Raw genomic sequence first — 56,298 nt, 5'->3', positions numbered from 1 at the left:
TCAGCATGGTAACCGTGGGAAGCCGCTGTAACCGGTCAGCATTGCGGCATCAAAAAGCCCGTCATTCGACGGGCTTTTTCATTGGTGCGCAGAGGGACGTTTGCCTGAGGCTTTTTGGCTAGCTGGCATTGCCTAGTGGACTGTTTTTTCCCTGTCATCTTAATCGTGCATGCTCCGTCAATCAGAGATGCCAATGCCCCCTGTAGGAGCGAGCTTGCTCGCGAAGGTCGCGAGGACACCGGAGTTATTCTGACAGCCCTTGTTATCGTTAACGTCCATCGCGAGCAAAGCTCGCTCCTACAGGGGGATCGGCGCCGATGCGCTTTCAGTTGGAATCCAGAACTTTCTTCTCGGGCCAGCGGTCATTTAAGGTAGACATGCCCCAGGCACTTTGTTTTCGGACTATTGAGTGGTGATCGAGATGGAAAGTATCAGTCTATTGCTCGGTGAGGCTCTGAGCCCGTATCAGGTGACATTGACCCCGTCGGGAACCCATGGCGAATGCCTGGTAACACTAAAGAATGCGACCGGCGCCATCGTCGTCGAGCATGGGTTCAATCAAGCCCAGTTGGCGGATAAACGCCTGCTGACGGATGTGGTCGACGGTTTGCACCGTGACGTGCTGATCGCCGAAGGACGTCTGGAGCCCTGCGTTATCGCGGCGTTGCGCAATGCGGCTCAGGACAAAATCCTGGCCAGCCGAAATTGAATTGTTTTCTGTGGGAACCTTCCTGCGCCAAGGTCAGTCAGATTATGTAACAGCAGGATCAGGCATTGTGCTCCGATGCTTGTAGCTTGTTGCTACTGGTCTTTATGTAGGCCACGTTTGACCCCGAGTCGTCTCCCCACTTCTCGGGGTTTCTTTTGTCCGCGATTTGTCACTGCTCGGCCTGATGCTCAAAAAAAGCCTTGGCGGCTTCCAGGTAGTCGCTGCGCCTTGGTGGATCGAGCCAGTCGGCATACAGCCGATCCAGTCGCTCATGGGGCATGGTGCGCAACAGCTGGTTGATTTCGCTGATCGCCTGTCGACCCTGGGCGGTATCGGAACAACCGATATGCCCGGACAGGTAGGGGCCCGTGCCCTTGACCGGATAGAACACCAGTTGCTCATCGCTGATGTTTTTCTGTTGGGCCTGATAGCGGATCTCTGGCCAGTAACCCAACACCACCTGCAAACGACCCAAGTGTTGCATCTGCAACAGGCTGCCGAGGGCGTCGTTGCCATGGTGGTGTGTCAAGGCGCCGGGCGGTGCCTGTCGCAACAGGGCGTCAAGAAGCTGCCCGTAACTGCGCTCGGCGACCACCCCGACTTTCTTCCCGCCGCTGGCCAGCAGCGCCGCCAGATCGACTTCACCGTCGATCAGGAAGGGTTCCAGAACCGCTCGATCTTCCTGCCGGATCACCAGGCCATTACTCACGGCACGAAAGGCTGGAATCGAGAACGCAATCCATTGTTCCCGCTCCTTGGTCCAGACCAGCGAGGGGTCGCACGTGAACGACTCTTCGTGGAGCATTTGCATGCCACGGGCGCGGTTCACCCGTATCAAGGTGTGATTGTATTGCGGCATGCCGGCGATCAGCAGCGGCAACATTTGATCGATGACACCCTGACCTTTTTTCGGCCCTTCGAAAATCATCGTGGGCGGCAGGTCGCGCAGTAACCAGATCAAAGTGTCTTTGGGTTGCGCCGAAACGGCTGTGGTCAATCCGGCCAAAAGCGCGAACGCCGCCACTGCACGCCAGTTACGGGTGTGATGGAGCGCTGATGACAGCAGCCGTTCAAGCTTAGATGGCGCCGTCTTCACGCAGCTTTGCGATCTGTCCCTTGTCATAGCCAAGATCGTGAAGTACCTGCGCATTATGTTCGCCCAATTGCGGCCCGACCCATTCCGATGTGCCCGGTGTCTCTGATAGTTTCGGCACGATTCCCGGCATCTTGAAGTCTTTGCCGTCCGGCAGTTTGGCTTTCAGGAACATTTCCCGAGCCAGATACTGCGGATCGTTGAACATGTCTTGCGCGCTGAAGATCCGGCTGGCCGGTACGTCGGCCTGATTCAACTGCTCAATGATCGTGTCCAGCGGCAGCGAATTGGCCCAGCGATCGATGACGCCGTAAATTTCGTCGCGACGGGTATCGCGGCCATCGTTGCTGGCCAGTACGGGATCGTTGGCCAGGTCTTCGCGCCCGATGATCAGCATGAAGCGCTTGAAGATCGCATCGCCATTGGCGCCGATCTGCACATGTTTGCCGTCGGCGCTGGTGTGGATCGAAGAGGGCGTGATGCCTGGCATGATGTTGCCAGTCCGTTCGCGGATGAAACCGAAGACGTCGAACTCCGGAACCATGCTTTCCATCATGGCGAAGATCGCTTCATACAGCGCCACGTCGACCACTTGCCCCTGGCCACCGTTGACCTCGCGATGACGCAGGGCCATCAACGCACCGATCACGCCCCAGAGCGCGGCAATCGAGTCGCCGATGGAAATCCCGGTGCGCACTGGCGGTCGGTCTTCGAACCCGGTGATGTAACGCAAGCCGCCCATGGACTCCCCGACCGCGCCAAACCCTGGTTGGTCTTTCATCGGCCCGGTCTGGCCGAAGCCCGAGAGTCGCACCATCACCAGTTTCGGGTTCAGCGCGTGCAAGACGTCCCAACCAAGTCCGAGTTTTTCCAACACGCCGGGGCGAAAATTCTCGATCAGGATGTCCGCTTCGCTGAGCAGTTTTTTCAGGATTGCCAGGCCGTCCGGGTGTTTGAGGTTCAGGGTCAGCGACTTCTTGTTGCGCGCCTGGACGAACCACCACAGCGAGGTGCCTTCATACAGCTTGCGCCATTTGCGCAATGGATCGCCGCCATCCGGGGATTCGATCTTGATCACTTCGGCGCCGAATTCGCCGCAAATGCGTGAGGCAAACGGGCCGGCAATCAACGTACCCAATTCAATGACTTTCAGACCTGAGAGCGGTTTTCCGGTGAGCGGCATACTGGATCCTGTAGGACGAAGGCTGAGCTGATAGAGCGTTTTAACATAGCCGAACGTCAGTCGACCAAGGTTGATCGCCTTCAATTCGTTGATTGCCTATCGCATCGGTTAGACTTGCCGCCTTTCCTCGTATCAAGAAGCCCGTTCATGGCCCAGCCGTCCACGACCTACAAGTTTGAACTGAACCTCACCGACCTCGACCGCAGCGTTTACGAGACTGTGAAGCAGACCATCGCCCGTCACCCTTCGGAAACCGAAGAGCGCATGACCGTGCGGCTGCTGGCCTACGCGTTCTGGTACAACGAACAGCTGTCGTTTGGTCGCGGTCTGTCAGACGTGGATGAGCCGGCTCTGTGGGAAAAGAGCCTGGATGACCGCGTTCTGCACTGGATTGAAGTCGGTCAGCCAGACGCTGATCGCCTGACCTGGTGCTCACGCCGTACCGAGCGCACCAGTTTGCTCGCCTACGGCAGCCTGCGCGTCTGGGAAACCAAGGTGATTCCGGCCATCAAAAACCTGAAAAACGTGCACATCGCTGCCGTGCCGCAAGAAGTCCTGGAAACCCTGGCCAAGGACATGCCCCGCGTTATCAAGTGGGACGTGATGATCAGCGAAGGGACCATCTTCGTCACCGACGACCGTGGTCAACACGAAGTCCAGTTGCAGTGGCTGAGCGGCGAACGCGGCTGATTTTTCGCCGATCGTTCGCGTTTTCCGGTTTTATCCTACGTATTCAAGAGAAGCACCTGTCACCCCATGCGCATCGAACCTCGCCTGTTGCCCGACACCCTGCCATTCCTCGGTGATCTGCCGCCACTGCTGACCCGTCTGTATGCGGCGCGGGGCGTGCAGTCCGAGGCTGAACTGGACAAGAGCCTGAAGCGACTGATCCCGTTCGAACAGCTCAAAGGCATCGATGCCGCCGTGGATCTGCTGGTGACGGCGCTGGAACAACGGCAGCGGATTCTGATCGTCGGCGACTTCGATGCCGATGGCGCGACCGCCAGTACCGTGGGTGTGTTGGGCTTGCGTCTGCTGGGGGCGGCGCACGTCGACTACCTGGTGCCGAACCGATTCGAGTATGGCTACGGCCTGACCCCGGAGATTGTTGCGGTGGCGCTGGAACGTCAGCCCCACCTGCTGATAACCGTGGACAACGGTATTTCCAGTGTCGAGGGCGTGGCAGCGGCGAAAAAGGCCGGGCTCCAGGTGTTGGTCACCGACCACCATTTGCCTGGCGATGAACTGCCGTTGGCCGATGCCATCGTCAATCCGAACCAGCCGGGGTGCAACTTCCCGAGCAAGGCGCTGGCCGGCGTCGGGGTGATTTTCTATGTGCTGATGGCCCTGCGTGCGCGCTTGCGCACTCTGGGCTGGTACGAAAGCACGCCACAGCCGAACATCGGCGAGTTACTGGACCTTGTGGCTCTGGGTAGCGTCGCCGACGTGGTGCCGCTGGATGCCAACAACCGGATTCTGGTGCATCAGGGACTTGAGCGGATTCGCGCCGGTCGTGCGCGGCCGGGAATCAAGGCGATCCTCGAAGTGGCCAAACGTGAGTCTGCGCGCATCACTTCCACCGACCTGGGTTTCATCGTCGGCCCACGCCTTAACGCGGCAGGAAGGCTGGATGACATGAGCCTGGGCATCGAATGCCTGCTCACCGACGACGCCGGTATGGCGCGGGAAATGGCCGTCCAGCTCGACGGCATGAACCAGGACCGCAAATCCATCGAGCAGGGCATGCAGCGTGAGGCGCTGGCTCAGCTCAAGGACTTGCCGGTCGAGTCGATGCCGTTTGGCTTGTGCCTGTTTGATCCGGAGTGGCACCAGGGTGTCATCGGCATCCTCGCCTCGCGTATGAAAGAGCGCTATTTCCGTCCGACGATCGCCTTTGCCGATGCGGGCGATGGCATGCTCAAGGGCTCGGGGCGTTCGGTTCAGGGCTTCCACATTCGCGACGCCTTGAGCGTCGTGGCGGCACAGCATCCCAACCTGATCAGCAAGTACGGCGGCCATGCCATGGCGGCCGGTTTGACGTTGCCCGAAGCGAATTTTCCGTTGTTCGCCGAAGCCTTTGACGCTGAGGTGCGCAGGCAAATGCGCGAAGAGGACCTGACCGGGCGCTTGCTGTCGGACGGCACCCTGGCGGTCGAGGAATTTCATCTGGAACTGGCTCGCGCGTTGCGCCATGCCGGACCTTGGGGGCAGCACTTCCCGGAGCCGTTGTTCCATGGCGTGTTTCAGTTGGTCGAGCAGCGCGTCGTCGGTGAGCGGCACCTTAAAGTGGTGCTCAGAAGTGAATGTGGCTCGGTCAAACTCGACGGCATTGCCTTTGGCATTGACCGTGATATCTGGCCGAATCCGACCATCAAGTGGGTGGAGTTGGCCTACAAACTCGACCTCAACGAATTTCGAGGGAACGAGACCGTTCAGTTGATGATTGCCCACATCGAACCGCGTTAGGCCCTTCGCGAGCAGGCTCGCTCCCACAGGACTTGTGTGAACCCTGTGGGAGCGAGCCTGCTCGCGAAAGCGATTTCCCTCATCCCTCGTTGTCGACTAGGCTCTAAGCACTGCTTGATAATCCTTGTGACGTCTTGTCTTGTTTTTTGCCCGCGGGGGCGGGTGCTGCACCTTTTTCCTGTCACTCGTCGACTTTTCAAACAGAACCCTGGAGCCTGCCCACTGATTCGAGAGGTGCCCCATGAGTCTGCTGCTTGAACCCTATACCCTTCGCCAATTGACCCTGCTCAACCGCATCGCCGTGTCACCGATGTGCCAGTACTCCAGCGTCGATGGGCTGGCCAATGACTGGCACCTTGTGCACCTCGGCAGCCGCGCTGTCGGCGGCGCAGGTCTGGTGTTTACCGAAGCCACGGCGGTCACAGCCGAGGGACGTATCACCGCCCAGGACCTCGGTTTGTGGAACGATGAGCAGATCGAACCCCTGCAACGCATCACCCGTTTCATCGCCGCTCAAGGCGCCGTCGCCGGCATTCAGTTGGCTCATGCCGGTCGTAAGGCCAGTACCCATCGGCCGTGGCTCGGCAAGCATGGCAGCCTCAAGCCGGAGGACGGCGGCTGGACCCCGGTCGGTCCTTCGCCGATTGCGTTCGACCCCCAGCACACCGCACCGAAGCAGCTTGATGAAAGCCAGATCGCCGAAATCGTTCAGGCCTTTGTCGACTCGGCAAAACGAGCTTTGGTGGCTGGTTTCAAAGTGGTTGAAATCCACGCTGCCCACGGTTATTTGCTGCACCAGTTCCTGTCGCCTCTGAGTAATCAGCGGCGTGATCAATATGGTGGGTCGTTCGAAAATCGAATTCGGCTGGTACTGCAAGTCACCGAAGCCGTGCGCGCGGTATGGCCTGAAGAGCTGCCGCTGTTCGTGCGGGTGTCGGCCACCGACTGGGTCGAAGATGGCTGGAACCCCGATGAAACCGTCGAGCTGGCACGACGCCTCAAAGATTCGGGCGTGGACCTGATAGACGTCTCGTCGGGCGGTACGGCGGCCAACGCCGAGATTCCTACGGGTCCGGGTTATCAGACCCGCTTCGCCGAACGTGTGCGCAAGGAGTCAGGCATTGCCACCGGTACGGTAGGAATGATCACCGAACCGGCCCAGGCCGAGCACATTCTGCGCACCTGTCAGGCGGACATCATCTTCCTCGCCCGAGAGCTGCTGCGCGATCCCTATTGGCCGCTGCATGCCGATGATGACCTGGGTGGGCACAAAGCGATCTGGCCCGCGCAGTATCAGCGGGCGACGCATCGTGATCAGCCGATTCATGAGTCGGATTTGCGTGATTGAGTGAGGCGGAAAAAACAAAAAGCCCCGGCCAGTTTGGTCCGGGCTTTTTTTGTCTGGGGGATCTTCAGTGCTTGTGCTGCCGTCTTCGCGAGCAGGCTCGCTCCCACAGTTGATTTCCAGTGTTCACAAAACCAATGTGCGAGCCTGCTCGCGAAGGGGCCATTTCACGCCCCGGCTAACCCTCAGGTGTACTTGCGCTTCTCCGGCGCCGGCGGGAAGTACTGGTACAACCAGGTCTCACTCAACGTCCGGTCATGGGTGCGAATGAACAACCGCAGCTCCACCGGCGCCACGCTGTCGTTGGTCGGGTACCAGTCAAACGTGATCCGGTAACCCTTGATGTCATCGAGCACCAGCACGTTGAAATCTTTCACCTGCCCGTTCGAGCAAGTGACCACCGGCTCAATCCCCGCACCTTCCGGCAAGCGGTCCAGACCGCCACCCGTGAAGTCCACGGCGAAGCGACGAGCCCAGACTTGCGGGTAATGCTCGCCCGGCGCCCAACCTTCGACGAAACCGCCCATGCCCGAACGGGTCGCGTTGACTCGCGCCAACGGTGTTCCGACCGGAGGCAGGGCGCTCCAGTAGAGCTTGTAGCCGTAGTTCAGGGAATCACCGGGCGCGACCGGTTTTTTCGGCGTCCAGAACGCGACAATGTTGTCGAGGGTTTCGCCGGTTGTAGGAATTTCCAACAAATCGACAGAGCCTTCGCCCCACGCGGTCGTCGGTTCTACCCACAGGCTGGGGCGCTTGCTGTACCAGTCGACGGTGTCCTGATAGCTGACGAATTCGTGATCGGTCTGCACCAGGCCGAAACCTTTCGGGTCGGTGTCGGCGAAGGCGTTGAATTGCAAGGTGGCCGGGTTGTTCAACGGGCGGCAGATCCATTCGCCGTTGCCGCGCCACATGGCCAGACGATCCGAGTCGTGGATTTGCGGGTGAATGGTGTCGCACATGCGCCGCTCATGGGTGCCGCAACTGAACATGCTGGTCATCGGCGCGATGCCCAGTTGTTCGATGGCCGTGCGCGCATTGATGTGGGCATCAACGCCCATGACGACCTGATTGGCCTGGCAGTCGATATCGAAACGGTAAGCGCCGGTGGCGCTCTGCGAATCCAGCAGGGCGTAGACCACGAAGCGGGTGCTGTCCTTGTCCGGCGTCTCGAACCAGAACTTGGTGAAGTCGGGAAATTCCTCACGCTTCTTGCCGTAGGTGTCGATCGCCAGGCCTCGCGCCGACAGTCCGTACTGGCCTGTGGCGTCTACCGCACGGAAATAGCTGGCGCCGAGAAAGGACAATACGTCGTGTTTGTCCAGCTCCGGTGCCTTGAACAGCTTGAACCCGGAAAACCCCAGGTCGCCCGTGAGCTGCTTGGTGTCGACCGTGGTTTTTTCATAGTTGAACAGGGACGGGCGGAAATGCACCTCGCGAGCCTGGCGCGTCTTCGGGTCGACGCTGTACATGCGCACCGGCTGCTTGAAACCCATACCGACGTGGAAGAACTGTACATCCAGCTGACCGTTCAGCTCATTCCACAGCGAGTGATTGCCGTCGTACTGGATCGCGTTGAAATTCTGCGGCGTCATGGTCGCCAGCGTCGGCGGCAGCACCTGCTTGGTGTCCTGATAGCGATTGGCAGCGAGCTGCTTGGCCTGGATCTTCAGTGCTTCGAAGTCGAACGTCTGAGCCTCGCCATTCGCCGCGCCATTCCCCGCCCAAGCGCGAGCGGCCAGCAGGCCAGTGGCCGACAAACCGGTATAAGCCGCAATGGCCATCGATGCTTTGAGCAAATTCCTGCGATGCATAAGTACAACCTGTCGTGAACAATCCCGCGCCGTTCCTGGCACGTGCTGGATCTGAAATAACGGTTCGGACATGCCTTCGGCCAAACGCAACGGACATTAAACAGATGCCAAATAGCTTAAACCGTTCGGTGGCAGAGAAAAAATGATTGATGGCACAGCGACAGCGCGGCAATGAAACAAGAAGTGTCGGTAAAGTTTTCCGACAGGGCTTTCTGATTTATAGGGCATTTCTGCTTTTTTTGACTAATTACTCTAAAAATAGCTTTTCAGCGCCCGGATAGTTTCTATTCTGTGGTCATGACCGGTTTTTGCCCTTCGGGCCGGCAGCGAACAACAAGGGTAGGGCGATGCGATTGTTGACGTTTTTCTCTGGCTTATAAAAGGACATCATCCATGACGAAAGTACGAAGCATCACCGAAATGTTGGGCATCTTTCCGTGCCTGGCGACCGGGCGGCGAAGGCGTCGACTCAGCTCAGAGGAATTGACGCTGGTGGAGCGTTATCGGGACTTGTCGGAGAACGACCGAATTGCGATGCGGTATCTGGTGGATGCGATGCGGAGTGTTTCGCGGTTTTGAGGAGGTACGACGTTCAGTCGTGGCGATAGTGTCACGGCTGAGTGTCGCCAATTACCAATTCTGCGATCGTTCTGCGCGCTGATGCAGAACACGCAGCACTTGTATCTGGCCATGCATCATTCGATAAGGGGCAATGAAGGGATAATGGCCAAGCACCAACTCGCGTACATCCGGTACTACTGAAGGTCTCCCAGAACCGGGAAATCGTTCCAGCTGATGGAAGGATTGAAGAAAAATCGAAATAACCTCGAAAGCCGCATCAACCCCCAGGACGCCTTGGTAGTACTCGTGAATGGCGTCAAGGTCACTTTCAGCTTTTTCAGTCAGAACTACGCTCGGCACGGGTTGCCCACTTAGCCTTCACGGCGTCCAGATCGGTGAGTTTTTCTGCGTCGGCGTCTGCTATGCCGTCGCTTATGGCTTGCAGATGCCATGACTCGGCTTCTACATATCGAACCAATGCACGCTTGAGATGGTACTGACGGTCGCGATCGGTAGCTGCTGCCAGATTATCCAGCTGTTGGGCCAGCGTTTCTTCAACTCGAAAAGACAAAACGGGCGAAGCCATGGTGGCTCTCCTGAGAAGGTGTATACGTTGTAAACGACGTAAACACCCTAGGTCTTGCCGACTTGTTCGTCAACCTGCTGCCGTGCATTGGTTTGAAGAAACCTTGGCGTGCGAACGCAAAATGGAAGGAAGGGATGTATTTCGACATGCAACAAGTGCCCCGGCACTGCTGATGACACCGGGGCGATGCCGTTACCGGCTGACTTTCCAGGCATCTCCCGCAGGCGCCGTGCCGTGGTCATACGGTTTGCCGAGCCACATGTAAAGCAAGCCAAGACCAATCACAATCGCCGTGCTCAGCACCATGGCGTAGTTGATGTACCACGCCGCGTCCGGGGTGCGCGGCCAGGCCATGTTGATAATCGCGCTCACGCCATAAACCAGTGCACCGATGTTCACGGCCCAGCCCCATGCGCCGAGGGTGAACTTGCCACTGGGTTTCCAGCCTTTCATACGCGCAAAGAGTGCTCCGAGCACGATCATCTGGAACGCCAGGTAGATACCGATGGCCGCGAAGCTGACGATGGTTGCCACTGCGTCTTGCAAGAAGAATCCCAGCACAATGATCAGCGCTGGCAGGACGCCGGACACGAACAGCGCCGCCACCGGAACCTGTGTCGCAGGGGAAATCTTCTTCAGCAGTGAGCTGCCAATGATCATTTCATCACGTGCGTAGGAGTACAGCAGGCGACTCGCCGCTGCTTGCAGGCTGATGACGCAGGAGATGAAGGAAATCATCACCACACCCATCACCACTTTTGAACCGACCGGGCCGAAGGCGTTGTTGAGGATGGTGGTGACCGGGTCCTTGTCGGTGCCGTTGATCACAGCTTGCATGTCCGGCACGGAGAGGATCAGCGCCAGGCAGGCGAACATTGCTGCGATGCCGCCGATGTAGATGGTCATGCGCATTGCCACCGGGATCTGCTTGCTCGGGTTCGGGGTTTCTTCGGCCACATCGCCGCAGGCCTCGAAGCCGTAGTACAGGAACATCCCCGCCAGCGATGCGGTCAGGAATGCCGGCAGATAAGAGCCGTCAACACGGATATCGAAGGTGTTGAACAACACGCTTATCGATTGATGACGCTCGAAGACCAGCAGGTAGACGCCGACGACCACCGCGCCAACCAGTTCGCACAGGAAGCCGAACATGGCAATACGCGCCAGCACTTTGGTGCCGCTGAGGTTGACCAGGGTAGCGAACAGCGTCAGGAACAAGGCGATGACGATGTTGGTGTTGTTGCTCGGTTCGAAGCCCATCATGGCTGCCAGGTACGGACCGGCACCCACTGCAACCGCGGCGATGGTCACACACAGGGCAATGGAGTAGATCCAGCCGACCATCCACGCCCAGCGTTTGCCCACCAAGCGACGAGCCCATGGGTAAACACCGCCGGAAATGGGGAACTGCGAGACCACTTCACCGAAGATCAGGCACACCAGCAACTGGCCGCAACCGACCAGCAAATAAGCCCAGAACATGGGTGGCCCGCCCGCGGCCAGGCACAAGCCGAACAGGGTATAAACCCCTACGACCGGGGAGAGGTAAGTGAAGCCCAGGGCGAAGTTTTCCCACAGGCTCATGCTGCGATTGAAGTTCGAGGTGTAACCCAGTTTCAGTAGTTGCTCGGCATCGCTGTCGGCAGCGGATACAGAGAGTTCGGGTAGTGCACTCATGGTGTGTTAGCTCCGGAAAATCGGCAGATTTCGGATGTCCGAAACCGTGGCGGGGCCATGACGGCGCTGCCCGGATCGGTGGTTATTGTTTTATTTGTCTGCGTTGAAACCTGGTGGTGCGTAATGCCGGTTTCGACCTTGAAACCGAGGTGACGCCTTCGCGAGCAGGCTCGCTCACATTTGAAATGCATTCCCCTGTGGGAGCGAGCCTGCTCGCGAAGCTTTTAATGCTTGAACATCACATGCCTGACGACGGTGTAGTCCTCCAAGCCATACATCGACATGTCTTTCCCATACCCGGACAGTTTCTGACCGCCATGGGGCATTTCGCTGACCAGCATGAAGTGTGTATTCACCCAGGTGCAGCCGTACTGCAAGCGCGCCGACAAGCGATGCGCGCGGCCGACGTCCGAGGTCCAGACCGACGACGCCAGGCCGTAGTCCGAATCGTTGGCCCAGCCCAGCACCTGCGCTTCATCGGTGAATTTGGTCACCGACACCACCGGCCCGAACACTTCGCGACGCACGATCTCGTCGTCTTGTTGCGCGTCGGCCAATACTGTCGGTTCGAAGAAGAAGCCATTGCCTTCCACCACCTTGCCACCGGTGATCAACCGGATGTGCGGCTGCGCCAAGGCCCGCTCGACAAACCCGGCCACGCGGTCGCGATGTTGCGCGGTGATCAGCGGACCGAGTTCGGTCGACGGATCATCCTGCAAGCCGTACTTGATGCTGCTGACGGCCGCGCCGAGCTTCTCGACGAACCGGTCGTAGATGCCTTCTTGTGCATAGATGCGGCAGGCGGCGGTGCAATCCTGGCCAGCGTTGTAGAAGCCGAAGGTGCGGATGCCTTCGACGGCAGCGTCGATGTCGGCGTCGTCGAAGATGATCACCGGGGCCTTGCCGCCCAATTCCATGTGCATGCGCTTGACGCTGTCGGCGGTGCTGGAAATGATGTTCGAGCCGGTGGCAATCGAACCGGTCAGCGACACCATGCGCACTTTCGGGTGCGTGACCAGCGGGCTGCCCACCGTAGGGCCCCGGCCAAATACCAGATTGAGCACGCCGGCCGGGAAAATCTCCGACGCCAGCTCGGCCAGGCGCAGGGCGGTCAACGGGGTTTGTTCCGACGGCTTGAGCACCACGGTATTACCGGCGGCGAGGGCCGGGGCGATTTTCCAGGCGACCATCATCAGCGGGTAGTTCCACGGCGCGATGGAGGCGATCACGCCCACCGGATCGCGGCGGATCATCGAGGTATGGCCCGGCAGGTATTCACCGCCCGCCGAACCGCTCATGCAACGGCTGGCACCGGCGAAGAAGCGGAACACGTCGGCAATCGCCGGGATTTCGTCGTTCAGCGCGGCGTTGTAGGGCTTGCCGCAGTTGTCCGACTCCAGTTTGGCCAGCTCTTCGCCATGGGCCTCGATGGCATCGGCGAGTTTGAGCAGCAGCAGCGAACGTTCTTTCGGCGGGGTGTGCGACCAGCTGTCGAAGGCGGCGTCGGCGGCGCGCACGGCGGCATCGACCTGGGCTTCGCTGGCTTCGTTGATTTCCACCAGCACACGACCGAGGGCCGGGTTGAATACGGGTTGGGCGGGGCCTTCGCCGTCGAGCAGTTGGCCGTTGATCAAGAGTTTGGTTTGCATGACGTTGTCCTCTTCGAAACTGTTCTTGTTTTTTGTGGGAGCGAGCTTGCTCGCGATAGCGGTGTTCCTGTCGACATCTCTGTTGAATGTCAGGCAGTCATCGCGAGCAAGCTCGCTCCCACAGGGGTAGTCGTGGTCTGTGAGTTATTTATTTCCCGCCACTGCCTGCGACGCTTTCGCCGCCACGGGTCAGGTAATAGGCGCCGAGAATCGGCAGCATCGTCACCATCATCACGAGCATCGCAACGACGTTGGTCACCGGCACGTCCCGTGGGCGGCTGAGCTGGTTGAGCAGCCACAGCGGCAAGGTGCGTTCATGGCCGGCGGTAAAGGTGGTGACGATGATTTCGTCGAACGACAGGGCAAACGCGAGCATGCCGCCGGCCAGCAACGCCGAGCCGAGGTTCGGCAGGACGATGTAGCGGAAGGTCTGCCAACCGTCGGCGCCGAGGTCCATCGAGGCTTCGATCAAACTGTGCGAGGTGCGGCGCAAACGGGCGATGACGTTGTTGTAGACGATCACGACGCAGAAGGTCGCGTGGCCGACGATGATGGTGAACATCCCCGGTTCGATGCCCAAGGTCTTGAAGGTCGCCAGCAACGCGATACCCGTGATGATCCCCGGCAAGGCAATCGGCAGAATCAACATCAGCGAAATGCCTTGTTTGCCGAAGAAATCCCGCCGGTACAACGCCGCCGACGCAAGAGTGCCGAGCACCATGGCAATCAATGTCGCAATGGCGGCGATCTGCGCCGACAGTTTGATCGCTTCCAGCACGTCGGGGCGCGAAAACGCCACGCTGAACCAGTGCAGGGTGAAGCCTTTGGGTGGAAAGCTGAATGCCGCGTCTTCGGTGTTGAAGGCGTACATGAAGATGATCAGGATCGGGAAGTGCAGAAACACCAACCCGCCCCAGGCTGCAATGCGCAAGCCGATAGAGGCCTGCCCTTGAGATGAAGAGTCAGAGTGCATCGAAGGCCCCCAGACGTTTGACGATAGACAGGTAAATGGCGATCAGCACGATGGGCACCAACGTGAAGGCCGCCGCCATTGGCATGTTGCCGATCGCGCCTTGCTGTGCATAAACCATGCTGCCGACGAAGTAGCCCGGCGGGCCCACCAGTTGCGGCACGATGAAGTCGCCCAGGGTCAGCGAAAAGGTGAAGATCGAACCGGCGGCGATGCCCGGAATGGACAGTGGCAGAATCACCTGCGTGAAGGTCTGGCGCGGCTTGGCGCCAAGGTCGGCCGAGGCTTGCAGCAAGGAGGGTGGCAAGCGTTCCAGCGACGCCTGGATCGGCAGGATCATGAAGGGCAGCCAGATGTAGACGAACACCATGAACCGCCCCAGGTGCGAGGTCGATAACGTGCTGCCGCCCACACCCGAAATGCCCAGCACGAACTGCAACACCGGCTCTAGCCCCAGGTGTTGAACGAACCACTGTGCGACGCCTCCCTTGGCCAGCAGCAACGTCCAGGCGTAAGCCTTGACGATGTAGCTGGCCCACATCGGCATCATCACCGCGATGTAGAAAAACGCTTTGGTTTTGCCGGTGGTGTAACGCGCCATGTAGTAGGCAATCGGGAACGCGACGATGGCGCTGGCGATCGACACGACAATCGCCATGCTCAGCGTGCGCAGGATGATGTCGAAGTTCGATGGCTGAAACAGCGCCGCGAAGTTCGCCAGGGTCAGGTCGGGTGTGACCGCCATGGTGAAGTCATCGAAGGTGTAGAAACCTTGCCACAGTAAAACCACCAGCGAACCGAGATAGATCGCGCCGAACCATAGCAGCGGCGGCACCAGCAGCAGCGACAGGTAAAAATTCGGTCGGCGATACAGCAGGTCGGAGAACCTGCGCAACGGCGAGCCGCCAGATGGGTGTTGAGAAATTGCCAAGGTGTTCATCTCACACCCCGCCCACAACGGTGTCGTGCAGCGGGATCATGGCTTCGCGCGCCCAGCGTGCGCTGATGCGTTGCCCGGTCTGGTGCTGGGCACTGACGTCCAGCCACTGCACGTTGGCCTGGCTGATGTTCAGGGTCTGGCCGTTTTCCAGTTTCATTTCATAGCGGGTGGCGCTGCCCTGGTATTGAATGTCATGCAGCAAGCCGCTGACTTCGATCTCGTGGCTGGCCAACGGACCTTCGGCGAAACGCACGTGCTCCGGGCGAATCGAAAACGGCTGTGGATTGCCGCTCAACTGCTTCGCCAGATCACCGCGAATCACGTTCGAGGTGCCGACGAATTCGGCGACGAAAGTGGTAGCTGGCTTCATGTAGAGGTTGCGCGGCGTGTCGACCTGCTCGATGCGCCCCTTGTTGAAGACGGCCACGCGGTCGGACATCGACAAGGCTTCAGTCTGGTCGTGGGTGACGAAGATGAAGGTGATGCCGAGTTGGCGTTGCAGCTTTTTCAGCTCGCTCTGCATTTGCTCGCGCAGCTTCAAGTCCAGCGCCCCAAGGGGTTCGTCGAGCAGCAACACGCGAGGGCGATTGACCAAGGCTCGAGCCAGGGCCACACGCTGGCGCTGGCCGCCAGACAATTGCACGGGCTTGCGCTCGCCGTAGCCACCGAGGGCGACCATGTCGAGGGCTTCTTCGGCACGCTTATGGCGTTCGGTCTTGCCGACGCCTTTGACTTTCAAACCGTAGGCGACGTTGTCGAGTACGTTCATGTGCGGGAACAGTGCGTAATCCTGAAAGACAGTATTTACATCACGCTGATACGGCGGCAGCCCGGCGGCCTCTTGGCCGTGAATCCGGATGGAACCTGCGCTCGGTTGTTCAAAGCCGGCGATCAGGCGCAAACAAGTGGTTTTGCCCGAGCCGGAAGGGCCCAGCATGGAGAAAAACTCGCCGTCCTGGATATCGATGGAAACCCGGTCTACGGCTTTCACTTCACCGAACAGACGGGAAACGTTGGTGAACTGGACTGCAAGCGTCATGGTGCGGTGCTCCGAAAAACAGAATCTTTAATAGCTTCGCGAGCAGGCTCGCTCCCACAGGTTTTGCGGTGAACCTGTGGGAGCAAGCGTGTAGCAGCTGCCGAGGTACGAGGCTGCGTTGCGTGTCCGCAGGACCGCCCCGGGGCCGCTTCGCAGCCCAACGCAGCCTCGTGCCTCGGCAGCTGCTACGCAGGCGTCAGCGGCCGCCCATAATCGCGATGTAATCCTGGGTCCAACGGCTGTACGGCACGAACTTGCCACCTTCAGCCTGCGGGGTTTTCCAGAAGGCGATTTTCTCGAACTGGTCGAAACCGTTGGTTTTGCAACCCTCGGCGCCGAGCAACTCGCTCTCCTTGCACGCCGCGGGAACCGCTGGCAGTGAACCGAACCACGCCGCGACGTCGCCCTGGACCTTCGGTTTCAGCGACCAGTCCATCCACTTGTAAGCGCAGTTCGGGTGTTTGGCTTCGGCGTGCAACATGGTGGTGTCGGCCCAACCGGTGGCGCCTTCTTTGGGGATGGTCGAAGCGATCGGCTGCTTTTCGTTCATCAGGCCGTTGACCTGATACGGCCAGGAGCTGGACGCGACCACGCCTTCGTTCTTGAAATCACTCATCTGCACGGTGGTGTCGTGCCAGTAGCGGTGGATCAACGGCTGCTGGGCGCGCAACAGATCAAGCACGGCTTTGTACTGGGCTTCCGTCAGTTCATACGGGCTCTGGATACCCAGTTCCGGCTTGGTGGTTTTCAAGTACAGCGCCGCGTCGGCAATGTAGATCGGACCATCGTAGGCCTGGACGCGGCCTTTGTTCGGCTTGCCGTCCGGCAGGTTTTGCGCATCGAAGACCACGCCCCAGCTGGTGGGTGCGGTTTTAAACACGTTGGTGTTGTACATCAGCACGTTCGGTCCCCACTGATACGGGGTGCCGTAAGTTTGCTTGTTGACCACGTACCACGGCGCATCTTTCAGACGCGGGTCGAGGCCTTTCCAGTTCGGAATCAACGCCGTGTTGATCGGCTGCACACGCTTGCCGCCGATCAACCGCAAGGACGCATCGCCCGACGCGGTGACCAGGTCATAACCGCCCTTGGCCATCAGGCTGACCATTTCGTCGGAGGTCGCGGCGGTTTTCACATTGACCTTGCAGCCGGTTTCCTTCTCGAAACCGGTCACCCAGTCGTAGGCCTTGTCGCTTTCGCCACGTTCGATGTAGCCGGGCCAGGCGACGATATCCAGCTGACCTTCGCCGGCGCCGACAGCTTTCAGCGGCTCGGCGGCCTGGATACTGGCGCTGGCCAGCAGCGCCGTGGTGATTGCACTGAGCAGTGCGGTCTTGTGTGCGAACATGGGATTTCCCTCTACTTTAATTATGGTCGGGGCAGTTATGAACGTGGTGAAGCATGCTGTAGGAGCGAGCTTGCTCGCGATGGTCGTGAACGATAACGAGCGTTTCCTGAATAAACGCGCCGCTCCTGCGTTCATCGTCGGAACGCCACCCGGAGCAAGCTCGCTCCCACATTGGCCGTTAGCGGCTTGTTGTTAGCGTAGTCAGAGATGCTCTCCGTGGCGCGCCATGATGTGCCGCACCACGCTGTAGTCCTGAAGCGAGTCGCTGGACAGGTCTTTGCCGTAGCCCGAACGTTTCAGGCCACCGTGGGGCATTTCGCTGACCAGCATGAAGTGGCTGTTGATCCAGGTGCAGCCGTACTGCAAACGCGCCGCGACTTGCATCGCCTTGTCCAGGTTCTGGGTCCAGACCGAGGAGGCGAGGCCGTATTCCGAGTCGTTGGCCCAGTCCACCGCCTGTTCGAGCGCATCGAAACGGGTCACGGTGACCACCGGTCCAAACACTTCGCGCTGGACGATTTCATCGCTCTGTTTGCACCCGGCCAGCAAGGTCGGCTGGTAATAGAAGCCGGCGCCGGAATGCACCGCTGCGCCGGTCACGCGCTCGATGTGTGGCTGGCCGAGGGCGCGTTCGACAAAACTGGCCACGCGGTCGCGCTGGCGGGTGCTGATCAGGGGGCCGATTTCGTTGTCGGCATCGCGTTTACCAGCGAAGCGCAGGCTGCTGACGGCCGCGCCGAGTTCGGCCACCAAGCGGTCATGAATCCCGGCTTGTGCATAAATGCGGCACGCGGCGGTGCAGTCCTGGCCGGCGTTGTAATAGCCGTAAGTGCGCACGCCTTCGACCACGGCTTGAATGTCGGCGTCATTGCAGACAATCACCGGGGCCTTGCCGCCGAGTTCGAGGTGCGTGCGCTTGAGGGTTTTTGCAGCGGCCTGGAGGATTTTTTGTCCGGTGACGATATCGCCGGTCAACGACACCATGCGCACTTTAGGGTGACTGACCAAATGGCTGCCAACGCCTTCGCCGCCGCCGCAAATGATGTTGATCACACCGCGCGGCAGTATTTCCGCCAGCGCTGGCGCCAGGGCCAGAATCGACAAGGGCGTGTGTTCGGACGGTTTGAACACCAGCGTGTTGCCCGCGGCCAGGGCGGGGGCGATTTTCCACGCGGCCATCATGATCGGGTAGTTCCACGGTGCAATCGACGCCACCACGCCAATCGGATCGCGGCGGACCATGCTGGTGTAGCCTGGCAGGTATTCGCCGCTGAGCTGGCCGGTCTGGCAGCGCACGGCGCCGGCGAAAAAGCGAAACACATCGACGGTAGCGATCAAGTCATCCTGACGGGCCAGGTGCAACGGCTTGCCGCAGTTCAGCGATTCGAGGCGGGCGAGGAGGTCGGCGCTTTTTTCGATGGCGTTAGCGATGTCCAGCAACAGGTTCGAGCGCTGCTGCGGCGTGGTGCGTGACCAACTGGCGAACGCATTGTGGGCCGCGAGGATCGCCGCTTCGACTTGCTCGGTGCTGGCCTCGGCAATCTGCGCCAGCACTTCACCGGTGGCCGGGTTGAGAATTGGCTCGACAACGCCCTGGCCGGCGACTAATTCACCATCGATCAATAGAGCGGTGAACAACGGGGTCTGCGCGCCAGCCATTTTTCGGGTTCTCTTTTCTTGTGTGGCCATGCTGCTCCCTGTGACTGGGGCCCGGCCGTCTTATATAGATGCATCAAGACTAGTGCGCAGGCCCGAGGTCGACAAATACTAAATACTGAAGGTGGCGTTCGATTAAATAGATGGCTTGCGTCCGCCGTGGGGTTGCTCGCGAGCGACGGTCAGGAACGGGTCCACCAGAGCGGGCCGCGCGGTGCCGCGACGCCAGGCCAGGCCGACGTCGAGCGTCTGGCTGAGGTCGGCGATGGGGCGTGCTTCGATGATGTCGCCTTCCAGTGACCAGGGGCGGTAGGTCATGTCTGGCTGGATCGACACACCCAAACCCGCCGCGACGAGGCTTCGCACGGCCTCGGTCGAGGCGGTTTTCAGGGTGATGCGCGGTTGCAGCCCGGCACCGCTCCATAGGCGGTGAGCGTTGCGGTCCATTTCGTCTACGTTCAGTTGAATCAGTGGCTCGCGGGCTACGTCGGCGAGGTTGATGCTGTCGTGTTCCAGCAAGGGATGCTGGGCCGGCAGCCACAGGCGATGGGGCGAGTGCGTCAAGACTTCAGTCTGCAGGGCGTGACGGTCCTCAAGGTTGGACAGGATCAACACGCCGACATCGATCTCGCCGCTGACCAGCAGATGTTCGATGTATGGCCGTTCGTCCTCCATCACACGGATTTCGACGTTGGGGTAAGCGCGCTGAAAACGGGTGAGTAAATCCGCCAGGTAATAACCGGCCACCAGGCTGGTCACGCCGATAATCAATTGGCCGGCCACTTGGTCAGTGCTTTGCTGGAGGCTGCGTTTGGCGTTGTCTACGGTGGCCAGAATCAGGTGGGCCTGGCGCAGGAATTGATGGCCCTGGTGGGTCAGCGTCATCCCCTTGGCGTGGCGGTTGAACAGGCCCACCCCGATTTCCTGCTCCAGTTGCTGGATCGCCAGGGTCAGGGTGGACTGGGAAATGAACGCGGTTTGCGCGGCGGCGGAGATCGAGCCGGTCTCGGCCACGGCGATGAAGTGGCGAATCTGACGCAAGGTCATCATGGGGAGTACCCGGTGGGCGGTTTTTATCGATTTGCCTGAGTGTATATCTTTTTAATCGATGGTCCGGCCAGAAGCCTTCGCCGGGCGCAATAGGCAGGAAACATCTGGAAGCACACTCACTCGAAGCCGCTCGCGAAAAAACCTGGGGCGTCGGGTGTCGGGCTGCCAGCGTTTTCGCTAACCGCCTTCGCGAGCAGGCTCGCCCACAGGGGGAATGCGGTCAACTGTGGGAGCGAGCCTGCTCGCGAAGGCATCTTCAGGGCTATACTGCGCAGCATTTGAAATGGCCCCGAGGACTGACTGTGAAGAACTGGACGTTGCGCCAACGCATCTTGGCGAGCTTTGCGGTAATTATCGCCATCATGTTGCTGATGGTCGTCGTCTCGTATTCCCGCCTGTTGAAGATCGAAACCAGCGAAGCAAGCGTCCGGGATGACGCGCTTCCAGGGGTGTATTACAGCTCGATGATTCGCGGCGCCTGGTCCGAAAGTTTTCTTCAGACCCAAGAGCTGCTGGGCTTGAAGCAAGGGCAGGGCATCAGCGCTGAGGATGCCGACGATTACAAAACCTTCGAGGCGAAGCTGCAAGAGGAGATGAACAACTATCGCGGAACCATCACCACGGATGAAGACAAGGTCGAGTTCATTGCTTTTGAAAAAATCCATGCCGACTACAACAAAGCGCTGACGGCCGTGCTCGATTTGCACAAGAGCAATCAGACAGCGGAGGCCATCAAGCAATTCAACGATCAGCTGATTCCAGTCTGGACAGCCGGTCGCGTGAAGCTCAATGACATCATTCACGAAAACAAAGTGGTAGCGGACCAGGACATAGTGGCCATCGATAACGCCGTGATCACTGCGAAAATCAGCATGGGCATATCGCTGCTGGTCGCGGTATTGGCCGCCGGCCTCTGCGGTTTGCTGTTGATGCGCGCAATCATGGCACCGATGAATCGCATCGTGCAGATCCTCGAAATCATGCGTACCGGCGACCTAAGCGGTCGCCTGAACCTGGAGCGCAAGGACGAGTTCGGCGCGGTCGAAACCGGCTTCAACGACATGATGACCGAGCTGACGTCCCTGGTGTCCCAGGCCCAGCGCTCCTCGGTGCAAGTCACCACGTCGGTCACCGAGATCGCCGCCACTTCCAAGCAACAACAAGCCACTGCCACGGAAACGGCGGCCACCACCACCGAAATCGGTGCGACGTCCCGTGAAATCGCTGCCACTTCGCGAGACCTGGTGCGCACCATGACCGAAGTCTCTACCGCCGCCGATCAGGCTTCGGTGCTGGCCGGTTCCGGGCAGCAAGGCCTGGCGCGCATGGAGGAGACCATGCACTCGGTGATGGGCGCGGCCGATCTGGTCAATGCCAAACTGGCGATCCTCAACGAGAAGGCCGGCAACATCAACCAGGTGGTGGTGACCATCGTCAAGGTCGCCGACCAGACCAACCTGCTGTCCCTCAACGCCGCCATTGAAGCCGAAAAGGCCGGTGAATACGGTCGCGGGTTTGCGGTGGTGGCCACCGAAGTACGGCGTCTGGCGGATCAGACTGCCGTCGCCACGTATGACATCGAGCAGATGGTGCGTGAGATCCAGTCGGCGGTGTCGGCCGGGGTGATGGGTATGGACAAGTTCTCCGAAGAGGTGCGCCGCGGCATGTCCGAAGTGCAGCAGGTCGGCGAGCAGCTGTCGCAGATCATCCATCAGGTACAGGCGCTGGCGCCGCGGGTGTTGATGGTCAACGAAGGCATGCAGGCCCAGGCCACTGGTGCAGAACAGATCAACCACGCGCTGGTGCAACTGGGCGATGCCAGCAGCCAGACCGTCGAGTCCCTGCGCCAGGCCAGTTTCGCCATCGACGAATTGAGTCAGGTCGCCGTGGGGCTGCGTAGCGGCGTCTCGCGATTCAAAGTCTGATGAGCGAACTCACGGCCAAACGCACCGCCGTGAAGCCGGCGTTGCACGCGTTGTTTCTGGTGTTTCGCATCGGCAGCGAGCGCTATGCCTTGCAGGCTATCGAGGTAGCGGAAGTGTTGCCGTACCTGCCTTTGAAGCCGATCGCCCGTGCGCCGGACTGGGTCGCGGGGGTGTTCGCCTATCGGGGCGCGGTCGTGCCGGTGATCGACCTCAGTGCATTGACGTTTGGCGAGCCGGCCCAGGCTCGCACCAGTACGCGTTTGGTGTTGGTCAATTACCGTCCGGATGTGAGTACCGAGGCGCGATTGCTCGGGCTGATCCTGGAGCAGGCCACCGACACCTTGCGCTGTAACCCGGCGGACTTTCAGCCCTATGGCCTGGACAATCGCCAGGCGCCGTACCTCGGGCCGGTGCGCGAAGACGCTCAGGGATTGTTGCAATGGGTGCGAATCGCCGATTTGCTCGATGATCGGGTTCGCGGCTTGCTGTTTCCGTCGCCCCCTCTGGACGTGGCGCAGCTTGAGGAGCGGCCATGAACACCGATCAGCGGTTTTTCGATTTCCTCAAGGCCCGCATCGGCCTCGACGTGACGTCTGTCGGGCCGGCCATCATCGAACGCGCCGTACGCCAGCGCAGCACGGCGTCACAGGCGCTGACGGCCGATGATTACTGGTGCACCTTGCAAAACTCGCAGGACGAACAGCAGGCGCTGATTGAAGCAGTGATCGTTCCCGAAACCTGGTTTTTCCGTTACCCGGAATCCTTTGCTGCCCTGGCGAAACTGGCAGCCAGGCGGCTGGCCGAGATCAACAACATGCGCGCGCTGAGGATTCTCAGCCTGCCGTGCTCCACCGGTGAAGAACCGTACTCCATCGCCATGGCTTTGCTCGATGCGGGTTTCAAGCCGCATCAGTTCAAGGTCGAAGGCATGGACGTCAGCCCGTTGTCGGTGGAAAAAGCCAAGCGCGCGCTATTCGGCAAAAATTCGTTTCGCGGTCAGGACATCGCCTTTCGCGATCGTCATTTCAGTGCCGAAGACGACGGCTATCGCCTCAGCGCGAGCGTGCTTGAGCAAGTACGTTTGCAGGTCGGCAATCTGCTCGATCCGGCGTTGCTGGTCAGCGAGCCGGCCTACGACTTTGTGTTCTGCCGCAACTTGCTGATCTACTTCGATCAGCCGACCCAGCAACAGGTTTTCGAAGTGCTCAAGCGTCTGACTCACGTCGACGGCGTGCTGTTTATCGGCCCGGCCGAGGGCAGTTTGCTGGGGCGCTTTGGCATGCGCTCGGTTGGCATCGCGCAGTCCTTTGCCTTCAGTCGTCAGGGGGTGCCGGAGCCTGAGCCTGTTGCGACGTTTGTTCCGACGCCGCTGCCCACGCACCCACCGATACGTAGCGTGCCGTCGTCGCCCGTGCGCAAGCGCCCGTTTGCAACCCTCACGCCGGCAGTCTTCACCCCGAAAGCAGCGGACGCCACCGCCTTGATGGCCAACATCGCGACCCTCGCCAACCAAGGCAAAAGCGCCGAAGCCCGCACCGCCTGCGAAAGCTATTTGCGCAGCCATGAACCGGTGGCTCAAGTATTTTACTGGCTGGGATTGCTCAGCGATGTCGCCGGCAATGCCCTGCAGGCCCAGGGTTTTTATCGCAAGGCGCTTTACCTCGAACCGCAACATCCCGACGCGTTGATGCACCTGGCGGCGTTGCTGCAATCCCAGGGCGACACGGCGGGTGCCAGACGATTGCAGGAACGCGCCGCCCGCAGTGAGCGCGTCGCTGACAGTGAGCGTAAACGATGATCGCCTCCGACGGCTTTAGCGTCACCCATGATAATGCCCAGGCTATCGACGACTGCTGGAACTGCATCGGTATCCACGGCGACAGGTCCTGCCCACTGCTGAGCGAGCATATTCACTGTCGCAATTGTGGGGTGTATTCAGCCGCCGCGACGCGCTTGCTCGATCGCTATGCGTTGCAACAGGAAGATCGCGGGGAGGTTTCCACGGCGGTGGAGACCGACGTTAAAACCCGCTCACTGTTAATGTTCCGTCTCGGCGAAGAGTGGCTGGGCCTGGCGACGCGCAGTCTGGTGGAAGTGGCGCCGCTGCAAGCGATTCACTCCTTGCCGCACCAGCGTTCCCGGGCTTTGCTCGGCGTAGCCAATGTGAGGGGGGCCTTGGTGGCCTGTTTGTCGCTGGTGGAGCTGCTCGGGCTCGACGGTGCGAGCAGCGTGGCGTCTGGCACGCGAGTCATGCCGCGGATGCTGATCATCGCGGCCCATGGCGGGCCGGTGGTGGTGTCGGTGGATGAAGTGGACGGGATCCACGCGATCGACGAGCACATTCTAGAGGCGGCGTCTCGGTCTGGTACTCAGGTCAGTGCCAAATACACCCGTGGCGTATTGCAATTCAAAGGTCGCAGCCTGCGTTGGCTGGATGAAGAACAGCTGTTGTCCGCGGTGACCCGGAGCCTCACATGACCCCTGAGCAAATGCGCGACTCCTCTTTGCTGGAACTGTTCAGCCTGGAAGCCGAGGCCCAGACCCAAGTGCTGAGCGCAGGGCTTTTGGCCCTTGAGCGCGATCCGACCCAGGCCGATCATCTGGAGTCGTGCATGCGCGCGGCGCATTCGCTCAAGGGGGCGGCGCGGATCGTCGGCGTCGATGCCGGAGTCAGCGTCGCGCATGTGATGGAAGATTGCCTGGTCAGTGCCCAGGAAGGGCGTCTTTATCTGCGGCCCGAGCACATCGATGCCTTGCTTCAGGGCACCGATTTATTGATGCGCATCGCGACGCCGAATAGCGCGCCAGCGCCGGCGGATATCGAATCCTATGTAGCCCTGATGGCTCGGTTACTGGATCCGCAGGCACTCGCCGTGCCGATCAGCACGCCAATTGCGCCGTTCATGGCCGAGCCTGAATTCGAAGAGGCCAACGTTGGTCTGCCCGACGCTGTCATTGAATTACCCGCCGCTGCATCGATCGAGTCACTGCACAAGGCCCGGCGCACCACCGAAAATGGTGAGCGCGTATTGCGGGTCACGGCTGAGCGCTTGAACAGCCTGCTCGATCTGTCGAGCAAATCGCTGGTGGAAACCCTTCGGCTCAAACCGCACCTGGCGACCATGCAGCGCCTCAAGCGTATGCAGAACAACGGCCTGCGGGCCCTGGAAAACCTCAACGTCCATCTCAAGGATCAGGCATTGAGCCTGGAAGCACGAGAAGCCCTTGAGGATGCCCGCCGGCTATTGGCGGACTCCCAGCAATTGCTGACAGAAAAAAACGCCGAGCTGGATGAGTTTGCCTGGCAGGCCAGCCAACGGGCGCAGGTGCTCTATGACACGGCACTGGCCTGTCGCATGCGGCCGTTTGCCGATGTGTTGACCGGGCAAGTGCGGATGGTTCGCGACCTGGGGCGCAGCCTCGGCAAACAGGTGCGGCTGGAGATCGAGGGCGAAAAGACTCAGGTTGACCGCGATGTACTGGAAAAACTTGAAGCACCGCTGACCCACTTGCTGCGCAATGCAGTGGACCACGGAATCGAATCCCCGGAGCTGCGGCTACTCGCCGGCAAACCAGCTGAAGGCTTGATCCGCTTGCGTGTTTCTCACCAGGCCGGTTTGCTGGCGCTGGAATTAAGCGACGATGGCAACGGTGTGGATCTGGAAAAGGTCCGCCGTGCGATCATCGAACGGCAACTGTCGCCGGCCGAAACCGCCGCACAGCTGAGCGAGGAGGAGTTGCTGACGTTCTTGTTCCTGCCAGGCTTCAGCCTGCGCGACAAGGTCACCGAAGTCTCCGGGCGGGGTGTCGGTCTGGATGCGGTTCAGCACATGGTCCGGCAGTTACGCGGCGCGGTAGTGCTGGAGCAGACGGCGGGCGAGGGCAGTCGCTTCCATCTCGAAGTGCCGCTGACCCTGTCGGTGGTGCGCAGTCTGGTGGTGGAAGTCGGCGATGAGGCGTACGCCTTTCCGCTGGCCCACATCGAACGCATGTGCGACCTGGCGCTGCAAGATATCGTTCAGGTCGAGGGCCGTCAGCATTTCTGGTACGAAGGTCGACATGTCGGGCTGGTCGCGGCCAGTCAGCTGTTGCAGCGTCCGGCCAGCCAGGACAACCAGCAAACCCTGAAAGTCGTGGTGATCCGCGAGCGCGATGCGATTTACGGCGTGGCGGTGGAGCGTTTTATCGGCGAGCGGACATTGGTCGTATTACCGCTGGATGAGCGACTGGGCAAGGTCCAGGACATCTCTGCCGGGGCCTTGCTCGACGATGGCTCGGTGGTGCTGATCGTCGACGTCGAGGACATGCTGCGTTCGGTGGACAAATTGCTCAACACCGGGCGGCTGGAGCGTATTGCGCGGCACGGCAACCAGGTGGTCGAAGCCGCGCGCAAACGGATTCTGGTGGTCGATGACTCACTGACGGTGCGCGAGTTGCAGCGCAAGCTGTTGCTCAATCGCGGCTACGACGTGGCCGTGGCGGTCGACGGAATGGATGGCTGGAACGCACTGCGTTCGGAGAATTTCGATCTGCTGATCACCGACATTGATATGCCGCGCATGGATGGCATCGAGCTGGTGTCGTTATTGCGCCGGGACAATCGACTGCAATCCCTGCCGGTTATGGTGGTGTCCTACAAGGATCGTGAAGAGGATCGTCGTCGTGGACTGGACGCTGGCGCCGACTATTATCTAGCCAAAGCCAGTTTTCACGACGACGCCCTGCTTGATGCAGTGGTTGAGCTCATAGGAGGAGCGCGGGCATGAAAATCGCGATCGTCAACGACATGCCCATGGCGGTAGAGGCCCTGCGCCGTGCCTTGGCATTTGAACCGGTGCATGAGGTGATCTGGGTCGCCAGCAATGGGGCAGAGGCCGTACAGCGTTGCGCCGAAAACACCCCGGATCTGATCCTGATGGACCTGATCATGCCGGTGATGGACGGTGTGGAGGCAACGCGACGGATCATGGCCGAGACCCCGTGCGCCATCGTGGTGGTTACCGTCGATCGTCAGCAAAACGTGCACCGGGTGTTCGAGGCGATGGGATACGGGGCGCTGGATGTGGTTGATACGCCAGCGCTCGGTGCCGGCAATGCGCAGGAAGCGGCGGCCCCATTGCTGCGCAAGATCATGAACATCGGTTGGCTGATCGGTGAGAAGGGCAGTCAGCTGCGCCCGGCACCCGGCCCATTACGCAGTTCGGGATCGCGCCAGCGCCTGGTGGCCATCGGCTCATCCGCCGGAGGGCCGGCCGCGCTGGAAGTCTTGCTCAAGGGGCTGCCACGGGATTTTTCAGCGGCCATCGTGCTGGTACAGCATGTTGATCAAGTATTCGCCACCGGCATGGCCGAATGGTTGAGCAGTGCCAGTGGCTTGAACGTGCGTCTGGCCGAGGCAGGCGAGCCGCCGCAGGCTGGCACCGTGCTGTTGGCCGGCACCAACCACCATATTCGCTTGTTGAAAAACGGAACGCTGGCCTACACCGCCGAACCGGTCAACGAGATCTATCGTCCCTCGATCGATGTGTTTTTCGAAAGCGTAGCCACTTACTGGAACGGCGATGCCGTGGGTGTATTGCTCACCGGCATGGGGCGCGATGGCGCCCAGGGGCTTAAACTCATGCGCCAACAGGGCTACCTGACCATCGCTCAGGACCAACAAAGCAGTTCGGTATATGGTATGCCGAAAGCGGCAGCCGCCATTGACGCCGCAGTGGAAATTCGCCCACTGGACAAGATAGCGCCACGATTGCTGGAGATTTTCCCCAAGTGAACACCTTTCACAGCAATAGTGGCCCAAGTAGTACTCAGGTGACCGCACATGAATGACTTACAGCTCGACGACTTCAAGACCGACGAAAACGCCGCCATGGTGCTGCTGGTGGACGATCAGGCAATGATCGGCGAGGCGGTGCGCCGCGGGTTGTCGAACGAAGAAAATATCGATTTCCACTTCTGCGCCGACCCGCACCAGGCCATTGCCCAGGCGATTCGCATCAAGCCCACGGTGATCCTCCAGGACCTGGTCATGCCCGGCCTCGACGGCCTGAGCCTGGTGCGCGAGTACCGCAATCACCCGGCAACCAAGGACATTCCGATCATTGTCCTGTCGACCAAGGAAGACCCGCTGATCAAGAGCGCGGCGTTCGCGGCCGGCGCCAACGATTACCTGGTCAAACTGCCGGACAACATTGAACTGGTGGCACGCATTCGCTATCACTCACGCTCCTATATGACGTTGTTGCAGCGTGATGCGGCCTACCGTGCGTTGCGAGTCAGTCAGCAGCAGTTGCTCGACACCAATCTGGTGCTACAGCGGTTGATGAACTCCGACGGCCTGACCGGGCTGTCGAATCGTCGCCACTTCGACGAATACCTGGAGCTGGAATGGCGACGCTCGTTGCGTGACCAGAGCCAATTGTCGCTGCTGATGATTGATGTGGACTATTTCAAGACCTTCAACGACAGCTTTGGCCACCTGGAAGGCGACGAAGCCCTGCGCAAAGTCGCCACAGCCATCCGTGACGCCAGCGCCCGGCCTTCGGACCTGCCGGCCCGTTATGGTGGCGAAGAGTTCGCGCTGGTATTGCCCAATACCTCGCCGGGCGGCGCGCGGCTGGTGGCGGAAAAACTTCGCCAGACCGTGGCAGCATTGAAAATTCCGCATATTTCGCCGACCGAAGGTTCGAGCCTGACCATCAGCATCGGCCTGTCGACCCTCACCCCCCAACCCGGCAGCGATTGCCGGCAGTTGATTCTTGCGGCGGACAAGGGGCTGTACCTGGCGAAGAAGAATGGGCGTAATCAGGTGGGGATTGAGTAATAGACTAATAAGTTAAGTTAATAAAGCTGGCTTGAGTATATTGGCTAGCTTTATTTTCTGTTTCTCAAGCTAGAGCTGCTTCAAATATTGGTTAGCAGTTTTTTAGTTTAGGGGTTAATGCGAAATCGCCTTTTGGCATCTGGCAATCCGGGCATAACCAATCCTCGTGGATATCATCCCAGTGCGTACCGGGTGATACTCCATTTTCAGGATCACCTTTCGCAGGGTCATACTCATAGCCACAGACAGTGCAAGTCATTGTGTTTTCTTCAGCGTGCATGATTCTATCCTTTTGATTTAGTTAGAGCGCCACGGCGGCAACTAATCCAGCGGCTCCTAGAAAAAATCCTATTAATGCGCCTCTTTCAGGGAGCTCCTTGAGCATCGCATATATAACGATAGGCTCTAAAATTAGCAGAAGCGTTATCGAAACGACTGTTACTATCCAGATGTTTCCCGTGCCTTTGTATCCAAGCCAGTATGCAAAAACCAGGCATGTGCCTGCGATACAAATTAGCACTATTGGTCTGAGAAACATTAATGGGGTTTCCAGTGGCTTGCCGGGGAGTTTTGAAGCGTATACTTCGCTATAAATTGTCAATATTTCGCCGAATATCATAAGTAGAAGTGCAGCGGTCATGTAATAGTAGTTCTTCATTTTCGGCCTTTGGTTAGAATGGATAATATTTCCTCTATGGCAACTTCACCTAGTTCGTTGTGATCAAGTAGGAAATGAGGGCCGTCGTGATCGAACAGGAAGGTATTTTGGTAAGTGCTGCCTTCTAATGTAATTATGTTGCGAAGCACTTCTTCTGCTTTATCTAGTTTCGATCTATGAGCGTATTTGAGGATTTTTATCGCGTTGCCAAAATGGATCGCTTCATCCGATATTAGATTTTTAATCCATGTGTTGAAGGCAGGGTGTCCAAACTCGCTATAAAATGTATCTTTTTTGTATGTTTTGACGGAAATATACTCGTCGTAAGCGAACATGAGGAGCAAGTTGAACTCATTGGAGAGTGTTTCTTCCAGGTTTTCGAAATTGCCAGTCCGTACTTTCAGTTGGTCGATTAACTCTTCCTCGCTAGAACCAAATAAAAGACGATTAAGCTCGAAGAAACCATCGGAATGATTTTTTTCATCTGCAAACCAAAAATCTAAATACTGGACGAAGTATGGTGAAAAATTATTTCTTGCTCTGTATAGGTGGTTGTAAAGGTTTATTGCATCATATTCTGAGGCTAGATCTGCCATGAAAAAGTCTTGATATTTTTTATCGATCCCAGGATTTACCCATCCTCCATTAGAAATTTCATTAAAAAGGGCCCGAGAACTCCAGTGTTGTTTAACTAAAAAAGGTTGTTTCATTATTATTCCTCGGAGGCGAATTTTTCACTCGTTGAATTTCTTTACGATGGCAGGGATTATCATGTCCTTTATTTCTTTTTTGGATATTGGGAAGTCAGTTGTGTTGTGGTCCAGCACGAATGTCCCGGTGTAGCTTGATTTTTCAAAGTCTAGATTGAATATTTCATCAAGTATTGAGCGGGTCTCGGTTGTCCGTTCAGGAAAAAGACTCTTGGCTTTTTGTACAAATGAGATGAAGTGTCTGGCTTCATCTTTCTTTGCCTTTCTTATCCAATTCGATAGTTGTTCTGAATCGAACTGATCGTACTTAGCTATGCTGCGGTGATATACATGTGTGGTAATTATTTCATCGTAGGCCAGCATGATGAGAAGCTTAAATGCATCACTGGCTATTGGATTGATAATGGTGAAGTCAGGTTTTCTGATTTCGGCTTCGAGTATAACTTGGTCCAGTGGTATGCCAGTGAAAGATGAATAGATCAAGGCAAAGCCATAGGCATGGTCGATTTCGTCTCGGAGCCAAGGAATCAACACATCTGTCAGAGTTGGGAAGGTTTCTGCATATTGGTCTTCTAAATGCCAATATAGACGGCGAGCATCGTACTCTGTAATTATCGAGTCAAAAAATATCCCTTTCCACTCGGCGTGTGCGATATCACTAAGATCTACTAGAGGAAATTTAAAGTTTTTCAGAACTGCTGAGGCATCTAGTGTGGACCGAGTCTCGCCATTTTTGGTGAATGTTTTTGTGTTGTCCATAATGTTGGCGCTCCATGAGTTGTAATCTTAATGCTGAGGAGTTATGCGAAAATTCTGAAATGATAAGGAGTCGCTAGATAGGTTGGGTTGCCAATCGGTCTCTTGCTTAACGATAGGTTGCCAATACCGTTCGGCGAATTCGTAAATGTAATGCCAGTCGAGACTTTCGGATTCTAATACGCCAGAGTCAGGGTGCAATTCGGCCCACTTCATTCCAGCTACGATACTTGATACGACTTGCAGGCTGGTGGCGCTATTGTGGTTTGCCATTTTTCTTGCTTTGCCTATTGACAGATTTGATCCGAGCCAAAATGATTTGTATTTTTTACTGATCAAAAAAATGCCAAGCTCATCAATACCTGAAACTATGTCTTCCTTCATTATTTCCTTGGATTGTATTGGGTTTTCACTCCCTTCTTTAAGCAGTTGTATTGATTCTACCGCTTGATCGCATGGGTGATACGCATAATAAACGGTCGGACGATATGTTGGATTGGTCGGGTCACCTAAAGTTAAGTACTCCGCAATCGAAAGCGATTCGTTGTGCGTCAATAGATATGCCGAAAATTCTAAGTAATTCGGCGACCAGCTTTTCACTATGACCTCTCGTCCTTGTTCGAGCATTTCCAATGAGTACCGGTTGATTTTAGCTCCATTAGGAATTGTCTCCTCGTGAGTACCCCATCCCATTTCTGCTGGCTGTAAGCACTCAGTAATCAGTCCGTCCACAGACCAAGTACACATGAAATTGTTGTGCTCTCGGACGCGTGAAGTGACTTGAGTGTCGCGCTCTGAAATCTGTATAACTTGTAATTCAAGCCTGTTGGCTAACTCAGCCCAGTCAGTCCGAGTTATTGGTCGATCAGTTAGCTTGTTAATTGTTGCCATCTCAAGCATTGCTTTTTTTAGTAGTATGGAAATGAATCCAGGGTTTGCTCCATGTGCAACAAGTGCTGTTGTTGTCGATGCTTTAGTTCTTGTATAGTCTTTTAATTGTTCCCTGAGGGAGTGATTGCTAATAAAGCAGTGGTCATTGTGGCTGGCATATTCCCACGGCTCTATGCAAGTATCTAGATAAAGTGCATCGAGTCGTTGGGCAAGATCTATCAGGGCTATACTTGAAACGGATACAGCGAGATTTAGAAGAAAGCTAGTGTTGCTTAGCAGAGGCGTCAAAATTTCGCAAAAATTATCACTGGTTATGAGTTTTCTCTTGAGTGTTATCGAAAACTCTTTCGCGATGCTCTTTTGAATATCATTGGTTTCTTTGTCGAAAATTATAATGTTTGCGCTGTAATTTTCGGTTAGTAGGGGTAGGAGCGCTTGTGCGATGCTGCCAAATCCTACAATTACTATGTTGTTGATGGTTTTCATAGCGGTCCTTTAATTGTAGAGATTGTGGCGAAGTTGAGGGGGAGGCGGTTTTTATAGTTAAAATAATTCGTGGCGAAGGGTTCGCCTAAGTTTAAGTTAAAGCATTACTGTTTTTATTGAGTGTGATTAATTTGTTGTGGTTTGTTTTTGTGTTGAATGTTTATAGAGTTAAATTGGGTGGTGTGCAAGTCATGAAGGCGTAGGAGTGTTCCGGTTTTTAATAAGGGCGTTTCCTACAGGTGTTTCGAAGTGATTTTTCGGTGATTAATAAACTTTCTACACATGCTATGGATGTGTCTGTATCTGGGATTTTCTACGACCTCGCTCTGAGAGTCTTCGGTCATGGCAACCGTGTGTGGTTGTGATCAACCTGAATTCCGTGATTTCCCCCCTAAAGCCGCCAGGCGGGCTGCCGTGACAGCCTGATTACGTTATACTCGCCGGCTTTCAAAAGTTCGCCAACGAGTGCTGCCCGCCATGGAAATCAACCCGATCCTTAACAGTATCAAGGACCTGTCCGAGCGCTCCGAAACTATTCGGGGGTATCTTTGACTACGATCAAAAGCATGAGCGTCTGACTGAAGTCAATCGCGAGCTTGAAGATCCGTCTGTCTGGAACAACCCGTCGTACGCTCAGGAACTGGGCCGCGAGCGTTCGCTGCTGGCGCAGATCGTCGAAACCCTCGACGAAATGCACACCGGCCTGGCCGACGCCAAAGATCTGCTGCTGATGTCCGCCGAAGAAGAAGACCAGGCCGCCGTCGATGACGTCGCCGCCGAAGTCGAACGTCTGCGCGAGTCCCTCGAGAAGCTCGAATTCCGTCGCATGTTCAGCGGTGAAATGGACGCCAACAACGCCTACCTGGACATCCAGGCCGGCTCCGGCGGTACCGAGGCTCAGGACTGGGCCAACATCCTGCTGCGCATGTACCTGCGCTGGGCTGACAAACGCGGTTTCGACGCGACCATCATGGAACTGTCGGCCGGTGAAGTGGCCGGGATCAAGGGCGCTACCGTGCACATCAAGGGCGAATACGCCTTTGGCTGGTTGCGTACCGAGATCGGCGTGCACCGTCTGGTGCGCAAGAGCCCGTTCGACTCCGGTAACCGTCGTCACACCTCGTTCTCGGCCGTGTTCGTATCGCCGGAAATCGATGACAATATCGAAATCGACATCAACCCGTCGGACCTGCGCATCGACACCTACCGCTCCTCCGGTGCCGGTGGTCAGCACGTAAACACCACTGACTCGGCCGTACGTATCACCCACGTACCGTCCAACACCGTGGTCAGCTGCCAGAACGAACGCTCCCAACACGCCAACAAAGACACCGCGATGAAAATGTTGCGGGCGCGCTTGTACGAGCAGGAAGTGCAGAAACGCAACGCAGCGTCCCAGGCCCTGGAAGACACCAAGTCCGACATCGGCTGGGGTCACCAGATCCGCTCGTATGTACTCGATGCGTCGCGAATCAAGGATTTGCGCACTAACATCGAACGCAGCGACTGCGACAAGGTGCTCGACGGCGACATCGACGAATACCTGGTAGCAAGCCTGAAACAAGGGCTCTAAGACACGCGCTACAGGATCGGCGGACTCCGCGATCCTGTGGGTGCGAGGCTTGCCCGCGAACCCTGCCGCCAGGCAGGGGCAACGAACCTGTGATGGAATTTTTAAAGACATGAGCGACCTAGAACTCGACCCGCAAGCCCTGCAACAGGAAGAAAACTCCCTGATCGCCCTGCGCAAGGAAAAGCTTGCTGCCGAGCGCGCCAAGGGCAATGCCTTCCCGAACGACTTCCGCCGCGAAAACTACTGCGAAGACTTGCAGAAGCAGTACGCGGACAAGACCAAGGAAGAGCTGGCAGAGGCTGCAATCCCGGTCAAGGTTGCCGGTCGCATCATGCTCAACCGTGGCTCGTTCATGGTGATCCAGGACATGACCGGTCGCATCCAGGTTTACGTCAACCGTAAAACCCTGTCCGAAGACACCCTGGCCTCGGTGAAAACCTGGGACATGGGCGACATTATCGCCGCTGAAGGCACCCTGGCCCGTTCCGGCAAGGGCGACCTGTACGTCGAAATGACCAGCGTGCGCCTGCTGACCAAGTCCCTGCGTCCGCTGCCGGACAAACACCACGGCCTGACCGACACCGAGCAGCGCTACCGCCAGCGTTACGTTGACCTGATCGTCAACGAAGACGTGCGCCAGACGTTCCGCGTGCGTTCGCAAGTCATCGCCCACATCCGCAGCTTCCTGATGCAGCGTGACTTCCTGGAAGTGGAAACGCCGATGCTGCAAACCATTCCGGGTGGCGCGGCGGCCAAGCCGTTCGAAACGCATCACAACGCGCTGGACATGGGTATGTTCCTGCGTATCGCGCCTGAGTTGTACCTAAAGCGCCTCGTGGTTGGCGGCTTCGAGAAAGTGTTCGAAATCAACCGCAACTTCCGTAACGAAGGCGTTTCGACTCGTCACAACCCTGAATTCACCATGTTGGAGTTCTACCAGGCTTACGCCGACTACGAAGACAACATGGACCTGACCGAAGAACTGTTCCGTGAACTGGCGCAGCTGGTTCTGGGCAGCACCGACGTTCCGTACGGCGACAAGGTGTTCCACTTTGGCGAACCGTTCGTGCGTTTGTCGGTGTTCGACTCGATCCTCAAGTACAACCCTGAGCTGACCGCGGCGGACCTGAACGACATCGACAAGGCTCGCGCCATCGCCAAGAAGGCCGGTGCCAAGGTGCTGGGCTTCGAAGGTCTGGGCAAGTTGCAGGTGATGATTTTCGAAGAGCTGGTCGAGCACAAGCTGGAACAGCCGCACTTCATCACCCAGTACCCGTTCGAGGTGTCGCCGCTGGCCCGTCGTAACGACGAGAACCCGAACGTCACCGACCGTTTCGAGCTGTTCATCGGCGGCCGCGAAATCGCCAACGCCTACTCCGAGTTGAACGACGCGGAAGATCAGGCCGAGCGCTTCATGGCTCAGGTGGCCGACAAGGACGCCGGTGACGATGAAGCCATGCACTTCGACGCCGACTTCGTTCGTGCGTTGGAGTACGGCATGCCGCCAACGGCCGGCGAAGGTATCGGCATTGACCGTCTGGTGATGTTGTTGACCAACTCACCGTCGATCCGCGACGTGATTCTGTTCCCGCACATGCGGCCGCAAGCGTAAGCGTTCCAATAAAAAGCCGCCTGCCCAGGCGGCTTTTTATTGCCTGTCTGGTACAAACGTATCAATTTGTTGCTTAAAACAGAGAGGAATGACCTGTCGTGAAATCTGCAATTGCTCAAGAAGGTGCAGCGGTCGTCGCCACTGCGGTCGCTGAAAGTGTTCAGTACCAGGGCCGCAAGGCCAGCCGACAGGGCAGCGAACAGCGTCGACAGGACATTCTCGATGCAGCGATGCGCATTGTCGTGCGCGATGGGGTACGGGCCGTGCGTCATCGAGCGGTTGCCGCCGAGGCCGGTGTGCCGTTGTCGGCCACCACTTACTATTTCAAGGATATCGATGACTTGCTCACCGATACCTTCGCTCAATATGTGGAACGTAGCGCGGCTTTCATGGCCAAGCTATGGGTGAACACCGAAGCCCTGTTGCGCGAGATGGTGGACAGGGGCGACGGCAGCCCCGAGTCGCGCTCGCAACTGGCCGATGATATAGCGCGGTTGATGGCGGACTATGTTCACCGCCAGTTGACCAACCGGCGTGAACACTTGATGGCAGAACAGGCGTTCCGCCAGGAAGCGCTGCTTAACCCGCGTCTTGCCGTGTTGGTGCGTTCGCATCAGCAAATTCTCCTACAGGGTACGTGCCAGCTTTTACAGGTATTGGGTTCACGCGAGCCACAACAGGATGCCAAAGTGTTGACGGCGATTATCGGGCGGATGGAATATCAGGGCCTGCTCAACAACGCCGAGCCTGTGGCCGAAGCGGAAATGCTCGGTATCCTCAAACGCTACATGCACCTGGTATTGGCGTCGGTGTGATCCCTTGTGGGAACCCCGCCCCCTGTGGGAGCTATCGATAGGGAGTGTTGAATGAAAGCCTGGCGTGTCGTTCTGATCGCCTTGTCGTGCCTGCTGCTCAGTGGCTGTCTGGTGACCTTCAAGGAGCCTCTGCCCGGCGGCGAGCCTGCGCCAAAAGGCTTGCTCGGCAAGTGGACCAGCACCAACGCCTGGGGCGAGCCGATGAACCTTGAGCTGACCCGCCTTGACGACAATCACTATCAGGCCGTCAGTTACTTCAAGGCCAAGCCCAAGGAGCGAGAAGCTTACCCGTTCACGGTGTCGCACCATGGTGATCGCTGGTATTTGTCGGCGAAAGTGCCGCAGTTCGGCGGGCATTTCACGATGGCCGGTTTCGAGCTCAACGAAAAGCATGAGTTGGTGGTCTACAACCTCGACCTTGAGCAGATAAATCAGGCCCTGGGACAGAAAGTCCTCAGCGGCGAACGCTTCCAGACCGATGACGGTGACGGTGTGCTGATCAACAGCAACATGGAACAGGTGTTCGCCTACCTCGACGATCCGGCCAATTCCGACGTGTTCGTCGAGGCGGTGCGTTATCAGCGCCAGGCCAAAGCCAAATAACCCAGCACGTAACGGTTTTTCTACAGGAGTTTCGGGTGGACGATTACCAGCAGACGATACGCATTTTGTCCGATCGCATTGTGCTGGCGCAGACGCCGATTCGCGTCCTCGACGCGGTTAAATGGGACGACAACATCCGCAAGGGTTTCCTCAAGGCCAAGGGCAAGGAAATGCCGGCCGTGGACCGTGATTACTACCTGAACCGGCCATTGTCCTTCGACTCCAACAAAGTGAAACTGGAATTCCAGAACATCGAGCGCGACATCACCCGTCAGCTCGGTCAGTTCAATCCGGTTGGCCAGATCATGCGCCGCATGTGCAAGGAGTACCGGATGGTGGTGCGCATGCTCGAAGCGCGCGGCACCGAGGATTTCGGGCTGATTTCCCAGGAACTTTACGGCGCCGCGTCTGATGCCTTCCATGCGGGCGACCCGACGTTGGCCGACCTGGGGCTGATGCTGTCGGATTACTTGAACAACATTGATGGCCGTGGCGACCTGAAGGATGAGCCCAAGACGCTCTCCGCCAAAGAGGCCGTGCATCTCTTGCAAACTCGTTTGAACAAGGTCTTTGGCGAGGCCGAAGAGACCATTCGGGTGTTTGAATCCGACGGGATCGTCGCCGATGCGGCGGCCGGTGCCGACTACATCAAGATCCGCGCTGACGCGATGTTCAACGACCGCGACGTGCGTGCCCTGGAAGTTCACGAAGGGTTGGTGCATGTGGGCACCACGCTCAATGGACTGAACCAGCCAATCTGCACCTTCCTGTCCAAAGGGCCGCCGTCGTCGACAGTGACTCAGGAAGGGCTGGCGATCCTGATGGAAATCATCACCTTCGCCTCCTACCCCAGTCGCCTGCGCAAACTGACCAACCGCACGCGTGCCATTCACATGGTGGAAGAGGGCGCCGACTTCCTGCAGATCTTCGAGTTCTTCTGCGAACAGGGTTTTGAGATGGCGGAAAGCTACGGCAACGCCAGTCGGGTTTTCCGCGGGTCGGTGCCGACAGGTCTGCCATTTACCAAAGACTTGTCCTACCTCAAGGGCTTTATCATGGTTTACAACTACATTCAGTTGGCCGTGCGTAAAGGCAAGCTTGAGCAAATACCCTTGCTGTTTTGCGGCAAGACCACGCTGGAAGACATGCGGACGTTGCGGCAATTGGTGGATGAAGGGTTGGTGGTGCCGCCGAAGTATTTACCAGAGCAGTTCCGCGACTTGAATGCGTTGTCGGCGTGGATGTGCTTCTCCAACTTCCTCAACCACCTGAGCCTGGACCGGATCGAAGCGGATTACTCCAATATATTGTGAGTCTGTTGATTACCCTGTGGGAGCGAGCCTGCTCGCGAAAACGGCCTAACATTCAACATTGATGTTGACTGACATACCGCTATCGCGAGCAGGCTCGCTCCCACAGGTTTTTGTGTTTCACCCAATTTTCGCGAGGTTTCAACGGATGAGAATCCTCGGCATCGTCTGCCTTCTGCTGACCTTGAGCGGCTGCAGTTCGCTGCTGTTCTATCCCGACCCCGGTCAGCTGTTTACCCCGGAAAAAGCCAAACTCGAATACCGCGACGTCACCCTGGTCACCGCCGATGGCCTCAAGCTGCACGGCTGGTGGCTGCCGGCCAAAAAAGGTGTCGAGGTCAAAGGCACGGTGCTGCACCTGCACGGCAACGGCGGCAATATGCCCCTGCACCTGGGCGCAAGTTGGTGGTTGCCGCAGGCGGGCTATCAAGTGCTGCTGGTGGACTATCGCGGTTATGGCCTGTCCGAAGGCGAGCCGAGTTTGCCGGCGATCTATCAGGACATCGACGCTGCGTTCAAATGGCTCGATCAGGCCCCTGAGGTCAAAGGCAAACCGCTGATCCTGCTGGGGCAGAGCCTCGGGGGGGCGATGGCCGTGCATTACCTGGTCCAGCATCCCGAGCGCCAGCGACAGCTCAAGGCTATAGTGCTCGACGGCGTGCCCGCCAGTTACCGCAGTGTCGGCCGGTATGCCCTGAGCAATTCGTGGCTGACCTGGGCGTTCCAGGTGCCGCTGTCCTGGCTGGTACCGGATGGCGACAGTGCGATCAACTCAATGGCGCAGCTCAACGGTGTGCCGAAACTGATCTACCACAGCATCGACGATCCGCTCGTGCCTCTTTCCAACGGCATCCGACTGTATCAAGCTGCGCCGCCGCCGCGGGTGCTGCAACTGACCCGAGGGGGTCATGTGCAGACGTTCGCCGACCCGGTCTGGCGCAAAGTCATGCTGCGCTATCTCGATGACCCGCAGCATTTCAACGGCCTGCGCCGACTGGGCGAAATCCCGAATTACCCGGCGCCCCCGAATTCAGAAGATGAACCACCAGAGAGCCCGCAATGAGTGAAGAACGTAACGCCATCCCGCTGATCATCACCGGTATCTGCAGCATCCTCGGTACCGTCGGTGCCTTGTGGTTCTACGGTTACCTGCACTTCGCCAAGCCTGAGGATGCGTTGTTGCTCAGCGACTTCACCATGCTCAAGACCGTGCCGGGGGAAGACTACAAAGTCTCCCTGGAACCGGCGGCGCAAGTGGCCCAGTGCGTCGATGGCGTGCTGGTGCTGTTCGACACCGAGCAGAAAGGCCTGACCGGTGTGCTGGTCGACAACAAGAAAAAAGCCGTGCGTTGCATGGGCCAGGAAACGCCGCAGAAGCTGGAGCAGTAACTGCGGTTTTATGTGTAATGGATATCAAAGTGGGAGCGAGCCTGCTCGCGAAAGTGGTCGTTCTGCCAACCTGATTGTTGACTGTACTGACGTCTTCGTCGGAACGCCGCCCGGAGCGGGCTCGCTCCCACAGGTTTATCTTGGCTGGATCAGTGTTTCTGCTTGTCATTGCCCGCCGACAAATCGTGCAGATGACGACGGGATAACGCGAGAAAACGCGGGGTCGGACCGACGTCTTCGTACAGCGGATCGCCTTCTTCGTCGGTGGCCACGACGGTCGCCCCTTTCACATACGGGAAGCTTTTTTCGAGCTCTTCCAGCGCGGCGCCGATCAGCTCGCCGAGCAGTTCTTCGGGCTGGCGTTTCGGGTACATCTCGGTAATCGCCGCCAGCCGGGCGGCGGCTTCCACGTCCAGATGAATCGTGTAACCCGTCTCGGTCAGGCGACCCTTGGCGTTTTCTTCCCAATGCTGGGCAAGTTCGCGAATTTTCATAAAGACCTCATTGCGCTCCTGCACGTGGCAGGCGGTGAGTGTCCGGCGGTGGCCGGCGGCAGCCGTTATACGGCTTACTCTTCAGACTAGCTTTAACGCTCAAGGTTTAAAGTCCCTTCGTCGTCTAATGCTGCTCCCTATGGCCTTGGTGCTTTGGGCGCGCGCATTTGTAGCGAGGGCTCACCTGAGGGCTTTGATTGGGTGTATATCCGTTTTTTGGGTAGCGGCGGCTATGGGTTCCGCCCTTACGGCGGGTCACTTTGAAAAGCGCAAAGTAACCAAACGCTCTTGCCCCTTTCGTTCGGTGCCTCGCTGTGGCTCGGCATGCCCTCGCTCCGGTCCTGCTCCGTGAGCCCGCCGCCATCGGCCATCCATGGCCGGGGGCGGCTAACCCGGCATCCATGCCGGGTTGCCCACTGCGCAGAACCTCCACTCGGCCTCTCGATATAGGTGCATCGAGATCAAAAGCTGAAGGCGAGCTAACGCTCGGCCTGATGAGTGGTGAGAATCAAAAACGGTACGCCGCACCATTGTGGGTGGTGAAAATTAAAAGCTGTACGCGGATCCATTGTGGGAGCGAGCCTGCTCGCGAAGCCCTTGCCCTTGCCCTTGCCCTTGCCCTTACCCTTGCCCTTGCCCTTGCCCTTGCCCTTGCCCTTGCCCTTGCCCTTGCCCTTGCCGTTGCCGTTGCTTCGCTTTGGCTTCAGATCTGCCGCCCCTTTCCCAGAGGCCGAACGCAGGCGTTGCGCAGGGGGCACCGCGGCAAGGATGCCGCGGTAGCCGCCCCCGGCCATGGATGGCCGATGGCGGCGGGCCCCCGGAGCAATGCCGGAGTGAGGGCATGCCGAGCCTAGGCGAGGCACCGAATGGAGGGGCAAAGCGTTTTGCTTACTTTTGGGCGTCTGCAAAAGTGAGTCGCTGTAAAAGCGAAACCGCCAGCAGCCGCTACCGCAGAAACGGATATGTACCCAACCCCAATCCCAAAATTCTCTTAAACGAACATCATTACCCTCGCACTCTGCTTGTAAGAACCGCCTTACAACGGCACTCTCTAACGACAAAGCACACCCGGATTTTTCGCTGGAGAACGGCTGATGACCGATATTGATGCACGCTTGCGCGAGGACGTTCACCTGTTGGGTGAGCTGTTGGGCAACACCATTCGTGAGCAGTACGGGGACGATTTTCTCGACAAGATCGAGCAGATCCGCAAGGGCGCCAAGGCCGACCGTCGTGGCTCGATGGACGCCGAACTGAGCGCCAGTCTCAATCAATTGACTGAAGACGAGTTGCTGCCGGTTGCACGGGCGTTCAACCAGTTTCTCAACCTGGCCAATATCGCCGAGCAGTATCAGCTGATTCACCGCCGCGAAGAGTCACAGCCCGCGCCGTTCGAGGCACGGGTGCTGCCGGAGTTGCTCGCTCGCCTGCGTGCTGAAGGCCATGGTGCCGACGCCCTGGCGCGACAATTGGGGCGCCTGGAAATCGAGCTGGTGTTGACGGCTCACCCCACCGAAGTCGCTCGCCGCACGCTGATCCAGAAATACGACGCCATTGCCGCGCAACTCGCCGCGCAGGATCATCGCGACCTGACCAGTGCCGAGCGCGAGCAGATTCAGTCGAAATTGCAGCGATTGATCGCCGAAGCCTGGCACACCGAAGAAATCCGCCGTACTCGCCCGACGCCCGTGGACGAAGCCAAATGGGGCTTCGCGGTGATCGAGCATTCGTTGTGGCAGGCGATCCCCAACTATTTGCGTAAGGCCGATAAAGCCCTGCATGACGCCACCGGCCTGCATCTGCCGCTGGAATCCGCGCCGATTCGCTTTGCTTCATGGATGGGCGGCGACCGTGACGGTAACCCCAACGTCACCGCTGCCGTGACCCGCGAGGTGTTGCTGCTGGCGCGCTGGATGGCGGCCGATTTGTTCGTGCGTGACGTCGATCGCCTCGCCGCCGAGTTGTCGATGCAACAAGCCAACGATGCGCTTAAAGCCAAGGCTGGGGACAGCGCAGAGCCCTATCGCGCGGTGCTTAAGCAGTTGCGTGAACGCCTGCGCGCCACCCGGAGCTGGGCTCACGCCGCCTTGACGACCTCCACGCCAGCGACCGCCGAGGTGCTGCAACACAACCGCGAGCTGCTCGATCCGCTGGAGCTGTGTTACCAGTCGCTGCATGAGTGCGGCATGGGTGTGATCGCGGACGGTCCGTTGCTCGATTGCCTGCGCCGGGCGGTGACTTTCGGCCTGTTCCTGGTGCGCCTCGATGTGCGTCAGGACTCGTCGCGGCATACCGCAGCCATGACCGAAATCACCGATTACCTGGGCCTCGGTCGCTATGAGGACTGGAGCGAGGAAGAGCGAATTGCCTTCCTGATGCGTGAACTGAATAACCGTCGGCCATTGCTTCCGGCGTACTTCAAGCCCTCCGCCGATACCGCCGAAGTGCTCGCCACTTGCCGGGAAATCGCGGCCGCACCGGGGGCTTCGCTCGGTTCGTATGTGATTTCCATGGCCGGCGCCGCTTCCGATGTGCTCGCTGTGCAACTGCTGCTCAAAGAGTCTGGCGTCCTGCGGCCGATGCGCGTGGTGCCGCTGTTCGAAACCCTCGCAGACCTCGACAACGCCGGCCCGGTGATTGAAAAACTGTTGCTGCTGCCGGGTTATCGCGCGCGCCTGCAAGGGCCGCAGGAAGTGATGATCGGCTACTCCGACTCGGCCAAGGACGCCGGCACCACGGCGGCCGCCTGGGCGCAGTATCGGGCGCAGGAGCGGCTGGTCGATATCTGTCGCGAGCAACAAGTGGAGCTGCTGTTGTTCCACGGTCGCGGTGGCACCGTGGGCCGTGGCGGCGGTCCGGCGCACGCGGCGATTCTGTCGCAGCCACCCGGTTCGGTGGCGGGGCGGTTCCGCACCACTGAGCAGGGGGAAATGATTCGATTCAAGTTCGGCCTGCCGGACATCGCCGAACAAAACCTCAACCTGTACCTGGCAGCAGTGCTGGAAGCGACCTTGCTGCCACCGCCACCCCCGGAGCCTGCGTGGCGCCATTTGATGGACGAATTGGCGGCAGACGGTGTCAGCGCTTACCGTGCGGTGGTGCGGGAAAATCCACAGTTCGTCGAGTATTTCCGTCAGTCCACGCCGGAACAGGAACTGGGGCGACTGCCGTTGGGCAGCCGCCCGGCCAAACGCCGGGCCGGCGGGATCGAAAGCCTGCGGGCGATCCCGTGGATCTTCGGCTGGACCCAGACTCGCTTGATGCTGCCGGCGTGGCTCGGCTGGGAAGCGGCGCTGAGCAAGGCGCTGGAGCGCGGTGAGGGCGCGTTGCTGGGGCAGATGCGCGAGCAATGGCCGTTCTTCCGGACCCGTATCGATATGCTGGAAATGGTACTGGCCAAGGCCGATGCCGATATTGCCCAGTCCTACGATGAGCGCTTGGTTGAGCCAGATTTGTTGCCTTTGGGTGCGCATTTACGCGACCTATTGTCGCAGGCGTGTTCGGTGGTCCTGGGGTTGACTGGTCAGTCGCAGCTACTGGCACATAGCCCTGATACCCTTGAATTTATCCGCCTGCGCAACACCTATCTCGACCCGCTGCATCTATTGCAGGCCGAACTGTTGGCCCGTTCACGGCAACAGGAAGTGGCACAAGGCAGCCCGGTAGAACAGGCGTTGCTGGTGTCTGTAGCGGGGATTGCCGCCGGTTTGCGCAATACCGGCTAAGATTTTCGTCGTGGCGCAAGGCACCCGGCGCGCGCGTCGAGTGCCTGGGAGCGAGGGGCTGAAAAGTGCTGTCAGGCGACAGTTAATGATGGGGTTGCGACTTGGGGTACCCCATTGCAAGGTCACATAAGGTGTAGGTTTCTCCGACTTTCGGCGGCTTGTGTGCTCAGGGCCTGCTGTGTATCTTGATCAGCCTCTGGCCGTTTGGGCGGCCACGACCCTTTTTTTGAGATTGGCCCCACGAGGCGAATCTGACGTTATCTATATAAAAAATTGAGGAGCACATCGATGCGCGTCATTCTGCTGGGAGCTCCCGGGGCCGGTAAAGGTACTCAGGCTAAGTTCATCACCGAGAAATTCGGCATTCCGCAAATCTCCACTGGCGACATGCTGCGTGCCGCGGTCAAGGCCGGCACCGAGCTGGGCATCAAGGCCAAAAGCATCATGGATGCCGGTGGCCTGGTGTCCGATGACCTGATCATCGCGCTGGTCAAGGACCGCATTGCCCAGTCCGACTGCGCCAACGGTTTCCTTTTCGATGGCTTCCCGCGCACCATTCCGCAGGCTGAAGCCCTGGTGGACGCCGGCGTCGAACTGGACAACGTGGTCGAAATCGCCGTCGATGACGAAGAAATCGTTCAGCGTATCGCCGGTCGTCGTGTTCACGAGGCCAGCGGCCGCGTGTACCACACCGTCTACAACCCGCCCAAAGTTGCCGGCAAGGACGACATCACCGGTGAAGACCTGGTACAGCGCAAGGACGACACCGAAGAAACCGTGCGTCATCGCCTGTCGGTCTACCACTCCCAGACCAAGCCACTGGTAGCCTTCTACCAGAACCTGGCCGCTGCTCAGGGCAAGCCGAAGTACAGCCACATTGCTGGCGTTGGCTCGGTTGAAGCGATTACCGGCAAGGTGCTTGAAGCGCTGAGCTGAAAACCGCTTCATCTTCTACGGCCCGCTTGCGGGCCGTAGTTGTTTATACTGGCGCACTTTTTCTGACCTCTCTTACGGATACATTGATGAGCACCTTGCTGGCCCTGGACACCGCGACTGAAGCTTGCTCCGTTGCCTTGCTGCATGATGGCAAAGTCACGAGTCATTACGAGGTGATCCCGCGCCTGCACGCGCAGAAGCTACTGCCGATGATTCAGCAATTGCTCGCCGATGCCGGGACCACCCTGCAAGCGGTCGACGCCATTGCTTTCGGCCGTGGGCCGGGGGCTTTCACCGGTGTGCGAATTGCGATTGGTGTGGTGCAGGGCCTGGCGTTTGCGCTGGATCGCCCGGTACTGCCGGTGTCGAACCTGGCGGTACTGGCGCAGCGTGCATACCGCGAGCATGGCGTGAGCCAGGTGGCGGCCGCCATCGATGCGCGGATGGACGAAGTGTATTGGGGTTGCTACCGCGAAACGGCAGGGGAGATGCGACTGGTCGGCAATGAGGCCGTGCTGCCGCCGGAAGCGGCGGCATTGCCGGCCGATGCCAGCGGCGAATGGTTTGGCGCGGGCACCGGCTGGAATTATGCCGAGCGCATCGCCGTCAAACTGACCGGGCAAGAGGCGGGCATGTTGCCCCACGCCGAAGACTTGTTGACCCTGGCGCGGTTTGCCTGGGCGCGCGGTGAGGCGATAGTGGCGGACGAGGCGCAGCCGGTTTATCTGCGCGATAAAGTGGCGACCCCGAAAGCGCGTTAATCCGCGATACGGAGTTGCTCCATTCGCGGGCAAGCCTCGCTCCTACAAGAAGCACCACCGTTTCTGTAGGAGCGAGGCTTGCCCGCGAAAGCGATCCAGCGGATGTAACCAATTGTCGTTTTATTCCCCCGCTTTTAAACCTTTTTGCATTTCTGTGTTCTAGTTATCACCAAGCGGTTTGCGAAGCAGGCTATGCGCCACTAAACTGCCATTACTGATACCGGACATGTACTCATGCGTATAGACGGCGTTTCCTCTCAGTCCTACCCCATCAAGCGCAAGCCTCGCAAAGGCGCTGTGGCGCAAGACGATTACGTCGACATCGACGGCGAGCTGGAAATGCCCTCCGAAGAGCAAATGGCCGCCCGCGCTGCCAAGGCTTCCGCGCAGCGCCTGGCTAATCTGCCGGCTCGTCAACAAGATCTGCTCTACCACCGCGCCATGAGCAAAAGCGTGGCCACGGCACTCGCCAGCTACCTGAGCACTGCCGCTTTTGTCGATTGGGATTCGAATGTAATGGGCCTCGACCTGTACATCTGATGTGGCTGCCTTATTACCTCGGCTGCCCGTCCTGGAGTGAAAACGCCTGGCGCGATTACCTCTATCCGCCCGATGCCAAGTCCTCCGAATTTCTGACGCTCTATTCTCAAGTATTCAACGCCGTGGAAGGTAATACGACCTTCTACGCGAGCCCTGCTGCCAGCACCGTGCAGCGCTGGGCCGAGACCATGCCCGAGCACTTTCGCTTCACTGCCAAATTCCCCGGCGACATCAGCCACAGTGGCGACCTGCGCGAACAACTGACCGCTGTCGAAACGTTCCTGCAATTGCTCAGCCCCTTGGGCGATCGCGTTTCACCCCTCTGGCTGCAATTGTCGAAAAGCTTTACGCCTCAACGATTGCACGAGCTGGCGGGGTTTATCGACGCGGTGGACAGGCCTCTGGCCATCGAAGTGCGACACGACGATTTCTTCGCCAAGGGCGATGCCGAGCGCGGGCTCAATCGTCTGCTGCGGGATCGCGGAGTCGAGCGCATTTGTCTCGACCCACGCGCGCTGTTCAGCTGCGTGTCGACGGATCCTTCGGTGCTTCACGCCCAGTCAAAAAAGCCCAAGGTACCGCCGCGTCCGGCAGCCTTCACCCCGTTCCCGCAAGTCCGTTTCATCGGTCATCCACAGTTGGAGGCTAACGATCCCTTCCTTGTGCCGTGGGTCGAGAAAATCGCCCAGTGGATAGAAGAGGGCCGCACGCCCTATATCTTCCTGCATACCGCCGATAACCTGCTGGCCGCCAAACTCGCGCAACGTTTTCACGCAAAACTGATGCTGCGTTTGCCTGGCCTGCCGCCGCTGCCTGAGCTATACAGAGAGCCCGCCATCGAGCAGCTTGGCCTGCTCTGAGACGGATTCCCTGCTTTTTTCAGGAGCCTGCCAATGGATGCGCAAACCCTTCGAGCCCAGGCGTTCAAAGCACTGCATGAACGCGACGGCGCTTTTGTCATTCCCAACCCTTGGGACGCCGGTTCGGCGAAAATGCTCGCCAGCCTGGGTTTTGAGGCGCTCGCGACCACCAGTGCCGGTTATGCCTTTTCCAAAGCCCGCCCCGATGGCGGATTGACCCTGGACGATACCCTGGCAAACGTTCAGGCGATTGTCGCGGCCACCGATCTGCCGGTAGCGGTCGACCTGGAAAACGGTTTCGCCGACAACCCGGCGGACTGCGCGAAAAGTATTTTGCGCGCGGCAGAAGTCGGTGCCGTCGGCGGCTCGATCGAAGATGCCACGGGCCGTGAGGGCGCGCCGATCTACTGCTTTGAACATGCCGTGGCCCGCATCGAAGCCTCTGTCGCCGCAGCCCGCAGTTTGCCATTCCCCTTCATGCTGACGGCGCGGGCCGAGAACTTCCTGCATGGCAACCCTGATCTGGCCGATACCATTCGCCGCTTGCAGGCCTTTGCCGAAGCGGGGGCCGACGTGCTGTACGCGCCCGGTCTGCGCACAGCTGAAGAGGTCCTGGCGGTGGTGCGCGCGGTGGCGCCGAAACCGGTCAATGTCTTGATGTCCGGCGGGCTGAAGCTGACGGTCGAGCAACTGAGCGAAATGGGCGTCAAGCGGATCAGCGTGGGTTCAGCGCTCGCATTGGCGGCCTATGGCGAGTTCTATCGCGCCGCCGAAGAGATCCAGAAATCAGGCACGTTCGGGTTCACGTCACGGTCGATGCCGTATCAGCAGGCCAATCAATTGTTCAAGCGCTGACAATGCGGTTTCGGTAGCGGCTGTGTCGCGGAGGTTTATGCGGCAATGCGCAGGTTTTGCAGGACGATTGGGCGAGCCCAGCCGTTATCGAAATCGAGTTGCTTCTGTTGTTCCACCAGCTCTTGCGGCGAGAACGGCGGGAATGGCTTGTCCAGCAGATGAAGTTCGAACTCGGCGATCGGCAGGTGCAATGGACGCGGTTGGGGGGCCGGACCGGGTTCTGGCACAGGTTGACCGGCGGCCAGCACGATCGGACGAACCCAGCCGCTTTCGAAGTTCTGTTGTTGCTGTTGCGCGACGATTTCTTCCGCCGGGAACGGAGGGGACGGTTTGTCGGCCAGGTCCATTTCAAACTCGGCAATCGGCAGGAACAGTGGCTCAGGAGGGCGAACGACGGTTTCCTTCACGTCACATTCGCGCTGGGAGACAATGTGCGCCAGCAGTTCGCTGCCCACCGTCGGTTCGACCGGGCTGTCGAGATCGACCGGTGGAAAGTTGAGAGAAGCCGGCACCCCATCGCTCGACTGATCGGCCAGTGCCTGGGCAAAAAAATCTTGCCAGTGATGGCTGACACCGCTCAGTGCTTGGCTATTTCGCAGGCGGTAATCGCCGTAGGGCGAGATAAAACCTGTGATTGTGGGTTGAATGTCTGACATTTCTCTCGGTCGACGCTGAGGTCTGGCAAAATGCTCGATAGTTTTGTTATCGGCCGTTTTTGCCGATCATTAATTTTTTTGAGCGTGTTTTCCCATGATTGAGCAACCTGCCGCCTGCCGCATCCATGTCGAGGCCTCGGCTCCGGCGTTTCAGCCACAAGCCGAGCAATGGGCCGAGCGCCTGGGGTTGCCTATGCACGTGGCTGACGGCGAGTTTGCCTTGCAAGTGGGCGAGCAGGGCTTGCAGCTGCAACAACTGGGTGCTGATGCGCCAGGGCCGGTGCGGGTGGACTTCGTCGAAGGCGGCGCGGCCCATCGTCGTTTGTTCGGTGGCGGCACGGGGCAAATGATCGCCAAGGCCGTTGGCATCGCGCAGGGCGTGCGCCCGCGTGTGCTGGATGCCACGGCAGGGCTGGGCAAGGATGCGTTCGTGTTGGCCAGCCTGGGCTGCGAGATGAGCCTGATCGAACGCCAGCCGTTGATCGGTGCCTTGCTTGAAGATGGCCTGGCCCGTGGCGCGGAAGACTTCGACGTGGCGCCGATCGTGGCGCGCATGCATTTGCTCAAGGGCAATTCAATCGAGGTGATGCGCAACTGGGAAGGCGAGCCGCCGCAGGTGATCTACCTGGACCCGATGTTTCCCCATCGTGAGAAAACGGCGCTGGTAAAGAAGGAAATGCGCCTGTTCCGGCCGTTGGTGGGCGATGATCCGGACGCTCCGGCACTGCTTGAAGCGGCCTTGGCACTGGCCAGCCACCGGGTGGTGGTCAAGCGGCCGCGCAAGGCGCCGTGCATTGCGGGGCCGAAGCCGAGCCATGCGCTGGATGGGAAATCCAGTCGCTATGATATTTACCCGAAGAAAGCGCTTAAGCCCTAGGACCGTGTCGTCCCATTCGCGGGCAAGCCTCGCTCCTACAAGAAGCACCACCGTTTCTGTAGGAGCGAGGCTTGCCCGCGAAGGCGTCGGACCAGACACCTAAAACCTATCAGGCTGACTCCGGTCGATAAGCCCGCATAAACAACCCCACCACTTCCTGCACATGGCTCTCGGCTGCCTCCGCGGACAATGGCTCGCCGCAACCATAAAGCAAGCGAAAATTCCCCGCGCCCTTGAGCAGGCAGAAGAAATGCTCAGCCGCATTGCGCGGCTTCTTGATGTGCAATGCGCCGCTCTGATCAACTTTGGCCAGCAGTCGCTCCATGCCATGCAGCACGCGCTCCGGCCCGGCCTCGAAGAATATTTGTGAGAGTTTCGGGTCCTGGCTGCCCAGCGTCATCATCAGCCGATGCAGGTTCACCGATTCGTCGCTGTTGATCAGGTGATGAAAGCCGCGCGCGATGTTCAGCAGCACTGTTTCTACAGCAATGCCATCCGGCAATTCAAAAAACAGCGTAGGCAATTGCTCTTCGCATTTGGCGACGACGGCGGCGGAGAACAGCGTCTCCTTGTCGTTGAAATGGCTGTAGACGGTCAGCTTTGACACACCCGCTTCGGCCGCCACGGCGTCCATGCTGGTGTTCGCATAACCATTGCTCAGAAACAGAATTTTCGCCGCATCGAGGATGGCCCGGCGCTTGGCCAGATCCTTGGGGCGGCCCGGACCATTGGGTGCTGAAAGATTGTTGGTCATTCTTCGCTTTTAATACTGGACTGGTGAGTTTGCTATTAATAACATACTGGTCAGTATAATTATTCCAAGCACCATTAGCGAAAGGTCCTTCACCATGTTCCGCTATGCCTTGCCCTTCGCATTGCCGGTCAGTCTGGCGTTTTTATTGTCTGCGTGTGGTCATGAAGAGGCGCCTCAAGTCACTGTTCGCCCGGCCATGGTGGTGCAGCCAGAGCCTTCGGCTCAGGCGATGGAAAGTTATCCCGGTGAGGTTCGGGCTCGATACGAGCCTGATCTGGCGTTTCGCATCGGCGGTAAAGTCAGCCGACGACTGGTCGAGGAAGGCCAGCGAGTCAAGGCGGACCAGCCTCTGGCTGAACTCGATCCGCAAGACGTGCGCCTGCAACTGGAAGCCACCCGCGCTCAGGTTGCCGCTGCCGAAGCCAATTTGAACCTCGTTCGCGCCGAACGTGATCGCTACAAGACTCTGATGGACCGTCAGATGGTCAGCCGATCGCAGTACGACAATTCCGAAAACCTCTACCGATCCGGTGAAGCTCGGCTGAAGCAGATCAAGGCCGAGTTCAACGTCTCGACCAATCAGGCCAGCTACGCCGTGTTGCGCGCGCCTCAGGACGGCGTGGTGGCCAAACGTGCGGTCGAAGTCGGGCAAGTGGTGGCGGCGGGGCAAACGGTGTTTACCCTCGCCACCGATGGTGAGCGCGAAGTGTCGATCAGCCTGCCGGAGCAGAGTTTCGGTCGCTTCAAAGTGGGGCAGCCGGTCTCGGTTGAACTCTGGACCCAGCCCGATCAACGTTTCTCCGGGCGCATTCGTGAGCTGTCGCCCGCCGCCGATCCAAAATCCCGTACCTTCGCCGCCCGCATCGCGTTCACTGCCGGTAAGGTGCCGGCCGAGCTCGGCCAGAGCGCCCGAGTGTTCATCCAGACCGCCGAAGTCGTAGCGCTGTCAGTGCCGCTGTCTGCTGTCACCGCAGAAAACGGTGCCACCTACGTTTGGGTGCTGGGCGCCAACAACACCCTGAAAAAAGCCCCGGTCCGGGTCGGCCCGTTCGGCGAGAAAACCGTGCCGGTGTTCGAAGGCCTGAACGCCAGTGACTGGGTGGTGGCCGCCGGTGTCCATGTGCTTCATGACGGGCAGCAAGTGCGCCCGGTGGATCGCTCCAACCGCGTGGTCAATCTGGCGGACAAGGAGTAATCCCCGATGGGTTTCAATCTTTCCGAATGGGCGCTGCGTAACCGCCAGATCGTCCTGTTCCTGATGCTCTTGCTGGCCATCGTCGGCGCGCTTTCCTACACCAAGCTTGGCCAAAGCGAAGACCCGCCGTTCACCTTCAAGGCCATGGTGATCCGCACCAACTGGCCGGGGGCCACCGCCGAGGAGGTGGCGCGCCAGGTCAGCGAGCGCATCGAAAAGAAACTGATGGAAACCGGCGAATACGAACGGATCGTGTCGTTCTCCAGGCCGGGCGAATCCCAGGTGACATTCGTCGCTCGCGATTCCATGCATTCGGTGGACATCCCGGATCTCTGGTATCAAGTCCGAAAGAAGATCAGCGACATTCGTCAAACATTGCCACCGGGTATTCAGGGGCCATTCTTCAACGATGAGTTCGGCACCACCTTCGGCAATATTTACGCGCTGACCGGGGACGGTTTTGATTACGCGGTGCTCAAGGACTATGCCGACCGCATCCAGATCCAGCTGCAGCGGGTCAAGGATGTGGGCAAAGTCGATCTGCTCGGGCTGCAGGACGAGAAGATCTGGATCGAACTCTCCAACGTCAAACTCGCCACCCTCGGTTTGCCCTTGGCGGCGGTGCAACAAGCGCTTGAAGAGCAGAACGCAGTGTCCACGGCGGGCTTCTTTGAAACCACCAGTGAGCGTTTACAGCTGCGGGTTTCGGGAAGTTTTCGGACGGTCGACGAGATCAAGAACTTCCCGATTCGCGTCGGTGATCGTACGTTCCGTATCGCCGATGTCGCCAACGTCCGGCGTGGTTTCAACGATCCTCCCGCGCCACGCATGCGTTTCATGGCCGAAGACGCGATCGGCCTGGCGGTGGCCATGAAGGACGGTGGCGACATTCTGGTACTGGGCAAGGCGCTGGAAATCGAGTTCGCCAGGATCCAGGAACACCTCCCGGCCGGGATGCAACTGCGCAAGGTCTCCGACCAGCCGGCTGCGGTGAAAACCAGTGTCGGCGAGTTTGTTCGGGTGCTGGTAGAAGCGCTGGCAATCGTGTTGCTGGTGAGCTTTTTTTCCCTCGGCGTGCGCACTGGCATGGTGGTGGCGCTGGCGATTCCGCTGGTGTTGGCCATGACGTTCGCCTGCATGTATTACCTCGGCATTGGCCTGCACAAGATTTCCCTCGGTGCGTTGGTGCTGGCGCTGGGCTTGCTGGTGGATGACGCGATCATCGCCGTGGAAATGATGGCGATCAAAATGGAGCAGGGCTTCGACCGGATCAAAGCCGCGAGCTACGCCTGGACCAGCACCGCCTTCCCGATGCTCACCGGCACATTGATCACCGCTGCCGGGTTCCTGCCGATTGCCACTGCGCAATCGGGCACCGGCGAATACACCCGTTCGATCTTCCAGGTGGTCACCATCGCACTGCTGGCGTCGTGGATTGCGGCCGTGGTTTTTGTGCCTTATCTGGGGGAAAAACTCCTGCCGGACCTGGCAAAAATTCATGCCGCCAAACACGGCACGGGAGCCAGCCAATCTGACCCTTACGGCACGCCGTTCTATCAGCGCGTCAGAGCTTTGGTTGAGTGGTGTGTGCGTTGGCGCAAGACGGTGATCGTGCTGACGGTGGTGTTGTTCATCGCCTCCATCGTGTTGTTCCGTTTTGTGCCACAACAATTCTTCCCGGCGTCGGGACGACTGGAATTGATGGTCGATTTGAAACTCGCCGAAGGGGCTTCTCTGAGCAACACCGCCGACGAGGTCAAACGTCTTGAAGGTTTACTGAAGGATCACGCCGGCATCGACAATTACGTGGCCTACGTCGGCACCGGTTCGCCGCGCTTTTACCTGCCGCTGGATCAGCAACTGCCTGCGGCGAGCTTCGCCCAGTTTGTCGTCCTTGCCAAAACCATCGAGGACCGCGAAACCCTGCGCACTTGGCTGATCGAAACCCTCAACGAGCAATTCCCGGCGCTACGCTCCCGGGTTACGCGACTTGAAAACGGTCCGCCGGTTGGTTATCCGGTGCAGTTCCGGGTCACCGGGGAGCACATCGAAGAAGTCCGCGCCCTGGCCCGTAAAGTGGCGGCCAAGGTACGCGAAAATCCCCATGTGGCGAACGTCCACCTGGACTGGGAAGAACCGAGCAAAGTCGTTTATCTGAACGTCGATCAAGACCGCGCCCGGGCGCTCGGGGTGAGCACGGCGAACCTGTCGAAGTTCCTGCAAAGCTCCCTGACCGGTTCCAGCGTCAGCCAGTACCGTGAAGACAACGAGTTGATCGAGATCCTGCTGCGCGGCACCTTGCATGAACGTACCGAACTGTCGTTGCTGCCAAGCCTGGCCGTGCCGACCGACAACGGTCGCAGCGTGGCGCTGTCGCAGATCGCGACCCTGGAATACGGCTTTGAAGAAGGCATCATCTGGCACCGCAACCGCCTGCCGAACGTGACGGTCCGTGCCGACATCTATGGCAAGGAACAACCGGCGACCCTTGTGGCGCAAATCATGCCTACGCTGGACCCGATTCGGGCGCAATTGCCAGACGGTTATCTGCTGGAAGTTGGCGGGACCGTGGAAGATTCGGCCCGTGGGCAGAACTCGGTTAAGGCTGGGGTGCCGCTGTTTATCGTGGTGGTGCTGACGTTGTTGATGCTGCAACTGCGCAGTTTCTCACGCACCTTGATGGTGTTTCTGACAGCGCCATTGGGATTGATCGGTGTGACGCTGTTCCTGATGGTGTTCCGTCAGCCATTCGGTTTCGTGGCCATGCTTGGGACCATCGCCTTGTCGGGGATGATCATGCGTAACTCGGTGATTCTGGTGGATCAGATTGAGCAGGATATTGCGGCTGGGCTTAAGCCTTGGCAGGCGATTATTGAAGCCACGGTGCGGCGTTTTCGGCCGATTGTGTTGACGGCGCTTGCGGCGGTGCTGGCGATGATTCCGTTGTCGCGCAGTGTGTTTTTTGGGCCGATGGCGGTGGCGATCATGGGGGGGTTGATTGTGGCGACGGCGCTGACGTTGTTGTTTTTGCCTGCGCTGTATGCGGCGTGGTTCAGGGTCAAGAAAGAGTCGGTTTGAATGGTTGGACTTGGCGGCCTTCGGGCCGACCAGGTTCTTGTTGGGTGAGTACATATCCGTTGCTGCGGTAACGGCGGCTTAGGGTTTCGCCCTGACGGCGACTCACTTTTTTTACAAGCGCCTAAAAAAAGTAAGCAAAAAAACGCTCGCCCCGAGCGTCCGGCCCCTCGCTTAGGCTCGGCGTACCCTCGCTCCGGTCCTGCTCCGTGGGCCCGCCGCCATCGACCATCCATGGTCGGGGGCGGCTAGCCCGGCATCCATGCCGGGCTGCCCACTGCGCAGAACCTCCACTCGGCCTCCCGAAGGGGCGGGTAGATCAAAAGCTGCAGGCGAGCTAACGCTCGGCCTGTTGAGTGGTTAGAAGCAGGGGGACACTGATCTGCTTTTGCTTTTCTGTGGGAGCGAGCTTGCTTGCGATGGCGGCCTGACAGCCGACCTGATCTAGCGGCTGTACCCAATTTTCCCTATGGGAGCTGGCTTGCCTGCGAAGGCGGCCTGCCAGCCGACCTGATCTTGCGACTGCACCCAATTCCCTGTGGGAGCGAGCCCGCTCGCGAAGGCGGCCTGACAGCCGACCTGATCTTGCGGCTGTACCCAACTCCCTGTGTGAGACCTGTAGCAGCTGGCGAAGCCTGCGTCCGGCGGCGAAGCCGTCGTAAACCTGTGCACGAGGTGTTTCTAATGCGCCGCGTCGATTGATTTCACGACGGCTTCGCCGCCGGACGCAGGCTTTGCCAGCTGCTACAGAAAGCGTGTTTCGTCTGAGATTTCTTAACTGACAGGCATTAGGGATTTGCGGTGATGGTGCCGGCCTCTTCGTCGGAACGCCGCCCGGAGCCGGCTCGCTCCCACTGGGGAAACGCAGTCAATTGTAGGAGCGAGCCTGCTCGCGAAAACGCCCTCACAGTCGACGATGTTTATCGCTCAACCAAACATTCAGAACCTTCCCACAACATTTTCAGGTTGTCCGTCGGAAGCACGATCTTTAGCCTTTGATCGTCGCTGCCAATTCAGCGACCGGGACTGCAAGCCCGCCGATAGTTTGTTAGGTGCCTACGAGTACACCTATAATCGCGTCGCTTTTATTAGCGTCCATCGATTTATGGTGGCTGTGTGCGGGAGATCTTCGGGTCTGCCGAGGTTACCTAACGACTCGGTCTTGCAGACCCGCATACAGCTGCCACCCATCATCTGCAAGTGATGCTGGCCGCTCCAACTTTCGTTAGGAGCTACACAATGATCAAAGACAGTCCAAATCCTCCAGAAATAAATCCAGAACAACCGACGAAAACGACTTACCGTCCCTGTCCGATTTTCACCATCCGTCCCGACGTCAATTCCGAAACCCTCTTGGTCCATGCCTGTGAAACCCTTGCCTCCGCCAATGTGATGGCCACAGAGCTGTCCTCAATCCTGACCGGCCCAACGTGCAATCTGGTGCTCGGTATTCAGCAGATGATTGTTCTGGCGCAGCTATCAGTGAACCGGGTGCTGGATCAGTTCGATCCTCAGCAATAGCCCAACGAAAAAGCCCGCTGAACCTGTAGAAGGTCAGCGGGCTTTTTGTGAATGGCTGTATCGTCCGATGAGGCTGATCAAGCCATGGCCATCGCGACAAGCTTTGTTCCTACGCCTATCTCGGACTTGTCTGATATTGAGACCTGGAGATTGAGGTGCTGTACTCACGACCCAGTTTCGTGAGTTTTTTGAGACGGCACTATGAAAAAACCACCCAGGCTGAAAGGTCGGTCCGATCCGGTATTCGATCTGTTGGGGAAGTCACCACACAAAGAACGCCTGTCGGACTATCTCGCACTGCTCAAGCCGCTGGACGATCAGGGCCGCTATCTGCCTTTCGATGAGCTGCGCTACCGCTGGAAGCCCGGGCTGGATTCGACGCTATGCTGGGCCTTGGTGAAGAAAGCCCGGGCTG

Annotated in this window: 53 protein-coding genes (2 of these 53 running past the window's edge); 31 read left to right on the top strand and 22 right to left on the bottom strand. The window is 58.6% G+C overall.

The genetic code is table 11. From position 1 onward, the window contains the following. Together thrC and ACM6IR_RS03095 are read left to right on the top strand one after the other, a co-directional pair. Positions 1–31 carry the end of a threonine synthase gene (gene thrC, locus ACM6IR_RS03100; RefSeq protein ID WP_414906333.1) on the top strand. The gene continues 1,379 nt to the left of window position 1, outside the view, so the window shows 31 of its 1,410 coding nt (coding positions 1,380–1,410); the start codon falls outside the window, past its left edge; the stop codon is at positions 29–31. A gap of 390 nt (positions 32–421) precedes the next feature. Next, the gene (locus ACM6IR_RS03095; RefSeq protein WP_414906332.1) at positions 422–709 is read left to right on the top strand and encodes a DUF3509 domain-containing protein; all 288 of its coding nucleotides are present in this window, start codon (positions 422–424) and stop codon (positions 707–709) included. Positions 710–878: 169 nt separating this feature from the next. Here the strand turns inward: ACM6IR_RS03095 and ACM6IR_RS03090 are convergent, their stop codons facing one another. Continuing rightward, positions 879–1,805: a TIGR02285 family protein gene (locus ACM6IR_RS03090; RefSeq protein WP_414906331.1), complete on the bottom strand. Its 927-nt coding sequence runs from the start codon at positions 1,803–1,805 to the stop codon at positions 879–881. After that, on the bottom strand, positions 1,786–2,985 hold the full coding sequence (locus ACM6IR_RS03085; protein WP_414906330.1) for a CaiB/BaiF CoA transferase family protein: 1,200 nt from the start codon (positions 2,983–2,985) through the stop codon (positions 1,786–1,788). Before ACM6IR_RS03085 ends, ACM6IR_RS03090 begins: the two co-directional genes overlap by 20 nt. Before the next feature lie 147 nt (positions 2,986–3,132). Between ACM6IR_RS03085 and ACM6IR_RS03080 the strand changes: the two genes are divergently transcribed. The 3 genes from ACM6IR_RS03080 to ACM6IR_RS03070 all read left to right on the top strand — a co-directional run bounded on the left by ACM6IR_RS03080 (position 3,133) and on the right by ACM6IR_RS03070 (position 6,799). Further along, positions 3,133–3,675, top strand: a complete 543-nt coding sequence (locus ACM6IR_RS03080; RefSeq protein WP_007944886.1) for a YaeQ family protein — start codon at positions 3,133–3,135, stop codon at positions 3,673–3,675. A 66-nt stretch (positions 3,676–3,741) separates the two neighbouring features. Then, positions 3,742–5,451, top strand: a complete 1,710-nt coding sequence (recJ, locus tag ACM6IR_RS03075) for a single-stranded-DNA-specific exonuclease RecJ (protein ID WP_414906329.1) — start codon at positions 3,742–3,744, stop codon at positions 5,449–5,451. A 241-nt stretch (positions 5,452–5,692) separates the two neighbouring features. Beyond that, positions 5,693–6,799, top strand: coding sequence for an NADH:flavin oxidoreductase/NADH oxidase (locus tag ACM6IR_RS03070; RefSeq protein ID WP_414906328.1), 1,107 nt, complete (start codon positions 5,693–5,695; stop codon positions 6,797–6,799). Between the two features lie 182 nt (positions 6,800–6,981). Here ACM6IR_RS03070 and ACM6IR_RS03065 read toward each other — a convergent pair whose 3' ends face one another. Further along, complete coding sequence (locus ACM6IR_RS03065; protein WP_414906327.1) at positions 6,982–8,607, bottom strand: glucan biosynthesis protein D; 1,626 nt, start codon at positions 8,605–8,607, stop codon at positions 6,982–6,984. Positions 8,608–9,000: 393 nt separating this feature from the next. On the opposite strand from ACM6IR_RS03065, the gene ACM6IR_RS03060 reads away from it, so the two are divergent. Then, the gene (locus ACM6IR_RS03060) at positions 9,001–9,186 is read left to right on the top strand and encodes a hypothetical protein (RefSeq protein ID WP_414906326.1); all 186 of its coding nucleotides are present in this window, start codon (positions 9,001–9,003) and stop codon (positions 9,184–9,186) included. Between the two features lie 51 nt (positions 9,187–9,237). Here the strand turns inward: ACM6IR_RS03060 and ACM6IR_RS03055 are convergent, their stop codons facing one another. The 10 genes from ACM6IR_RS03055 to ACM6IR_RS03010 all read right to left on the bottom strand — a co-directional run bounded on the left by ACM6IR_RS03055 (position 9,238) and on the right by ACM6IR_RS03010 (position 20,083). Beyond that, positions 9,238–9,528, bottom strand: coding sequence for a type II toxin-antitoxin system RelE/ParE family toxin (locus ACM6IR_RS03055; protein ID WP_414906325.1), 291 nt, complete (start codon positions 9,526–9,528; stop codon positions 9,238–9,240). Beyond that, positions 9,506–9,754 carry a CopG family ribbon-helix-helix protein gene (locus ACM6IR_RS03050; RefSeq protein ID WP_414906324.1) on the bottom strand — a complete coding sequence of 83 codons (249 nt, stop codon included), beginning with the start codon at positions 9,752–9,754 and terminating at the stop codon, positions 9,506–9,508. Before ACM6IR_RS03050 ends, ACM6IR_RS03055 begins: the two co-directional genes overlap by 23 nt. 192 nt (positions 9,755–9,946) lie before the next feature. Beyond that, positions 9,947–11,431 (bottom strand): APC family permease, encoded by a 1,485-nt coding sequence (locus ACM6IR_RS03045; RefSeq protein WP_414906323.1) that lies wholly within the window; start codon positions 11,429–11,431, stop codon positions 9,947–9,949. A 224-nt stretch (positions 11,432–11,655) separates the two neighbouring features. After that, positions 11,656–13,080: a gamma-aminobutyraldehyde dehydrogenase gene (locus ACM6IR_RS03040; RefSeq protein ID WP_414906322.1), complete on the bottom strand. Its 1,425-nt coding sequence runs from the start codon at positions 13,078–13,080 to the stop codon at positions 11,656–11,658. A 148-nt stretch (positions 13,081–13,228) separates the two neighbouring features. After that, complete coding sequence (locus tag ACM6IR_RS03035; protein ID WP_414906321.1) at positions 13,229–14,053, bottom strand: ABC transporter permease; 825 nt, start codon at positions 14,051–14,053, stop codon at positions 13,229–13,231. Beyond that, positions 14,043–14,990 (bottom strand): ABC transporter permease, encoded by a 948-nt coding sequence (locus tag ACM6IR_RS03030; protein WP_414906320.1) that lies wholly within the window; start codon positions 14,988–14,990, stop codon positions 14,043–14,045. Before ACM6IR_RS03030 ends, ACM6IR_RS03035 begins: the two co-directional genes overlap by 11 nt. A gap of 1 nt (position 14,991) precedes the next feature. Beyond that, positions 14,992–16,029, bottom strand: a complete 1,038-nt coding sequence (locus ACM6IR_RS03025) for an ABC transporter ATP-binding protein (protein WP_414906319.1) — start codon at positions 16,027–16,029, stop codon at positions 14,992–14,994. A 196-nt stretch (positions 16,030–16,225) separates the two neighbouring features. Continuing rightward, a complete protein-coding gene (gene ydcS, locus ACM6IR_RS03020) occupies positions 16,226–17,377 on the bottom strand; it encodes a putative ABC transporter substrate-binding protein YdcS (protein WP_414906318.1) in 1,152 nt (383 codons plus the stop codon). A 201-nt stretch (positions 17,378–17,578) separates the two neighbouring features. Further along, positions 17,579–19,036, bottom strand: coding sequence for a gamma-aminobutyraldehyde dehydrogenase (locus ACM6IR_RS03015; RefSeq protein WP_414906344.1), 1,458 nt, complete (start codon positions 19,034–19,036; stop codon positions 17,579–17,581). A gap of 132 nt (positions 19,037–19,168) precedes the next feature. Continuing rightward, complete coding sequence (locus ACM6IR_RS03010) at positions 19,169–20,083, bottom strand: LysR family transcriptional regulator (protein ID WP_414906317.1); 915 nt, start codon at positions 20,081–20,083, stop codon at positions 19,169–19,171. Positions 20,084–20,385: 302 nt separating this feature from the next. Between ACM6IR_RS03010 and ACM6IR_RS03005 the strand changes: the two genes are divergently transcribed. Genes ACM6IR_RS03005 through ACM6IR_RS02975 form a run of 7 tightly spaced genes read left to right on the top strand, consistent with a single transcriptional unit; the run spans position 20,386 to position 28,831 of the window. After that, the gene (locus ACM6IR_RS03005; RefSeq protein WP_414906316.1) at positions 20,386–22,008 is read left to right on the top strand and encodes a methyl-accepting chemotaxis protein; all 1,623 of its coding nucleotides are present in this window, start codon (positions 20,386–20,388) and stop codon (positions 22,006–22,008) included. After that, on the top strand, positions 22,008–22,544 hold the full coding sequence (locus ACM6IR_RS03000; RefSeq protein WP_414906315.1) for a chemotaxis protein CheW: 537 nt from the start codon (positions 22,008–22,010) through the stop codon (positions 22,542–22,544). Before ACM6IR_RS03005 ends, ACM6IR_RS03000 begins: the two co-directional genes overlap by 1 nt. Next, the gene (locus ACM6IR_RS02995) at positions 22,541–23,806 is read left to right on the top strand and encodes a CheR family methyltransferase (RefSeq protein WP_414906314.1); all 1,266 of its coding nucleotides are present in this window, start codon (positions 22,541–22,543) and stop codon (positions 23,804–23,806) included. Before ACM6IR_RS03000 ends, ACM6IR_RS02995 begins: the two co-directional genes overlap by 4 nt. After that, positions 23,803–24,486 carry a chemotaxis protein CheW gene (locus ACM6IR_RS02990; RefSeq protein WP_414906313.1) on the top strand — a complete coding sequence of 228 codons (684 nt, stop codon included), beginning with the start codon at positions 23,803–23,805 and terminating at the stop codon, positions 24,484–24,486. The genes ACM6IR_RS02995 and ACM6IR_RS02990 overlap by 4 nt, the downstream gene beginning before the upstream one ends. Beyond that, complete coding sequence (locus tag ACM6IR_RS02985) at positions 24,483–26,774, top strand: hybrid sensor histidine kinase/response regulator (protein ID WP_414906312.1); 2,292 nt, start codon at positions 24,483–24,485, stop codon at positions 26,772–26,774. Before ACM6IR_RS02990 ends, ACM6IR_RS02985 begins: the two co-directional genes overlap by 4 nt. Beyond that, positions 26,771–27,781, top strand: a complete 1,011-nt coding sequence (locus tag ACM6IR_RS02980; protein ID WP_414906311.1) for a chemotaxis response regulator protein-glutamate methylesterase — start codon at positions 26,771–26,773, stop codon at positions 27,779–27,781. The genes ACM6IR_RS02985 and ACM6IR_RS02980 overlap by 4 nt, the downstream gene beginning before the upstream one ends. Before the next feature lie 48 nt (positions 27,782–27,829). Continuing rightward, a complete protein-coding gene (locus ACM6IR_RS02975) occupies positions 27,830–28,831 on the top strand; it encodes a diguanylate cyclase domain-containing protein (protein ID WP_414906310.1) in 1,002 nt (333 codons plus the stop codon). A gap of 91 nt (positions 28,832–28,922) precedes the next feature. Here ACM6IR_RS02975 and ACM6IR_RS02970 read toward each other — a convergent pair whose 3' ends face one another. From ACM6IR_RS02970 to ACM6IR_RS02950, 5 genes are read right to left on the bottom strand one after another with little or no spacing between them, the layout of a single operon-like run. Next, positions 28,923–29,111: a rubredoxin gene (locus ACM6IR_RS02970; RefSeq protein ID WP_414906309.1), complete on the bottom strand. Its 189-nt coding sequence runs from the start codon at positions 29,109–29,111 to the stop codon at positions 28,923–28,925. Between the two features lie 21 nt (positions 29,112–29,132). Further along, positions 29,133–29,471, bottom strand: a complete 339-nt coding sequence (locus ACM6IR_RS02965) for a hypothetical protein (protein WP_414906343.1) — start codon at positions 29,469–29,471, stop codon at positions 29,133–29,135. A 14-nt stretch (positions 29,472–29,485) separates the two neighbouring features. Further along, a complete protein-coding gene (locus ACM6IR_RS02960; RefSeq protein WP_414906308.1) occupies positions 29,486–30,199 on the bottom strand; it encodes a ferritin-like domain-containing protein in 714 nt (237 codons plus the stop codon). Positions 30,200–30,223: 24 nt separating this feature from the next. Further along, the gene (locus ACM6IR_RS02955; protein ID WP_414906307.1) at positions 30,224–30,958 is read right to left on the bottom strand and encodes a ferritin-like domain-containing protein; all 735 of its coding nucleotides are present in this window, start codon (positions 30,956–30,958) and stop codon (positions 30,224–30,226) included. A gap of 27 nt (positions 30,959–30,985) precedes the next feature. Next, the gene (locus ACM6IR_RS02950; RefSeq protein ID WP_414906306.1) at positions 30,986–32,332 is read right to left on the bottom strand and encodes a saccharopine dehydrogenase C-terminal domain-containing protein; all 1,347 of its coding nucleotides are present in this window, start codon (positions 32,330–32,332) and stop codon (positions 30,986–30,988) included. A gap of 477 nt (positions 32,333–32,809) precedes the next feature. Between ACM6IR_RS02950 and prfB the strand changes: the two genes are divergently transcribed. The 7 genes from prfB to ACM6IR_RS02915 all read left to right on the top strand — a co-directional run bounded on the left by prfB (position 32,810) and on the right by ACM6IR_RS02915 (position 39,634). After that, a protein-coding gene (gene prfB, locus ACM6IR_RS02945; protein ID WP_134101818.1) for a peptide chain release factor 2 occupies positions 32,810–33,905 on the top strand; the annotation gives its coding sequence in 2 pieces (ribosomal slippage) (positions 32,810–32,881 and positions 32,883–33,905; 1,095 coding nt in all). A gap of 109 nt (positions 33,906–34,014) precedes the next feature. Continuing rightward, positions 34,015–35,517: a lysine--tRNA ligase gene (lysS, locus tag ACM6IR_RS02940; RefSeq protein ID WP_414906305.1), complete on the top strand. Its 1,503-nt coding sequence runs from the start codon at positions 34,015–34,017 to the stop codon at positions 35,515–35,517. A 110-nt stretch (positions 35,518–35,627) separates the two neighbouring features. After that, the gene (locus ACM6IR_RS02935) at positions 35,628–36,332 is read left to right on the top strand and encodes a TetR/AcrR family transcriptional regulator (protein WP_414906342.1); all 705 of its coding nucleotides are present in this window, start codon (positions 35,628–35,630) and stop codon (positions 36,330–36,332) included. 51 nt (positions 36,333–36,383) lie between these two features. After that, entirely contained in the window at positions 36,384–36,935 is a 552-nt protein-coding gene (locus ACM6IR_RS02930; RefSeq protein WP_414906304.1) for a hypothetical protein, read from the top strand. A 35-nt stretch (positions 36,936–36,970) separates the two neighbouring features. Continuing rightward, positions 36,971–38,248 carry a flavohemoglobin expression-modulating QEGLA motif protein gene (locus ACM6IR_RS02925; protein ID WP_414906303.1) on the top strand — a complete coding sequence of 426 codons (1,278 nt, stop codon included), beginning with the start codon at positions 36,971–36,973 and terminating at the stop codon, positions 38,246–38,248. Between the two features lie 145 nt (positions 38,249–38,393). After that, positions 38,394–39,308 (top strand): alpha/beta hydrolase, encoded by a 915-nt coding sequence (locus tag ACM6IR_RS02920; protein WP_414906302.1) that lies wholly within the window; start codon positions 38,394–38,396, stop codon positions 39,306–39,308. Next, positions 39,305–39,634 carry a hypothetical protein gene (locus ACM6IR_RS02915; RefSeq protein WP_414906301.1) on the top strand — a complete coding sequence of 110 codons (330 nt, stop codon included), beginning with the start codon at positions 39,305–39,307 and terminating at the stop codon, positions 39,632–39,634. The genes ACM6IR_RS02920 and ACM6IR_RS02915 overlap by 4 nt, the downstream gene beginning before the upstream one ends. A 149-nt stretch (positions 39,635–39,783) precedes the next feature. On the opposite strand, the gene ACM6IR_RS02910 is transcribed toward ACM6IR_RS02915, so the two are convergent. Together ACM6IR_RS02910 and ACM6IR_RS02905 are read right to left on the bottom strand one after the other, a co-directional pair. Further along, positions 39,784–40,128, bottom strand: coding sequence for a pilin assembly protein (locus ACM6IR_RS02910; protein ID WP_414906300.1), 345 nt, complete (start codon positions 40,126–40,128; stop codon positions 39,784–39,786). A gap of 479 nt (positions 40,129–40,607) precedes the next feature. After that, positions 40,608–40,922 carry a hypothetical protein gene (locus ACM6IR_RS02905; RefSeq protein ID WP_414906299.1) on the bottom strand — a complete coding sequence of 105 codons (315 nt, stop codon included), beginning with the start codon at positions 40,920–40,922 and terminating at the stop codon, positions 40,608–40,610. Between the two features lie 300 nt (positions 40,923–41,222). Here ACM6IR_RS02905 and ppc point away from each other — a divergent pair, with 300 nt between their 5' ends. The 6 genes from ppc to ACM6IR_RS02875 all read left to right on the top strand — a co-directional run bounded on the left by ppc (position 41,223) and on the right by ACM6IR_RS02875 (position 47,805). After that, entirely contained in the window at positions 41,223–43,853 is a 2,631-nt protein-coding gene (gene ppc, locus ACM6IR_RS02900) for a phosphoenolpyruvate carboxylase (protein WP_414906298.1), read from the top strand. A 288-nt stretch (positions 43,854–44,141) separates the two neighbouring features. Further along, positions 44,142–44,789: an adenylate kinase gene (adk, locus tag ACM6IR_RS02895; RefSeq protein ID WP_414906297.1), complete on the top strand. Its 648-nt coding sequence runs from the start codon at positions 44,142–44,144 to the stop codon at positions 44,787–44,789. An 86-nt stretch (positions 44,790–44,875) separates the two neighbouring features. Next, positions 44,876–45,550, top strand: coding sequence for a tRNA (adenosine(37)-N6)-threonylcarbamoyltransferase complex dimerization subunit type 1 TsaB (tsaB, locus tag ACM6IR_RS02890; RefSeq protein WP_414906296.1), 675 nt, complete (start codon positions 44,876–44,878; stop codon positions 45,548–45,550). Positions 45,551–45,784: 234 nt separating this feature from the next. After that, entirely contained in the window at positions 45,785–46,090 is a 306-nt protein-coding gene (locus ACM6IR_RS02885) for a hypothetical protein (RefSeq protein ID WP_414906295.1), read from the top strand. Then, positions 46,090–46,950, top strand: a complete 861-nt coding sequence (locus tag ACM6IR_RS02880; RefSeq protein WP_414906294.1) for a DUF72 domain-containing protein — start codon at positions 46,090–46,092, stop codon at positions 46,948–46,950. The genes ACM6IR_RS02885 and ACM6IR_RS02880 overlap by 1 nt, the downstream gene beginning before the upstream one ends. Before the next feature lie 33 nt (positions 46,951–46,983). Next, the gene (locus ACM6IR_RS02875; protein ID WP_414906293.1) at positions 46,984–47,805 is read left to right on the top strand and encodes an isocitrate lyase/PEP mutase family protein; all 822 of its coding nucleotides are present in this window, start codon (positions 46,984–46,986) and stop codon (positions 47,803–47,805) included. Positions 47,806–47,840: 35 nt separating this feature from the next. Here the strand turns inward: ACM6IR_RS02875 and ACM6IR_RS02870 are convergent, their stop codons facing one another. Further along, positions 47,841–48,461, bottom strand: coding sequence for an energy transducer TonB (locus tag ACM6IR_RS02870; RefSeq protein ID WP_414906292.1), 621 nt, complete (start codon positions 48,459–48,461; stop codon positions 47,841–47,843). Positions 48,462–48,555: 94 nt separating this feature from the next. Here ACM6IR_RS02870 and ACM6IR_RS02865 point away from each other — a divergent pair, with 94 nt between their 5' ends. Further along, complete coding sequence (locus tag ACM6IR_RS02865) at positions 48,556–49,338, top strand: class I SAM-dependent methyltransferase (RefSeq protein ID WP_414906291.1); 783 nt, start codon at positions 48,556–48,558, stop codon at positions 49,336–49,338. Positions 49,339–49,447: 109 nt separating this feature from the next. Here ACM6IR_RS02865 and ACM6IR_RS02860 read toward each other — a convergent pair whose 3' ends face one another. Further along, entirely contained in the window at positions 49,448–50,092 is a 645-nt protein-coding gene (locus ACM6IR_RS02860) for a TetR/AcrR family transcriptional regulator (protein WP_414906290.1), read from the bottom strand. 94 nt (positions 50,093–50,186) lie between these two features. Between ACM6IR_RS02860 and ACM6IR_RS02855 the strand changes: the two genes are divergently transcribed. From ACM6IR_RS02855 to ACM6IR_RS02840, 4 genes are all read left to right on the top strand, one after another. Continuing rightward, positions 50,187–51,287, top strand: a complete 1,101-nt coding sequence (locus tag ACM6IR_RS02855) for an efflux RND transporter periplasmic adaptor subunit (protein WP_414906289.1) — start codon at positions 50,187–50,189, stop codon at positions 51,285–51,287. 6 nt (positions 51,288–51,293) lie between these two features. After that, positions 51,294–54,365 carry an efflux RND transporter permease subunit gene (locus ACM6IR_RS02850; protein ID WP_414906288.1) on the top strand — a complete coding sequence of 1,024 codons (3,072 nt, stop codon included), beginning with the start codon at positions 51,294–51,296 and terminating at the stop codon, positions 54,363–54,365. Between the two features lie 1,236 nt (positions 54,366–55,601). Further along, positions 55,602–55,883: a DUF6124 family protein gene (locus ACM6IR_RS02845; RefSeq protein ID WP_414906287.1), complete on the top strand. Its 282-nt coding sequence runs from the start codon at positions 55,602–55,604 to the stop codon at positions 55,881–55,883. Positions 55,884–56,084: 201 nt separating this feature from the next. Continuing rightward, positions 56,085–56,298: the 5' portion of a Fic family protein gene (locus ACM6IR_RS02840; protein WP_414906286.1), read on the top strand. It continues 1,133 nt past the right edge of the window; only the first 214 of its 1,347 coding nucleotides appear in the window; it begins with the start codon at positions 56,085–56,087; the stop codon falls past the right edge of the window.

It is taken from the genome of Pseudomonas sp. IT-P253 (assembly GCF_949768125.1).
Taxonomy (GTDB): Bacteria; Pseudomonadota; Gammaproteobacteria; order Pseudomonadales; family Pseudomonadaceae; genus Aquipseudomonas.
The sequence above is the reverse complement of the archived record's forward strand: the minus strand, read 5'-3'. Positions and strand labels throughout refer to the sequence as shown.

What these genes read in the sequence shown, in the direction of transcription:
- ACM6IR_RS03095 (WP_414906332.1), top strand. Translation starts at nt 422, where the DNA reads ATGGAAAGTATCAGTCTATTGCTCGGTGAGGCTCTGAGCCCGTATCAG.
- ACM6IR_RS03085 (WP_414906330.1), bottom strand. Translation starts at nt 2,985, where the DNA reads ATGCCGCTCACCGGAAAACCGCTCTCAGGTCTGAAAGTCATTGAATTG.
- ACM6IR_RS03080 (WP_007944886.1), top strand. Translation starts at nt 3,133, where the DNA reads ATGGCCCAGCCGTCCACGACCTACAAGTTTGAACTGAACCTCACCGAC.
- recJ (WP_414906329.1), top strand. Translation starts at nt 3,742, where the DNA reads ATGCGCATCGAACCTCGCCTGTTGCCCGACACCCTGCCATTCCTCGGT.
- ACM6IR_RS03070 (WP_414906328.1), top strand. Translation starts at nt 5,693, where the DNA reads ATGAGTCTGCTGCTTGAACCCTATACCCTTCGCCAATTGACCCTGCTC.
- ACM6IR_RS03065 (WP_414906327.1), bottom strand. Translation starts at nt 8,607, where the DNA reads ATGCATCGCAGGAATTTGCTCAAAGCATCGATGGCCATTGCGGCTTAT.
- ACM6IR_RS03060 (WP_414906326.1), top strand. Translation starts at nt 9,001, where the DNA reads ATGACGAAAGTACGAAGCATCACCGAAATGTTGGGCATCTTTCCGTGC.
- ACM6IR_RS03050 (WP_414906324.1), bottom strand. Translation starts at nt 9,754, where the DNA reads ATGGCTTCGCCCGTTTTGTCTTTTCGAGTTGAAGAAACGCTGGCCCAA.
- ACM6IR_RS03045 (WP_414906323.1), bottom strand. Translation starts at nt 11,431, where the DNA reads ATGAGTGCACTACCCGAACTCTCTGTATCCGCTGCCGACAGCGATGCC.
- ACM6IR_RS03040 (WP_414906322.1), bottom strand. Translation starts at nt 13,080, where the DNA reads ATGCAAACCAAACTCTTGATCAACGGCCAACTGCTCGACGGCGAAGGC.
- ACM6IR_RS03035 (WP_414906321.1), bottom strand. Translation starts at nt 14,053, where the DNA reads ATGCACTCTGACTCTTCATCTCAAGGGCAGGCCTCTATCGGCTTGCGC.
- ACM6IR_RS03030 (WP_414906320.1), bottom strand. Translation starts at nt 14,990, where the DNA reads ATGAACACCTTGGCAATTTCTCAACACCCATCTGGCGGCTCGCCGTTG.
- ACM6IR_RS03025 (WP_414906319.1), bottom strand. Translation starts at nt 16,029, where the DNA reads ATGACGCTTGCAGTCCAGTTCACCAACGTTTCCCGTCTGTTCGGTGAA.
- ydcS (WP_414906318.1), bottom strand. Translation starts at nt 17,377, where the DNA reads ATGTTCGCACACAAGACCGCACTGCTCAGTGCAATCACCACGGCGCTG.
- ACM6IR_RS03015 (WP_414906344.1), bottom strand. Translation starts at nt 19,036, where the DNA reads ATGGCTGGCGCGCAGACCCCGTTGTTCACCGCTCTATTGATCGATGGT.
- ACM6IR_RS03010 (WP_414906317.1), bottom strand. Translation starts at nt 20,083, where the DNA reads ATGATGACCTTGCGTCAGATTCGCCACTTCATCGCCGTGGCCGAGACC.
- ACM6IR_RS03000 (WP_414906315.1), top strand. Translation starts at nt 22,008, where the DNA reads ATGAGCGAACTCACGGCCAAACGCACCGCCGTGAAGCCGGCGTTGCAC.
- ACM6IR_RS02995 (WP_414906314.1), top strand. Translation starts at nt 22,541, where the DNA reads ATGAACACCGATCAGCGGTTTTTCGATTTCCTCAAGGCCCGCATCGGC.
- ACM6IR_RS02990 (WP_414906313.1), top strand. Translation starts at nt 23,803, where the DNA reads ATGATCGCCTCCGACGGCTTTAGCGTCACCCATGATAATGCCCAGGCT.
- ACM6IR_RS02985 (WP_414906312.1), top strand. Translation starts at nt 24,483, where the DNA reads ATGACCCCTGAGCAAATGCGCGACTCCTCTTTGCTGGAACTGTTCAGC.
- ACM6IR_RS02980 (WP_414906311.1), top strand. Translation starts at nt 26,771, where the DNA reads ATGAAAATCGCGATCGTCAACGACATGCCCATGGCGGTAGAGGCCCTG.
- ACM6IR_RS02975 (WP_414906310.1), top strand. Translation starts at nt 27,830, where the DNA reads ATGAATGACTTACAGCTCGACGACTTCAAGACCGACGAAAACGCCGCC.
- ACM6IR_RS02970 (WP_414906309.1), bottom strand. Translation starts at nt 29,111, where the DNA reads ATGCACGCTGAAGAAAACACAATGACTTGCACTGTCTGTGGCTATGAG.
- ACM6IR_RS02965 (WP_414906343.1), bottom strand. Translation starts at nt 29,471, where the DNA reads ATGACCGCTGCACTTCTACTTATGATATTCGGCGAAATATTGACAATT.
- ACM6IR_RS02960 (WP_414906308.1), bottom strand. Translation starts at nt 30,199, where the DNA reads ATGAAACAACCTTTTTTAGTTAAACAACACTGGAGTTCTCGGGCCCTT.
- ACM6IR_RS02955 (WP_414906307.1), bottom strand. Translation starts at nt 30,958, where the DNA reads ATGGACAACACAAAAACATTCACCAAAAATGGCGAGACTCGGTCCACA.
- ACM6IR_RS02950 (WP_414906306.1), bottom strand. Translation starts at nt 32,332, where the DNA reads ATGAAAACCATCAACAACATAGTAATTGTAGGATTTGGCAGCATCGCA.
- lysS (WP_414906305.1), top strand. Translation starts at nt 34,015, where the DNA reads ATGAGCGACCTAGAACTCGACCCGCAAGCCCTGCAACAGGAAGAAAAC.
- ACM6IR_RS02930 (WP_414906304.1), top strand. Translation starts at nt 36,384, where the DNA reads ATGAAAGCCTGGCGTGTCGTTCTGATCGCCTTGTCGTGCCTGCTGCTC.
- ACM6IR_RS02920 (WP_414906302.1), top strand. Translation starts at nt 38,394, where the DNA reads ATGAGAATCCTCGGCATCGTCTGCCTTCTGCTGACCTTGAGCGGCTGC.
- ACM6IR_RS02915 (WP_414906301.1), top strand. Translation starts at nt 39,305, where the DNA reads ATGAGTGAAGAACGTAACGCCATCCCGCTGATCATCACCGGTATCTGC.
- ACM6IR_RS02910 (WP_414906300.1), bottom strand. Translation starts at nt 40,128, where the DNA reads ATGAAAATTCGCGAACTTGCCCAGCATTGGGAAGAAAACGCCAAGGGT.
- ACM6IR_RS02905 (WP_414906299.1), bottom strand. Translation starts at nt 40,922, where the DNA reads ATGGCCGGGGGCGGCTACCGCGGCATCCTTGCCGCGGTGCCCCCTGCG.
- ppc (WP_414906298.1), top strand. Translation starts at nt 41,223, where the DNA reads ATGACCGATATTGATGCACGCTTGCGCGAGGACGTTCACCTGTTGGGT.
- adk (WP_414906297.1), top strand. Translation starts at nt 44,142, where the DNA reads ATGCGCGTCATTCTGCTGGGAGCTCCCGGGGCCGGTAAAGGTACTCAG.
- tsaB (WP_414906296.1), top strand. Translation starts at nt 44,876, where the DNA reads ATGAGCACCTTGCTGGCCCTGGACACCGCGACTGAAGCTTGCTCCGTT.
- ACM6IR_RS02885 (WP_414906295.1), top strand. Translation starts at nt 45,785, where the DNA reads ATGCGTATAGACGGCGTTTCCTCTCAGTCCTACCCCATCAAGCGCAAG.
- ACM6IR_RS02880 (WP_414906294.1), top strand. Translation starts at nt 46,090, where the DNA reads ATGTGGCTGCCTTATTACCTCGGCTGCCCGTCCTGGAGTGAAAACGCC.
- ACM6IR_RS02875 (WP_414906293.1), top strand. Translation starts at nt 46,984, where the DNA reads ATGGATGCGCAAACCCTTCGAGCCCAGGCGTTCAAAGCACTGCATGAA.
- ACM6IR_RS02870 (WP_414906292.1), bottom strand. Translation starts at nt 48,461, where the DNA reads ATGTCAGACATTCAACCCACAATCACAGGTTTTATCTCGCCCTACGGC.
- ACM6IR_RS02865 (WP_414906291.1), top strand. Translation starts at nt 48,556, where the DNA reads ATGATTGAGCAACCTGCCGCCTGCCGCATCCATGTCGAGGCCTCGGCT.
- ACM6IR_RS02860 (WP_414906290.1), bottom strand. Translation starts at nt 50,092, where the DNA reads ATGACCAACAATCTTTCAGCACCCAATGGTCCGGGCCGCCCCAAGGAT.
- ACM6IR_RS02855 (WP_414906289.1), top strand. Translation starts at nt 50,187, where the DNA reads ATGTTCCGCTATGCCTTGCCCTTCGCATTGCCGGTCAGTCTGGCGTTT.
- ACM6IR_RS02850 (WP_414906288.1), top strand. Translation starts at nt 51,294, where the DNA reads ATGGGTTTCAATCTTTCCGAATGGGCGCTGCGTAACCGCCAGATCGTC.
- ACM6IR_RS02845 (WP_414906287.1), top strand. Translation starts at nt 55,602, where the DNA reads ATGATCAAAGACAGTCCAAATCCTCCAGAAATAAATCCAGAACAACCG.